Here is a 57671-nt window from a genome sequence, read left to right on the forward strand (position 1 = left end):
GTAAATATCAATTGAAGGTATTGGGAAAATAAATCCGGTACCTTTTTCTAAAGCTTCTTTTTCTCTTTCAACAAATTCTGCTTTAAAGTGCCATGGTAACACTAAATAATAATCAGGATTCATAGCCCTACTTTCTTCTTCGCTAATGATTGGAATGTTTGTTCCTAAAGTGTAAGCGCCATATTTATCTGGATTACGTTCAGCTGCATAATCTACCAGCATATTATTAATATCGCACCATTGCAATATTGTATTACCTTTTGTAGACGCTCCATAAACATGCACCTTTTTACCTTCTTTTTTAAATTTAACCAACAGGTCATGTAGTTCATTTTTAACTTTTTCAATACGATATTGAAAAGCAACATATGGTTTATCAGTATCCAATTCTAAATCAAATTCCTTCTGTCTCACATCATTCATCAATTTGTAATTCTCTTTATTGTAATACAATCCACTTTCTTTATGAGTTGCATAACACCTAATACTTCCTCCGTTAATATCATTAAATGAGATTTTAAAAATTTTCATATCTGCTAGAGAAACAATTTTTTCTAAGACAGCAAGACTGTAAAATTCCAAATGTTCATGACAGATCGTATCATAACTATCCAGTTCAAGCATATGTGGCATATAGCTCATTTCAAAAACCCATATCCCTTCCGGCGAAAGATATTTTTTTATGTTTTTAACAAAATCTACAGGACTTTCTAAGTCATAAAACATGGCTATGGAAGTAATAACATCCATCTTCTTATCCTTAATAACACTGTTTAGTTCAGCGGACGGAAAAATATCTTGCACAACTTTAGCTCCTTTTACTTCTTGAGCCACATCACTTGGGTCACAACCAAATTTTTCAAAATTATTGGGATAATATCCCAATAGGGTACCGTCATTACACCCAATATCTAATACATTGCAATTATCTTTTTTGAGTAGCTCCAATGTACTGTCAACAATTTCTTTTAAATGGTTACGCATTGTGGCATTTGTGCCACTTCTATACCAATATGCCGCATATAATATTTCTGAAGGTACACTGTGTTCCATCTGCAATAAACCGCATGCGTTTTCATCAATTTGTGGATTACATCTAACAAGTGAACAATTTATTTTACGTTGCGACGGCATCTCTTTACCGGGTTTTACAAATGACCCCTGCAAATATTGTGGCCCCAGATCAATTACGGGAGTTAAAGATGATGACCCACAAACACGACAAGTTGTTCTTTTACGAATATGCATATATATTATTTTGATATGATTTTTTGAAGTTCTAAATCAATAGCGTCAATACATTTATTACGCTGCAAATTAAGCACTGCAAGCGATTTTACTAATTGATCCTTTTGTTCAATCGGTACATTTTCTATATTATATCCTTTTTCTACTTCATGCCAGAGTTGACAATTAACATCGGCCAATTGATAAAATATTTCTCCAATCTTGCCACTCACCTCTGCTGTCTCATTCCCTTCTTTTTTGAAAACCTTATTGGCTGCAAATGTTATTTTATCGGCAGGAATCACACCTGAAATTGCATCTGCAAAATACTGATCAATTTCTTCTTGCAATTGAACTGATTGTTTATTCAGGCTTTGTAATCTCGTCTCATCATCGGTGTGATATTGCTTTAACTTTACAATAGTTAATTTATCACACAGCATTCCTAAAGTTTCTGCCATAGCTATTTTTTAAAAGTGGTACAAAAATATCATTTCTAAACCTATTTCAGGCATCAATTTTCAGATTAAAATCAGGGGCAATTTTGCCTAAAAAAGTCTCTAACCCCTTTCTTTTATCTGAATTAAAAACATAGTGAATATTTTGAGTATAATACTTGGCCAAATCATGTGGAGAAGGATTTGCAGCAATAACTTGGTCAATATTTTGCAGTCCGTAATTATTAGCTATTATGAACTCTTTAATAAATTCATTAGATAATTGTTTATTACTTACCCATACTGCAAAAACAAAAGGCAATCCCGTGTATTGTTTCCACGCCAACCCTAAATCGTATTCATAAGCCGTTTGTAATTTTTTTTGCAAAGCCCTATCTCCGATAACCAATGCAGCGGTCGTTCCAGCAATCGCATTTTCAAACCCTTTTCGTGAATATTCAAATATTGGATCTATTTTCCAAAACTCTTTACATAAAAGCTTTACAAGCTCCACCGAGGTCCTACTCTGATAGTCGAGTAAAACAATCTTTATCTGCTCTAAGGGTACTTCGCTAAACAAACAAACACTATCTACAGCCCCATCACAGCTTATACAATGATTGCCTATTACATGATATTCCACCATCATTGGAATCACAGCTACAGGCAATAAAGCAATGTCTATTTCATTATTCAACAAAGCATCGGCTATGTTTGAGGGATAATTATCCACAATATCAATTATACCGCTCATCATCCCTAACTCTAACCCATACACTAAAGGTTTTGTATTCAAATAGCTTACCGCACCAACTCTGATTTTTTCCATAATATTTTTAACATACTTATTCTACTAATCCGCAAAGATACTCTAATGATAGATTTAAAATGCGCTCAGGACCAACAAGGTAGGCTACCTGACAACTTTCAAATTATAACCAAACTAATTTACCGGCATTAGTTTATTGGATTTAGTTAATTATTATATTGCGTATATATGAAGAAATACATTGCTATCAGTATCATGTGCATATCCGCAATGGTTAGTCACGCTCAAATTGATACTGCATTTTGGTTTGCAGCTCCCGATGCATCATCTGCATATGGTTATGACAGACCAATCTTTTTAAGAATTACATCTTATCAACAGCCTTGCAATGTAACTGTTTCCCAGCCTGCAGGGGGCGGTTTACCGACGCAAACTTTTTATATGGCCGCAAATACTACCCAATCCATCGATCTTACAACATGGATCAATAGTATTGAATGTGCTCCCGGAAATATTGTACAAAACAAAGGAATCAAAGTTACTTCCGACAATAATATTGCAGTGTACTATGAAGTAAGTGTTGGCGGTCCAAATCCTGAATTTTTTGCATTCAAAGGAAAGAACGGATTGGGCAATGAATTTTATATCTCATCGCAAAATATAATGGGCAACTCTCCGGTGATCAGTCCAACCCCAACATCCTCCTTTAATATTGTAGCTACCGAGGATAATACGTCGGTAACAATTACACCAACAAATAATATCGTTGGTCACCTTGCTAATATCCCTTTTACAATAACATTAAATCAAGGTCAAACCTTTGCTGCAATTGCTACGGGACAGTCTGCATCACAACACTTGCAAGGATCATATGTTACCTCCACCAAACCTATTGCAATAACCGTTGCTGATGATCTTTTACAAGGAACACCTTATGGAGGACCTTGTGAAGACCTTGCCGGAGATCAAATCATACCGGTAAATATTATTGGAAGCGAATACATTGCCGTAAAAAGTGATTTAAATCCTCCTTATGATAAATTATATATAACTGCTACACAGAATGCTACTTCTATAAAGCAGGATGGGGTTATTGTTGCTACTATAAATAAAGGTCAGACTAAAGAACTTACCGTATCAAATGCCTCAACTTACGTAGAAACATCTGCACCAGCATATGCATACCATTTGTCTGGACTTGGTTGTGAAGCAGGTTCGGCCTTATTACCTAAAATCAACTGCACAGGCAGTAGTTCGGTTTCGGTTACCAGAAGCACCAATGGATCCTTAGTATTTACCCTTTTAATTAAAAATGGTGGGCAAAATAGTTTTTTAGTAAATGGTGTTGGAGGTATTATTACAGGAGCTAATTTTAGCGTTGTTCCTGCAACAGGTGGGGCATGGTATGCCGGTAAGGTGACCTTATCAGCATCAACCTATCCAAAAGGTTCTGTTGTAACCATATCTAATACTAGCAGTATATTTCAATTAGGAATGTTTCAGGGCGATAATCTTGGTGTTGGCGTCGGTTATTTCAGCGACTACAATACGTTAAAGGCTCATGCATTTACAACCACACCGGTTGTTTGTCCAGGCAACTCAATAAATTTATCCGCCGATCTTATTGCCTCATCAACATATGCTTGGACCGGCCCCAATGGATATACTAGTAACGTACAAAACCCGATAATAAACAATGTATCTGTCTTAAACAGTGGCAAATATCATCTAACAGTTACTGTACCTGATTGCGGCACATATAAAGATTCTATTGTTGTAACGGTACTAACTACCTGCACACAACCCTGCACCAACTGGCTCAACACAACATCCGGCAACGCTTACGCTACTGCAGGAGATCTTGATGTTACAGGTGACAAACTTACGGTTGAGGTTAACTTTATGGCTCCGGCAACAACAAACAGTGGCGGGTTCTTGGTTTCTAAGCATACTAATGCTGCCGATGATAATTATGCGATCTGGCCCGGCGGTTGTGCCCTTAATGCTGCCAATACCGGAGAAGTTTTTGCATTGGAAAACTGCGCTATAGAATTAAACAAAACTTATCATGTAGCAATGGTATATGATGGAAGCAGTTTGAAGTTTTACAGAAATGGTTTTCTACATAGCCAAACGCCAGCTTCAGGAAATCTGATAAACAATAATTTACTTACTCATATTGCACGTAATCCATCAGGAACACTCTATCCTTTCAGTGGTTATATAAATGAAGTTCGTGTCTGGAATGTGGCTCGTACACAAAATCAGATCAAAACATATATGAATTCAATTTTGCCCTCTCCAACTACTCAAACAGGACTTCTAGGATACTATACTTTTGATAATCTTTTAAATAAACAAGGCAATACAGCGTATAATTTAACCTTGCAGGGAAATGCAAGCATTAATGTAACCAACCCTAATTGTTCTTTTGTTGCAGACTCATGCAAGGTTACAATTCCTACACCAAATCTTATCGTAAACGATTACACCCCGGTAATATCACTTGACCTGTCATGTGAGAACAAAATTAGAGTTCAAAATGCGGCAACTTACAAAGTAGGAGATACCGTTTTAATGATTCAAATGAAAGGTGCTGTAATTGACAGCAGTAATAGTGCAAATTTTGGCAACATAACAGATTATAAAAATTCAGGCAATTATGAATTCAATTACATTAAATCCATATCCGGCAATATAATTGAGTTACTGAATAAACTTACCCGGCAATATGATATACCTAACGGTAAAGTACAATTGGTAAGAGTTCCTTATTTCAAAAGCACAAACTTAAATGCAACACTTACTTGCCTACCATGGGATGGAAGCGTTGGTGGCGTATTGGTTTTAAATGCCAAAGACACTGTTAACCTGAATGGCAATATTGATGTTACAGGAAAAGGCTTTAGAGGTGGTAGTACTACAAATATCGTCCCTGTTACTTTAAGTTGTTTTTACAATAACTATTACGAATCATATAACACCGCAACTGCAGCTCAAAAAGGCGAAGGTATTGCAGAAGTAAGTAGCGGTAGATTGAATGGTAAAGGAAATCTGGCCAATGGCGGCGGAGGAGGCAATGGGCACAACTCAGGGGGCGGAGGAGGCAGCAATGTTGCTGCAGGCGGTTTAGGCGGCTATCAATTAGACAATTGTGGCTCCTCCCCTTTTGACAACAGAGGCATAGGTGGCAAACCTTTAACTTACAGCAATGCTGCAAATAAGATATTTATGGGTGGCGGTGGTGGCGCAGGCCATAACGACAAATCTGATGTTAACTATCTGAATTCTAGTGGCGGTAATGGTGGCGGTATAGTGATCATAAATTCAAATTATTTAAAAACAAATGGCTTTAAAATTATAGCTGCGGGAGCTAATGCAGAAGATTGCAATACCCTGGGTATTCCATGCGGACATGACGCAATGGGTGGTGGCGGCGGAGGCGGATCGGTTTTGCTGGACGTAAAGAATTTTATCGATAATCATACAGAAAACGTCAATGGAGGGAAGGGTGCTGATCTGGCAATATATTTTCCGGCAGCAGGAAAAGTTGGTCCCGGCGGTGGTGGTGGTGCCGGAATTACCTGGTTCAGCAAAAGTAGCCTGCCTCCTAATGCTACAGTACAAAATACGGGTGGCAAAAATGGGGTGATCTTACCTGATGCAAATAATCCTTATGGTACAACTGCCGGTGCAAACGGCTCTACACTTTTCAACCTTGTTTTACCGATTGACATTATTCCTTTCAAGTCGGCAATTGATTCAGTAAGAATTTCAACAACACCAACTGCATGTACTGCCTTTGATTTTAAAGGCTTGTCCTATCCTGCATCCAATCCCATTACTCAATGGCAATGGAAATTCAGCGATGGTCAAACCGGGAATACACAAAATATTTCACATGCATTTCTTACACAAAATAACAATACTGCTAAATTAATTGTAACCGACAATAATGGCTGTAAAGACAGTACAGTAACTGCCGCTTTGGTTGGAAATATTACTCCTGATGCCGGCAAAGATTCTATTATTTGTTCGAATGTAACGGCAACGGTTAACCTAAAAGGAACCGGCGGCAATACTTACAAATGGACTCCGGCTAATCTTTTGGATAATGACAATAGCCCGACCCCAATAGCTACCATCACCAACACAACCAAATTTTATGTAACCGTAACAAATGCAGCAGGGTGTAGTGGAACAGATTCTATTACACTAACTATAAATTCGTTACCAACGGTAAAAACAAACAATGACACAACACTATGCTTTGGCAAACCGGCACAATTGAAAACCACCGGAGCAGTTAATTACAAATGGTCACCTGATTACAAACTTAGTAATTTAAATATTGATAACCCTATCGCAACACCCGATATCCCAACACAATATATTGTTACAGGCACTGCGGCTAACGGATGTAAAGCAAATGACACCGTAAACATCAATGTACAAACCAAACCGAACATTCAACTCACGAAAGATTCTACCATTTGTAAGAATACATCAATACAATTAACTGCGTCTGGAGCCTCCTCCTATCAATGGACCCCAACGGCCAGTTTAATTAATCCAAATACCTTTAATCCAACTGCACAACCAGCCAACAATACAACCTACTATTTAACCACTACAGATAATTACAATTGCAGTTATTTAGATTCTGTAAAGATTTCTGTTAAACAAATTCCGAATTTCTCAATATCGCCGGATAAAAATATTTGTTCAAACAATCAGCAAATACAATTATCTGCCTCAGGCGGTGATAGTTACACTTGGAGTCCGGCTGCCTTGGTTAGTAATCCTAACATCAGTAATCCAATTGCTGTAAATACTACCACCACTACTTTTACAGTGAACATTAAGGAAGCAAAATGTAATTACCAGACCAATCTTTCAACAACTGTACAAATATCTCCGGAAATTAATGTGAGCGTAAGTAAGTCGAATGACATTGATTGCTTTAATCGTTCAGCGAAATTGATTGCTACAGGTGCTGATGAATATTCGTGGAGTCCGTCAATAGGGCTAGACGACCCCAACAGCAGTAGCCCCACTGCTACATTGTTATCAACCCAACAATATACTCTAACCGGATCCACTGCTAATGGTTGTGTAGGATATGCAACTGTAACTGTCAATACCAATTTCAACAAACTGGCTAATTATTATATACCAAATGCTTTTACTCCTAATGATGACGGATTAAATGATTGTTTTATCATTCCATATCTGGGAGGAATTTCAGCATTTCATATTGCTATCTATAACCGCTGGGGTAATCTTGTTTTTGAATCTACTAATCCAACTGTATGCTGGGATGGAATGTATAAAAATCAAAAAGCCGATGTCGGAAATTATGTCTATCACGTTAATATAAGTTCCGATTGCGGCAACTTTGTCAAAAAAGGCAACCTGATGTTGATCAGATAATATACTAAATAAGCAAGCCTACGCTTTAAAATATAACATAATGTAGAATTACTGAAGTTGAGTTTACAGTTTGCAAATCCCGACTCGGCGGGAAGTACAAAAGCTTAATCAGGGAACGAACCCGAAATCGGGGCGTAATCGATTTCGGGCCAATTTGGCGCCTGTCCCGATGACTATCGGGAGTTACTTTTTTGCGGGAAAAAAGTAACAACTACATTTCAAAAAATAACAATCTTCCATTGTATACTTCAAACTAATAATCTTCAACCAAATACATAATTTTTCTGTCCAACTGCTTTAGGTTAATTTTGCAAAAAAAATTACCTAACCACCATGGATCTAAACCAACTTACAGCCATCTCCCCTATTGACGGTCGCTATCGCAAGCAACTTCAACACTTAGATGAATATTTCAGCGAATTTGCCCTGATCAAATACCGGGTATTGGTTGAGATAGAATATTTTTTGTTTTTGGGAGAAAAGAAGTTCTGTAAGATACCGGTTTCTATAAAAAATCATTTACAAAAAGTAGCTGAAAATTTTTCTCTGGAAGACGCTGCCTGGATAAAAGAAACAGAAAAAATAACCAACCATGATGTAAAGGCTGTTGAGTATTTTTTAAAAGCTAAACTAGATGAATGTAAGGCTGAACATTTAAAAGAATGGATCCATTTTGGTTTAACATCACAAGACATTAATAACACTGCTATCCCTTTGAGTTGGAAACATGCTGTGGAGTATGACTATCTCCCTGCCATCATCAACCTACAGACTGCCATAGAAAAATTAGCTGTTCAATATAAAAATGTACCGATGCTTGCCCGTACACACGGACAACCGGCTTCTCCTACCAACTTGGGAAAAGAATTAATGGTTTTTGTTGAGCGACTGGAAAATCAAATTCAACTTTTCAGCTATATTCCTTTCACAGGAAAATTTGGAGGTGCAACAGGAAATTTCAATGCTCACCATATAGCCTACCCGAAATACAATTGGGTAAAATTTGCTAATGAATTTTGTGAAGAAAGATTAGGCATTCAAAGACAACAATACACTACGCAGATAGAACATTATGATACCTTGGCTGCTCATTTTGATGCTATCAAACGTATCAATACGATCCTTATAGATTTGTGTAGGGATATCTGGTCTTACATAAGCGTAGATTATTTCAAACAAAAAACAAAGAAAGGGGAAATAGGCAGCAGCGCCATGCCGCACAAAGTAAACCCTATTGATTTCGAAAATGCAGAAGGCAACCTTGGTATTGCAAACGCAATACTGGAGCATCTTTCAGCAAAACTACCCATATCAAGATTACAAAGAGACTTGACCGACTCTACTGTATTGCGTAATATCGGCGTTCCGGTTGCACATACCATTTTATCGATCAGATCAATAGAAAAAGGTTTGGGCAAATTGGTATTGAACGAACCAAAACTAAAAGAAGATTTGGAAAATAATTGGGCCGTTGTTGCAGAAGCCATTCAAACTATCTTACGGAGAGAAAATTATCCGCAACCTTATGAGGCATTAAAAGATCTTACTAGAGGTAAAAACAAAATTGATAAAAAGACCATTCATCAATTCATCACCAAACTAAAGGTCAGTACAAGTGTAAAGAAAGAATTAAAACTGATTACACCATACAATTATACAGGCATTAATCTGTAAATTACCTCCATAAAAATAACACATGAAAGCTTCTTACCTCCTTAGTCTTGCAGTATGCTGCTTACTGGCAACTAACGCTGATGCACAAAAGAAAAAAAATCGTAAAAAAGATGCAAATAAAGTCGACAGTGTTGACCTGTCGAAATTCTCACCTCCTAGAATTGTGAAGGATGAAGATGTAAGTGATGTTGGCATGCCTGCACAAGAAGCCGTTGCACCTCCTCCGGATATTTCAGAAGCCTCTATATCAAATGCCCCCTATTCTTACGACGCTCCGAAAACTAATTCATATGCTATGGACGTGGCTCCTGTAGAAGACAAAGTAGAGATCAGTGACTATAATGCCCCTGCTCAAAAATCTGTTTTTGATAAAAAGGGGAAATACAATCTTGTTTTCATTGGAGGCTCTTATTACAGTGAAGCAAAATATGGCATTGCCGATACTTCAGGAAAAACCATTTTACCTATTGTATTTAAAGAAATTAAAAATACTGATGACGGTGTTATAGTAAAACTCGGAAAATTATACGGTTTGCTTGACAATGATTTTAATGTACTTATTCCTGTTGAGTATGATTATTTCTCCCCTGTAAAAGGAAGAAAATGCTTTATTGTAGGCAGCACTTATGGAGGCAAAAGATTGGTCGATAGAACAGGAAAGCAATTGGTACCGGGAGATTTTTATAACATATACGATATAAACAGTTCATATAGCAACGGAGCAGATACAGCCCAATGCCTTTCATTTTCCAAAAAATCTTATGGGTCTTCTGCCATTTACAGTTTGGCTGAAAAGAAATTTATGACAGACTTTACAATCATCAGTTCCGAACGTTTTGATGGAGGATTTGTCTTAAAAGAAAGCAAAGGCACACGAATTTATGATCGTAAATTTAAACCACTTACCAACGAAGTATATGACCAGGTAAGTAATGCAGATTACAGAGCATTGATCGTTACCATAAAAAATAAAAAAGGATTATTATCTAATGCCGGCAAATATATTTTGCCTTGCGAATACGATGCCATTGAAAGTACCAACAGCTATAGTAGCAGTGTTGGAGCATATATTGCTCGAAAAGGAACACAAGCTTTTGTGGTCGATTATCTTGGTAAAAATCTTCTTGGTGAGGTATTCGATGCAGTAACACTTTCTTCTGCATATCAATCCAATCATCTTTTAGTAAAAAAAGGAACAAAAACAGGTGTTAAAGACATTTTAAATCACACCATTTTACCAATCGAATTCGATACGATCTATTATGTCAATGCAAAGTATATTGCAAAAAAGGGCGATAAACTTTCAGCTTACTCAACGTCAACCGGAACCCTACTGAATACGTTAGATTATAATAAGATCGAAGACCTTAACTCAAACTACAAGCTTTATTACAAAAACAATAAAGCAGGCCTCATGAGCAGCTACCTTGAAATATTAACCGAACCATTGTATGATAAGATCGAATTAATGACTACCGATTATTATTATAGCAGCAGCAGCAGCGATGACCGTTTCAGGGTAACCAGCTCCGGCAAAATAGGCATCATATCCAAAACAACAACAATAGTACCTGCTATCTATGATAACGTTGTTAAATTACTAAAAGAGACCTACCTCGTTAGATTGAACGGTAAATATGGCCTGATCAACGGCTCAAGCAGAAAAATCATTGCACCCTGCAAATATGATTTTATTGGTCAGGATGGTTATAGTGAATACAGATTTATTTGTGTAGAAGGCAATACATCTACCATCGTCAGCACCTACTAATTCTCGATTAAATATAACTACTGTTGCTTTTGCTTGTTTAAATAAGTAAAAGCAACAGTATCTTTATATAGGGCATCATTTTTGTACCTTTCAGCCACCGATGAAAAAGCTACTTTTTTTTATTGCCTTCCTTATGCAATACTGCTACGGACAAGTAGCGTCCATAAGTGGTGTCATCAACCAATATACGCCCATTCAAAGTATACTTTCCTGCGACAATGGCATTCGTGTAGATGATGTATCAGCATTTAAAATTGGCGACACCGTTTTAATGATACAAATGAAAGGTGCCGCATTCGATTCCTCCAACAGCAGTTCTTTCGGTACGGTTACAGACTATAGAGAAGCAGGCAATTATCATTTCAACTATATTCAAAAGATATCCGGCAATATCATCTATCTAAAAAATGTGATCCCCGAAAAACGATTTGATCTTCCCGATGGCATTGCTCAATTAGTAAGAGTACCTTTTTATACCAATGCGCAAGTTTCGGGTACACTTACCTGTTTGCCTTGGAACGGCAGTAAAGGAGGCGTACTTGTTTTTAATGTACAAAACAATTTACAACTAAATGCTCCTATCGATGTAAGTGGAACAGGATTTAGAGGTGGTGCTATCAGCAATAACCCCGATGGTAATTGTGGAACAGGCTCGCCGGATTATTTTTATCCTTTAACACAACCCGGTTCTGCATGGAACAGTGGTGGTGCACAAAAAGGTGAAGGCATCGGCAATATTACCGATGCAAAAATGGCCGGCAAAGGTGCTTTGACAAATGGCGGTGGCGGTGGCAATAAACACAATACAGGTGGCGGTGGTGGTGCAGGTTACGGCAATGGTGGACGTGGTGGTAACGAGTTGGCCCAATGTATTGCTGCAAGTAATGGCGGCATTGGCGGTAAAAATTTATCCGGTGCCGATCTCACTAAAAAAGTTTTCATGGGTGGTGGCGGTGGCAGTGGAGATGATAATAATAGAGTAGGTACTGTTGGTGTCAATGGCGGCGGTATCATTATTATAAAAGCGGCAAGCATAACTGCAAATGGCCAAAGCATCATTGCTGATGGAGCAAGCCAGTTAACAGATGCAACCGGTATTGCAGATGGTGCTGGCGGTGGCGGTGGTGGTGGCACCATCTTATTGTTCACTCCTATCCTCAACGGAAATTTTACTGTACAAGCCAACGGCGGTAATGGCGGCAATCAAAATCCCGATGTAGAATGTGCAGGGCCCGGCGGCGGTGGTGGTGGCGGTTATATTGCCGTGCAACAAAATAGCTTACCCGGTAACGTTAGCTTTAAAGTTTCAAGAGGTACAGCCGGTATCGTTAAAAAAAATACACTCAGTTGTTTTAATACAACCTATGGTGCTACTGATGGAACAGACGGTTTGGCTACACCTAACCTTGCCCCGATCATTGATAGCCCTGTTTTTAAAAAAGATATCGATCTCGTTGGCATTATACCTACAAGAAAAGAATGTACTTCGTTTGACTTTGAAGGTTTTGCCCACACAAACGAAAAAGAGATCATTGAATGGACCTGGACCTTCGGTGATGGTGCTACCGGCAGAGATAAATTCACATCTCACACTTACCTCAAGCCCGGCTCATACAATGTGCAGTTAGTGGTGAATAATGGCATCTGCGGAGAATCTGCCGATATTGTTGTATCAACCTTAGATACAGTAAAGATAGAAGCTCAAAAATCTAACGATATTGATTGTGCACATCAAACAGCCGGGCTATCGGCAACGGGTGGTTCGGATTATATCTGGACCCCATCCAAAGGACTCAATGACACTACCATTGCCAACCCTATCACCCGTATTGAAGAAACAACACAATATATTGTTCAGGGGAAAAACACAGAAACAGGTTGTTTCGGTTTTGATACGATCGTTGTAAAAGCCGATTTCGGCACCCTTTACCCAATGTATATACCCAATGCATTTTCTCCTAACGGAGATGGACTCAATGATTGCTATCGCATTTTTTATGAGGGACCTGTAACCAAACTGGATTTCTTTATTTACAACCGATGGGGCAATGAGGTTTTTCGTACAAACGATATTCATGCCTGCTGGAATGGTGTTTACAAAAACAAACCTGCCGACGAAGCCAACTATGTTTATTACGTTAAGCTAACGAATGACTGCAGAACAATTGTTGATTATGGGAATTTGGTGTTGGTGAGATAGTTCTTAGTTTATAGTTTTTAGTTAAACAGTATAATTAATAGAAACGTATTATCGATATTAATGCTCTCAACTAAGAACTAAAAACTATGAACTATGAACTAAAAACTACTTATGCACCTCACTCGTAAAATGAAACTCAATATCCGGATTATTTTGTCTTTCCGTATTTAAGAACCACTCACTTTGTGCCAGGTAAACCAGGTGTCCATCTTTATCTTCCGCAATATTTCCCTGCTTGAATTTAATGAAGTCGTTTAGTTTTTTAGGGTCATTGCTCGTGATCCAGCATGCCTTAAAAAACGGCAGACTATTCATCTGCACAGCTGCCCCATACTCTTGTAAAAGACGGTATTGAATAACTTCAAACTGAAGTTCACCTACACAACCAATGATCTTTTTTGTACCACCAAACTGAGTGAACAATTGAGCTACACCTTCATCAGTTAGCTGCAAAAGCCCCTTTTCTAACTGCTTGGTTTTCATAGGATCTTTATTCTGCACCTCTTTAAATATTTCAGGTGAAAAAGAAGGTATCCCCGTGAAGTAAAACTTTTCTCCTTCGGTCAAAGTGTCACCAATTTTAAAGTTACCTGTATCAAATAAACCCACCACATCTCCCGGAAAAGCCTCTTCAATAACATCCTTCTGACGAGCCAAAAAACTGTACGGATTACTGAAGCGAAAATCCCTTTCCATCCTCACATGATTGTAGTATTTGTTGCGTTCAAACTTGCCACTGCATACCCTTAAAAAAGCAATTCTATCTCTATGCTTTGGATCAAGGTTGGCATGTATCTTAAAAATAAATCCACTGAATTTATCTTCCTCAGGCTTAACATCTCTTAAAGTAGTATGCCTTGGTCTCGGTGTTGGAGCAATACGAATAAAAGTATCCAGCATCTCCCTAACCCCAAAATTATTGACTGCACTACCAAAAAACACAGGAGCAGTTTTACCGGTCAGGTAATCATCAATATTCAATTCGCCATACACACCATCTATCAGTTCAACATCTTCTCTCAAAGTAGCCGCATCTTTCTCACCTACTTTAGTATCAAGTATAGAATCATTCAGGTCATTAATTTCAAGCACATCCTCATCGTTTGCTTTTGTACCGGCAGTAAACAATACCAAACTCTTTTTATGCAGATCGTACACCCCTTTAAAATCCTTACCGCTATTAATCGGCACGGTCATCGGGTGAAGATTGATCTTTAATTCATTCTCTATCTCTTCCAACAGATCAAAACGATTCTTCCCATCCCTATCCATCTTATTAATGAAAACGATCACCGGTGTATTACGCATGGCAATAACTTCCATCAATCTTCTTGTCTGCGCCTCTACCCCGTTCACACTATCAATAACAAGCACAACACTATCCACTGCCGTTAGCGTTCTGTAAGTATCCTCCGCAAAATCCTTGTGCCCCGGTGTATCCAGCAGATTGATCAAATGCCCGTCATACTCAAAGGTCATTACCGAAGTAGCCACACTAATACCCCTTTGCCTTTCAATCTCCATGAAATCGGAAGTGGCATGTTTCTTTATCTTATTGCTCTTAACCGCACCCGCTGTTTGAATGGCCCCACCAAATAACAGGAATTTCTCCGTCAAAGTGGTTTTACCGGCATCCGGGTGACTGATAATGGCGAATGTTTTGCGTTTGTTTATTTCGTTGATATACTTCATTACTATTACTGGAATTCAGGCCGCAAAGGTAAGGGTTGAACGGCTGATTTGGTAATTTCATGATGTGCCGATGTGCTAATGTGCTGATATGCTGATGTAAAGCTGTACCTATTTCGTGAAGTGCCCACACTTTCTCATTTCTTATTTCTTATTCCCTATTTCACATTTTTTATCCTTTTTAAGCATCCCCCATATAACAAAGCCCGGCATTGGTTTCCGGCTATCCGTTCCAAGCCTTCTCCGCCTGCGGCGGATCAGGGCTTTCCACTCCTATCCGGGCTATGCTCAGCAACAAAATATCACTGAGCTTTTTAGGGCAGTTACATAAATCATACTATATTAGTGTCATTGACTTGACTTAGTATCGATGATGAACAAGTTAGCAGCTATATCAATTACACCTAATCTTCGTAAATGATTTTTTTTAAAAACCTTTTTGGCTCAAAGCAGAAATCTAAGCCAAGCGAAAGTCAACAATCTCAAAATAGGGTTATTGAAATTAGAAACTCCACTAAATTTGATGGACTAGATCATGATTTTATTGATTTACTTTATTTTATTACACAAGATGAGAAAATTGTCTTTGTAACAAAACTGCTTGAAATTATTGAAGAATTGGGTATTACTAAGGAGACGCTCAGAACTGAATTCATGGAGAGTTTTACAAATTATATCAACTCAAATGAAATCGACCTTCCATTTATAGCTGAGCTATTTAATTTTCATAACATAACTGTGACAGTATCGGTACCTGATGAAACAATAATTGAAACAAGGGAAGGTTATACTGAAATACGTGGGAAAGAAAAACTCCAACATTACTACACAGCAATAAGATTAGCATCGTATAACTTACAAGTTAAAGCCGACAATCAAATTCAGAATATTGCAGATGAAGAAAAACTCATTTTGGATAGTCTTTCTGATCGCCATAAAGACTTTGCTAGGATAAACATTTTTCTTCAACTAGGCAAAAGCTTTAAACTGCAAAAAAACTTTGACAAAATGGGGCATTATTATGATAGCATTTTAACAGACAGTTTTGATTTAAGTCAAAATACTGTAGCCGATTTCATAAGAGTTGCCGGCGAGGATTTCTATCAATTGGGCAAACTAACAGAAGCATTAAAATATTTTAAAAAGGGACTTGAGCTAAATCCAAAATTGGGCGTAAAAAAAATTGTTGCTGAAATCGAAAAGAAAATAAATGATTGAGCTTAAAATACAGCTGCTAACATTTCGTCGTTTCACCATTGTTGGTCTCCCCCTACCTACCGAACTAAATTAACTAATTACCCCAAGCACCGTTGTTGCTGCAATACCAACAAAAGCAAAATTGAATACTAATAACATCTAACCGTAGCAGAAATATCTTCTTAAGCACTAATTTCAAGCTTATATCCCTTACCACGTATAACAGCAATATTCACATTCGGATCTGATTCAAGTTTTTTTCTAAGTTTTGATATGAACATATCAAGACTACGGCCTACAATAACACCCTCATCTTCCCATATCTCTTTTTGTAAACGGCTTCGCTCTATTGCCTCGTTGGGTGACAACGCAAAAATGCGTAGTACACGGGTTTCGGTTTTGGTCAGTTCAATGCTATTCCCATTTATCATCAATTTACGAGCCGCCGTATCAAACAACATCGACCCCAAAGTAAACACATCAGCATGCCGCACCTCACTTGCTACTACATCAGTATTGCTACCTTCAGGCAAAGCCTCCCGCTGCTTAACCGATCTAAAAACAATAAATCCAACCAATCCTAAAAATGCCAGGCCACCAAGCAAATATTTATTCTTTGTCGTAGTTATACCCGTTGGTTTAAATTTAATATTGATCATGTAACATCCTGTTGGTTGCTTTCTTCCTATACAGGCAATAATATCATCTTTCTTATTTTTTGATATAGCATATCCATAAGCTACACTGTCATTAGCGCAGGTAACCACATTAACAACATAATCACTGGCAAGCGGGTCTTTGGCCAATAATCGTTGAGTAGTATTCACCAGAAATTCAGGTTGAAAACTAAGATCATTTTCAAACCTGATCTGATATTCATTTTCGGCTATTTTTTTTACCGGAAGTACCCGTGATACACTGTCGCCTGATTGCAATAATATTTCATGTCCGATCCTGCGGAGCAAAACCTCCCTCCTGGCAATATCAAACTCGTCATTGCCAACCATACCGAAAGCCACACAGATCAGAGAGATAAGCACAAGCAGTGACAATCCAAATAGGTATTTATGTTTCCCCCGCAGGAGATTTCCTCTATCAAACATAATGTCAAGATAATATTTACAAAGTTTACGCTTTTATTTACAATACTTGCTCTCTGTTTGAAAATTATCAAGGTATTTTTGAAGCATCAACTTTAAAGGGGTACAAAAAATAAAAGAAATACTTTAAACAGATCTGATTTATAAGGGAATAGATCTATGCTAATTAAAACAACAAAAAATATGAAAAAAATTATCTATGCGCTCATCTTATCGCTGGTTGTGGTAAGCGGACTATTATTCGCAAATTTAGCAATCAAAAATGAAACGTCTAAAAAAACAAACCCAAAGCCACTCTCTGCTGCCGAAAGACAAGCTGAATTGAAAAAATGGGAGGCCACCCCCGAGGGTATGAAGTACAAACAATGGGAGGCATCTCCCGAAGGTAAAAAAGTGTTTGCCGCCGAAGCTAAAATAAGGAGGCATATAAGCGATTCTTCCAATATGGAGGCTGTTATTACATCTCTTTCGCTTCCGCCGGGCTCACGATTAGGTTTTGGAGTAATGGCCAACATAAATGGCGAGGAATATATTCTCATGTTTTCACCGGAAAAATCTCAACTTGAGCAATTGCAAAGTCTGAATGTTAACGACAAAATAATTATTAGAAGTCATGCCGTATCACATGCGCCTAAGTACTCATATCCAATCGTATCCGGCGACTATGTAGAACGAGATGGTAAAGTCATTTTTAAACGTATACCTCAAAAGGGTGGTTGTTGAGTAAATAAATTGTGAGAGATACACAAACGTGTAAATGAATGTCTTTGTTGGTTAGACGGCCAAGAAAGGCATTCACTTTAGTTAAATCATTAAATTTGTTTTGTTGAAATATTTACAAAGGCAAAACTACAACCTATGCATAAGTATCTTTTTTTCCTCTCAATCCTAATGGTAATATCTTTATCCGCTATCAGCCAATCCAATCCATCTGAGGAAAAAGTAAAAACTATGCTATGCCACAAATGGAAGGCAGTTTCAATTGAAGTTCAAGGCGAAAAAGAGCTTCCAGAGGAAGACCTAATCATTACTTTCTTAATAGACGGGACTTTTATCGATTCGCAAGAGGGTACTAAACCAAATAAAGAAAAATGGGAGTATAATCATGAAAAAATGACTATAACAACGGGAGATGTAAAAAAGAAAATCTTAACTATTAATGAACATGAGCTAAGACTTAGCACCAATATAGCTGATGAAATTATGATCGTGACATTAAAGCGTGTTGACTAAATTTTGCAATTGCAGTTATTCCCACTCCACCGAACCCAACTAAGCAACCATCACAAAATTCATTAAATCATTAAATTTGTTTGGCAGAAATACCAACAATGGCAAAAAGCTCAATCAATAAGAATGTTATTACTTTCAAATATACCCTCCGCCATAAGCCTGCTCCAAATAAGATTGAATAAAAAATAATTATCTTTAGTAAAACTAAAACATCCGTTATGAAATCGATATGCTTACTTCTGGTAATGACGTTACCTTTTTTTACCATGGCACAAAACTCACCTTCGAAAGATTCTGCTGCGTATTATAGATGTGAGCTTGCCAAATTATGGCACAAGTACAGAGACTCGATGTTACGATCAGAAGAGTATGCATCATTAAATGCAAAACTCAACAATTTGCCTGTAGACAAGCGAAAATATGTTTCCTTTAATATGTTCGCCGATGTTGTTCATAACGATTACAGCAAATTCAATCAGTCTATTACTGCTGCCGGTTTTACCGAATTAGAACCTATCTCCTTTCGTTTTGGCTGTGGCATTACTGTCAAAAGCAAAAGAAACATTCATGATATCGGCTTCTTTTCAGTAGGATTAAAAAATCAAGCACAAAGGGGCAACGAAACCATTAAGTCCTTTTTCTCTAATGTAATGCAATACGATTACGGCTTCGATCTCTTACAGTCAAATGCAGTAAGCATTTATCCTTATGCAGGGCTTTCAATCAGAGCATCTATGTTACGTTATGAACAACCAATGCAAATAAACCCCGGTACAACTAATATATCCGATCTTGTAATTCCTAATGGGTCGGCATATTTAAGTTCTACCAAAATCGGCTATCAAGCAGGCCTCGGCATAGATGTTACTGTTAGCAATTTTAATAATTCCAGAGGTTCAGTTATACTTTTTGCAAAAGGCGGAACCAACGGCCCTATAGGCAGAGAAAGATATAAAACAAACGATAGTGATATCACTTACAATTATGATATACGTCATGCAGATTGGATGATTACCTTCGGTATCAAGTTTGCAGGAAGAGATTAGTTGGCTATAGTTGTCAACTGTGATATAAGCTGTTTGTCGAGTTATCAAAAACAAAACCAATGATCAAAGGCATTTACGAAACACATATCAACGTAGAAAATTTAGAACGCTCCGTTGACTTTTACAAAAATGTATTAGGACTTGAACAATGTAGTTACGCTGATGATCGAAGAATTGCTTTTTTCTGGGTAGGTAAACCCCGTGAATATATGTTGGGCCTTTGGGAAAAACCCAAATCAGAAATTGTAAGAATGCACTTTGCTTTTCGTTGTGATAAAGATGATATACTAAATCGATCCGTTGATTTTCTAAAAGAAAGAAATTTAAAGCCTTATAATTTTTTGAAAGATGGCACCGATCAACCAATGGTCTTCGCCTGGATGCCGGCACTTGCAATTTATTTTGATGACCCCGATGGACATTGCCTTGAATTTATTTCAATTTTAGATGGCGAACCAAATGAAGCACTCGGCATCATCACTTATGAAGCATGGCAAAATCATCTTCAACAACACCCAAACACCTGATCTATTAACCAAAGCTCCACACATGAAATTGTATTCAGGAATTATTGCATTGATGTTAATGCAAACTTCATTTGCACAATCGGTAACAGAAAAAACGATCATCTATTCAGAAAAAGTAAAAGACAGTTTTGAATTATATGTTTCTACACCGGCTATTATTGAAGACCTCAAGACCTATAATGTGGTGTATTACTGCGATGCCAATTTAAAATCCGGAAGAAAATTAAGAGAATTAATTAGCTCTGATACTTATAAAGAAAAAACTGCGAATACTATTTTTGTCGGCGTGGGTCATATCGGTAATTTTCATGTTTTAAGAAGAAGGGATTATATATTACCCACTATCAAAAATGGAGACACTCTTGCCCGTGATGAAAAATACGGCCACATTGAAGATTTCTATCAATTCCTAAAAACGGAATTGATCCCAAAAATAAACTCCAAATACAGAACAAACAACGAGAACAATTCAATATTAGGTCATTCTCTCGGAGGCCTATTTGCTTTTTATTGTTTGTTTAAAAACGAAACGCTTTTCACAAATTATTACGCATTGAGCCCTGCATTATGGATAGACCATTACAACATTTATGAATTCAATAAACTCGATTCAGGAAATATTAATGAAAGACATTTATATTTTTCTACAGGCGGAAGAGAGGTTATGAATCATATAAGAAAAGGCACAAACAGAATGAATAAATTCCTCAATGATAAAAAATATGATCAATTAATGTATAGGTACGATATACATAAAAGAAAAACACATAATGCTCAAGTACCGCTTTCATTAGATTATATCTTAAAACAACCTTGACATTGAATTTTATCCATACAACTAATTTTGCTTTCGCACATATTTTGTTAGTATAACGATCAATTGGCCTTCTATCTTCCCTTCAATTTGTTCAGTATTGTCATCAACTAAACGAATATTTTTTACTACAGTTCCCATCTTTGCATTTAAGGAAGATCCCTTTACATCCAACGACTTTGTAAGCACAACGGTATCTCCGTTTTGTAATAAATGTCCATTTGCATCTTTATGCAGATCAACACTTGCATCACCTTCATGATCCCCTGCGGCTCTTGCCCAGGCGAGCCGCTCATCATCGAGATACATCATGTCCAAATTTTCCGCAGCCCAGCTTTCATTTCGCAAACGATTCAACATACGCCATGCAACAACTTGTACACCCGGAACTTCACTCCACATAGATTCTGACAAACAATTCCAATGGCTGCTCTGCAACTCAGCTCTCTTTTCAATTTGTGCTTTACAAGTTTCACAAACTAAAATGCAGTTTTCTTCATTTTTTCCAGATGAAGGCGGCACTTCATAAATTGAAAGCTCTCCCACAGCTTTACATAACTCACACTTATTTTCGCTACGCCCTTGTAATATTTCCTCTAATTTCATATTTGCTTTTTTTACTTACCAGTGTATATTAAAAAATAAGACATCTTAAACAGATGTCTTACTCATCAGAATTTATTTTATAATTATTTCGAATGAAAATATTCTACCGCCAGTGCATAACCTTTTAATCCTAAGCCACTGATCACACCAACACTTTTACCCGATACATGAGATAGCTTTCTAAAATCTTCTCTCCCGAAAATATTTGAAATATGAACTTCTATCACAGGAGTTTTAATTGCAGCAATTGCATCTCCTATTGCCACAGAAGTATGTGTGTAAGCAGCTGGGTTAATGATAATACCATCGTAACTGAACCCCAGCCGTTGTATTTCATTCACCAACTCCCCTTCTACATTGCTTTGAAAATAATGAAACTCAATAGCAGGATATTTACTTTTCAAATCTTCAAAAAAAGTTTCAAAGGTTTGAGCACCGTAAATACTCGTTTCTCTTGTTCCTAATAAATTTAAATTTGGGCCGTTGATGATCGCTATTTTCATGGCTTAATTTTTTGATGCCGTTTTAATGTCTCCAAAGATACACTCTACAGTGTAATCCAAAGGCTCGTAATATTTTTTTAAAATACTTATAATTTGCTCTTCAGATTGTTTGATATATGCCTGATTGGTAGTTAAAGTATTAAATGCCTGTTGATACAACTGTTTTTGTGCATTGCTTAAATCGGCAATGGTAGTAGTAGCAAATAAACCTGTTTGATTCATGGTTTCCAACTTATCTAATCTTAATTGTAAACTAAGTAGTTTACACCGTGGTAAATAAACCTGAATGGTTTTACCTTTTGTATCGATCTTAGCTTTTTGATCTTTTAACGCTACGCCGTACTTGGCTTCGTAAGGCAATGTAACCAGCAATGTGTTTTCAGCTAAATAGTTTTTAAACTTATTCCAAAAGCCGGCATTCTCATTGGTATTGGTGAGTTTTACTGTTGTGGTACCTGCAACTGATAATGAAGAAAGCTCTGCAATTTGCTGCACCAGATTTACATTCTGTACTACCGTTGTGGTTAGGTGATCGCTTCCGTTCTTCTTTCCTAAAAAATAAGCAGCTGTACCAAATAACAATACCAATACAACAAATACAAACGACTTACTCATGGCGACACATTTTAGTTTTGCTGTATCAAAGCTATGAAATCGTCAAACAAATAACGACTATCGTGTGGACCCGGTGTAGCTTCGGGATGATATTGTACTGAAAAAGCAGGTTTACCTTTAATTCTGATCCCTTCAATTGAATCGTCATTCAAATTAAGATGTGTGATCTCAACATTCGATGAAGCTCTGACTGCATCAGGATTTACGCCAAACCCATGGTTCTGTGTAGTGATCTCACTTTTGCCTGTGATAAGATTTTTTACCGGATGATTCAACCCTCTATGCCCATGGTGCATTTTAAAAGTTGGAATATCATTTGCCAATGCCAGCAACTGATGGCCCAAACAAATACCGAATAAAGGTTTGTTGGCAGCTAAAATTTGTTTCACTGTCGTAACAGCATAATCCATTGGTTCGGGATCACCGGGGCCATTGCTAATGAAATAACCATTTGGTTTGAATTCCTGCAAGGTTTCAAAACTTGTTTTTGCATTATGCACTTTTACATAAGCTCCTCTTTCTACCAAACAATTTAAAATATTTTTCTTTACCCCGAAATCCAGTACAGCAACACGTAATTTGCTGTCGGCATTTCCTAAGTAATAAGGTTCTTTTGTTGAAACAACAGATGCTAATTCAAGCCCACCCATTGATGGCACTTTAGCCAATTCCGTTTTTAATTTTTCTACTTCTGAAATTTCAGAAGAGATGATACAGTTCATTGCACCTTCTCTACGTACATGTGCTACCAAGGCTCTTGTATCCACGTCATCAATAGCAACAACATTTTGCGTTTCGAAATATTTTTGCAACGAATCATCAGCCATAAAACGGCTGTATTGTTCTTCCAGATTTCTGCCGATCACTCCTTTCACTTTTACACTATCACTTTCAACATCTACAGCTTTCACACCATAGTTGCCAATATGCACATTGTTCATGATCAGTACTTGTCCGTAGTAACTCGGATCAGTAAATACTTCCTGGTAGCCTGTCATGCCAGTATTGAAGCATATTTCACCGGTTGTAGTGCCAATTTTACCAAAGGCTTTACCGTAAAAAACTGTACCGTCTGCTAATAATAAGATCGCTTGTTGGGGAGAATTTGTTGGAGTCATTTTTAAAAGATTATGCAAAGAAACGTATTCAATTTCAAAATGGATGAATAAATTTTTCACATCTAGATCAAAACTTACAGAATTAAAAAATTTGCAGAATTAAGGCAATTACAAAATAACAAATGCTCAATAAATACATTTTATTCATAAAAGTTGCAATTCAAAAAATTCTATAATTCTGAAAATTCTGATAAATGCATAAAAAAAACTCCGATACGAATATCGGAGTTTTTATATTTTATAATTTTTTCAAATTATGCTTCTGTTTTCTCTTCAGCATCAGTTGCGCTTGCTTCTTCCGCTTTTACCTCTACCGCTTCTTCAACAGCAGATGTATCGGCTTTCTTTTTAGCACCACCGCTACGTCTTGTTTTCTTAGCAGGCTCTGCAGCAGCTACAACAGTTTTACCGTAAATTTCATTGAAGTCAACTAATTCGATCAATGCTACTTCAGCATTATCACCAATTCTTTTACCCAATTTAATGATACGAGTATAACCACCCGGACGACTTGCTACTTTTGGAGCAATTACAGTAAACAATTCTTTTACTGCAACTTTATCATTCAAATAGCTGAACACAATACGGTGATTGTGCATGATCGCTTCTTTGCTTTCTGTAGCTTTTGTTTTAGTAATGATTGGCTCGATGTAAGTACGTAAAGCTTTAGCTTTAGCCAATGTTGTAGTAATTCTCTTATGAGCAATTAATTGACAACCTAAATTCATAAGCAACGCTTTTCTGTGAGAAGCCGTTCTGCTTAAATTGTTGTTTTTGTTTCCGTGACGCATGACTTTGTTGTTTTAATTCGGTTGTACCGTGTCAGGATTTACAACCTACTGATTATTGAAATGTGCTAATGTGCTAATGTGCTAATGTGCTAATTAATCAGCACTTCAGCACATCAGCATATCAACTAATTATTCGTCGTCTATTTTCAATTTGCTCAAATCCATTCCAAATCCTAAACCTCTTTCGTTTAGTACTTGTTCGATTTCGCTCAAAGATTTTTGACCGAAGTTTCTGAATTTCATTAAGTCTTCTTGTTCGTATTGAACCAATTCGCTTAAAGAATTGATCTTAGCTGCTTTCAAACAGTTGAATGCACGTACAGAAAGATCAAGATCTTCAAGTGGTGTTTTCAATACTTTACGTAATTGTAAAGTTTGTTCATCTACTAAATCTTCTTTCTTATCTTCTTTAGTATCGAAAGTGATATTTTCATCAGTGATGATCATCAAATGCTGAATTAAGATACGGCTAGCTTGTTTAACCGCTTCTTCCGGATGGATAGTACCATCAGTAACAACTTCCATGATCAATTTTTCGAAATCCGTACGTTGTTCAACACGAGTGTTTTCAATGTTGTATTTAACGTTTTTGATCGGAGTATAGATCGCATCTACAGCGATGTAACCAAAGTGAGAACTTTTTTCTTTATGTTCTTCAGCAGGTACATAACCACGGCCTCTTCCGATAGTGATCTCGATATCTAATTTAGCACTGTTATCCATTACACAGATCACCAGTTCAGGATTCATTACTTCAAAAGAAGGTGAAGCCTCACCGATCATACCGGCAGTGAATTCAGTTTTATTTTTGATAGACAAAGTAACTTTTTCTGTTCCGATATCACCTTCAACTTTTTTCTTAAAACGAACTTGTTTAAGGTTAAGGATGATTTCAGTAACATCTTCAGTAATTCCTTTGATGGTAGCAAATTCGTGATCTGCTCCAACAATATTGATACCGATAATGGCATGCCCTTCCAAAGAGTTTAATAATACTCTACGTAATGCATTACCAATGGTTACACCGTATCCGGGTTCTAACGGACGAAATTCGAATTGAGCTTCAAAATCATTCGCTTTCTGAAGAACAATTTTATCGGGTTTAACAAAATTTAAAATACCCATATGAGTGTGTGTTATTTGTTTTAAAATTTCTGACCATAGGACCATGGTCAATGGTCTATTGAATATTACTTGCTGTACAATTCCACGATCAATTGTTCCTTAATATTTTCAGGAACGCTTTCTCTTTCTGGATAAGCAATAAAAGTACCTTTTACTTCAGTTTCGTTAAAATCGATCCAGTTGAATTTTACATTTTTAGGACGAACAGCTCCTGTAATAGAGTTATTCACCGCACTTTTGTTTTTCAACCCGATAACATCTCCCGGTTTCAAAGAAAAAGAAGGAACGTTTACAACTTCACCGTTTACAGTAATGTGCTTATGACTTACCAACTGACGAGCAGCTTGACGGCTTGGAGCAATTCCTAAACGGAATACTGTATTATCTAAACGAGCTTCTAATAATTTAATTAAGTTTTCGCCGGTTACACCTTTACGACGAGCAGCCTCATCAAAAGTTTTACGGAATTGTTTTTCTAACAAACCGTATGTGTATTTAGCTTTTTGTTTTTCACGTAACTGTAAAGCGTACTCGCCTAAAGTTTTACGTTTACGGTTTGCACCGTGCATTCCCGGAGGGTTGCTGTTTTTAGTCAACCATTTACCATTACCGGTAATAGGTTCTCCGAAAATTCTGGAGATCTTTGTTTTGGGGCCTGTGTAACGTGCCATAATTGTTAATTGATTTTTTAGTTACAGTGCATCATCGTAAAAATCTAAAATTTAATGATACACCCTTGTTAATAATTATTTTATATTGAATATTGCAGGTTTAATATTTCTTTCAATTTCTGTCGGACTTTACAATCGCAAAAAAATATTAAATATTAAATCTAAAATATTAGATATTATACTCTTCTTTTCTTTGGAGGACGACAACCATTATGTGGTAATGGAGTAACGTCTTTGATCATATTGATCTCTATACCGTTTTGTGATAAAGAACGGATAGCGCCTTCACGGCCGCTACCAGGACCTTTTACAAATACATCTACTCTTTTCAAACCTGCATCTGATGCAACTTTTGCAGCATCAGCAGCAGCCATTTGAGCAGCATAAGGTGTATTTTTCTTACTACCTTTAAAGCCCATTTTACCTGCACTAGACCAAGAAATTACTTGACCTTGTTTGTTGGTAAGACTGATAATGATGTTGTTGAAACTAGCAACGATGTGTGCATCTCCGTAGCTATCTACTTTAACTACTCTTTTTTTTGCAGCTGCTTTTGCGCTGTTTTGTGCTTTCGCCATAAAATTTAATTCTTAGGTAATCTTTAAAAATATTCCCTGATCTTCATCAGAGCTGAACCAACCCTCCTGCCGGCTTAAGCGATCTGGCGTTTGTTCAAAAAATACAAGCCTTATTAATGAAAAACGAAAAGTGAAAAATTAAAAATGAAGTATATTTTTCATTGTTAGTTTTTCACTTTTCACTAATTATTTCTTAGCTACTTTCTTTTTACCTGCAACTGTCTTACGTTTACCTTTACGAGTACGACTGTTGGTACGAGTACGCTGACCACGAAGTGGCAAACCTTTACGGTGACGCAAACCACGGTAACAAGCGATATCCAACAAACGTTTAATACTCATTTGTACTTCACTACGTAAAGCACCTTCAGTTTTAAATTCGCTGTTGATGATATTACGGATAGCCGTTTGTTCATCATCATTCCACTCATTTACTTTTTTATCAAGGCTAATATTAGCTTTGTTTAAAATGTATTGAGCTGTACTACGACCAATACCATATATATAGGTAAGTCCTATTTCGCCTCTTTTTTGTTTTGGTAAATCTATACCGGCAATACGAGCCATAATTTGTTATTTGTTATTTGTTATTTGTACTTAGTGTATTCGTTTAATTAAAATGTTACTAGGTAATGGTGTTTTCAACTATTAACTATTAACTATTAACTAATTACCCTTGTCTTTGTTTAAAACGAGGATTCTTTTTGTTGATTACGAACAACACACCTTTTCTGCGAACGATCTTACAATCAACACTTCTTTTTTTAATGGAAGCTCTAACTTTCATTGTTTTGTTTTTTATTTATATCTAAAAATAATTCTGCCTCTGGTTAAATCGTAAGGACTCATTTCAACCCCTACTTTATCTCCAGGTAAAATTCTGATATAATGCATACGCATTTTACCGGAGATAGTTGCCAATATTTCGTGGCCGTTTTCAAGCTTAACTTTAAACATAGCATTGCTTAATGCTTCTAAAATTGTACCGTCTTGTTTAATGAGTGCCTGCTTAGCCATATAATTTTGGGCTGCAAAGATACAAAGAATAATTTGATTATCACAAAAAAGATGAGGATAAATGCGCTAAAATTGGCATTTTTTCAGTAAAAAGACCCACATTGGGTTAAAAAATGGGGATAACCGGGCAAAAATTACCCGGTTATTGTTGAAAAATAGGCAAAAATTTGCTCAATAAAGATCAATAGGCTTCTTCATTTAAGTGCACTTTGGTCATTTCGTAAAAATGATTCTGTAATTGGTGTACACTTATAGGGTTATTTACTATCCTCCGTTCATCTCTGTACCATATCTCCATTTTTGAAAAATCTCCTTTTACAGGCAAAAGCATCCTAAAAGCACCTTTCATATACTTAACCGATCCATCTTCGTTTTCCTGTTTGCTAAACTTTAAATTTGTCAGCTGATCTTCGTCTAATGCAATCGGGCTCAGTTGCTCCGTTTCAAACCAAAACTCCTGCGTACCATTATCCACACACACTTGCTTTTCGTTGTTGTTAAGGTCTGTTACTTCTCCCCGAATTTTGTCTCCGTCATTATCAGCGATCAAATAGTCGCCTACTCTAATTTCTTGAAATTTTATCATGGCTAATCGTTTTTATGGTACTCCAATTTAATATTTTTTCAGAACAATTAAAAAATTGTTTTTGTAAATAAAAAAAGCCGCATCACTGCGGCCTTTCAATTTTTTATTATCGTCTACAAATTATTTATTCAATATAAATTCTACCCTACGGTTTTTCAACCTTCCTGCTGCTGTTTTATTGGGTGCAACCGGATTCTCTGCTCCAAAACCATCTGCAGTTATGCGGCTTTCGTCAATTCCTTTTTTAACCAGATAAGCTTTGGCTGCATTGGCTCTGTCTTTAGATAATTGTAAATTCTTATCGGCACTTCCAACATTATCAGTATAGCCGTTGATCTCAAGAGTCAATTCAGGATCGGCTTTTAAAACTTTAACTACATTGTCTAATTGAACAAATGATTTTTTAAGAATAACAGATTTGCCCGTTGCAAACTGAAGCCCTTTAGCAGCAGTACTTATTTTTTTAAGCACATCTTTTTTAATGTTAGCAGGCTCTTCTTTTTTGATCGTTTCTTTTTTGATCTGCGGACAGCCGAAATTAGCTTTATCTCCGGCTAAGCCCGGACATTTATCTTCATCATCATTTACACCATCATTATCCGTATCCGGTACAGGGCAACCTTTGTATTTTGCAGAACCGGCTACAGTCAAACATTCATCAAGTTCATCGTTTACACCATCGCCGTCTGTATCAGGTATCGGGCAACCGCTATACTTCATCAATCCTGCTGTTGTAACACATTTATCCAATTCATCATTTACACCATCCCCATCTGTATCGGGAATAGCACATCCATGATACTTTATTGATCCCGGAATGGTTTTACAACTATCCATTTCATCATTCACACCATCGCCATCCGTATCAGGTACAGGGCAGCCATTGTGTACAAATAATCCTGCTACACCCGGGCATTTGTCGTTGATATCTAAAATGCCATCACCATCTGTATCCGCTGCAGCTACTTTTACAGTATCCATTACTTTGATTATTTCAACCTTTGTCTCTGTTACTTGTTTTACGTCAGCAGCTTTTGGAGTTTCTTTTTCATCTTCTTTTTTACTTGCTTTACGTTTTACTACTTTTTTCTTGTAAACAGTTTCTTCAACAACTGTGGTGGTTTTAACCGGCACTTTATCTTTCTTTTTCAACCCGCCAAAACGTAAACCAAAATGTAGGTCTGCTTGTTTTGACTTACTGGTTAATGCACTTAAAATACTTCCTGAACCAATGAACACCGGACCAACTCTTAATGAAACACCAGCAGTAAAACTTGATAATTCATTATACGTTAAAGGTACGCTTACACCGAATCCTCTTCCCTCATATCTTGGAATGAGAGAAATATTATTGTTATAATAAGCTGAGTATTTATCTTCTTTCTTAGCAGCATTTAACTGACCATTCAGTGCCACATATAATCCTTTATGTACATTATAATCAATACCGAATTGAATATTGGTTGGAAGCGATGCTTTATAACTTGCCGCAACAGCAGCAAGATTTGTAAAGTAAGGACTACCATCTAAATAAGTTTTTATTTCTTCGATAGATTTTCCTTCAAGATCCTGCGGATACCATTTTTGAACATTGCTGATGTTAACGCTGTAAGAACCTGTCCTGTTTGCATCGGGAGTATATTTGATCGTTCCCATATCCATCAATGATAAAGCAATTTTGTATTTATACTTATTTGGATATTTTTCTGTGATCACGTCACCATACGGACGGTATTCATAAGCAAACCCAATGTCAGCGCCAAAACCACTGCTTTTAAATTTAGTCAGATCAGAAGCTTCAAAGTCATCACTGATATTCACTCCACTTATGCCAACAGATACTGCACCCGATGCATTGGTAATATATGTATCACCAAAAACATCTTCATCGGCAGTGCCTGTAAAATTTGAAATATTAGCATGCGTATTGGCAACACCTGCCAAATATTTTAATGTAACACCTCCTTTTAGGAAATGTTTGTTTTCGTTATACAATACCTGTCCTAATGAAACACCAAAATCGGCCCAGCCATTCACCACAATTTTTTGATTAGCGTCGCTGCTTAAAGTAAGGGGTAAAGATCCACTAAGATTGTTATCAATACTTTGAATCAATTTTCCATCAAGATCTTTAATGTTTGCCAGTGTTCTTACACGGGTAGTAAGTGCCAAAGAGGTCTTGGAGTTGATATTAAATAGTACTGAAGGGCCGAATACATCTATATTAGCCAAGGCACTGGTATTTTTTGCACTGCTGCCAAATAAAACACTGTCGAGATCTTTACCAAAAGCATCTCCGATATTTTTAATACTGAACGATGCGTTGTTATTACCCACTCCCGCATGAATGCCTATCAGATTGAAATCCCAGCGATAACGGCTATCTGCAATATTTGCCGGATTAAAAAATACACCGTTGACGCCTGTATAATTTCCCGAACTGTAGCCCGGGAAGGATTGTGAGAAACCAATTGCAGTAACAGCAATCAGCATCATAAAAAGAAGACTCTTTTTCATAATAGTTCATTTTAAGTTTACATCTGGTTCTGCGATAGACAATACAATTTAATAAATAGTTGCATATTGCTATAACTTTATAATAGAAATACTACTAATAACCTACTAATCGATTTTGGTTTGAAAAGAATAGGATTACTCTCCGACACCCATCATTACATTGATGAAATAATATTGGATCATTTTAAAGATTGTGATGAGATATGGCATATTGGTGATTTTGGAACGATTGATATTGCCGATAAAATTATTGCTGTTAAACCATTGAAAGGTGTTTATGGTAATATTGACGGCAATGACATCAGAAGCATATACCCGGAACAGTTAGTTTTTATGTGTGAGGAAGTGAAAGTAATGCTGCGACATATTGGAGGATATCCGCCTAAATATAATCCCGAAACAAAAAAAGAAATACTAACGCACAAACCGCAACTATTCATTTCTGGGCATAGCCATATTTTAAAGATCATGTATGATGAAAAATTGCAATGCCTGCACATGAACCCTGGAGCCGCCGGCAAACAAGGTTGGCATAAAGTAAGAACTATCATTCGATTTACTATCGACGGAAAAGACATTAAAGATTGTGAGGTAATAGAATTGTAAATTTTGCAAATACTAAACATTCTACAACGTATTTTTGCAGCATGAAAAAAATCGTCAATATTTTATTTTTAGGTCTGCTGATAATGGCTTGCAACAATTCAAACAGCAATTCTGCAGCAGTTGCATTACCGGAGGTAGAAAAGAATTTGAAAGCTGACATCGAAAAATATCCGGATTCGGCCAAACTAAAAGACAGCCTGATCAATTACTATACAATCAACGGAAATTACTCTCAGGCAATCGCCGAAATAGATAAGTTTATAAAAAAAGATACAGCCAATGCCGTTTGGTGGGATACTAAAGCTCAATTATATTTTCAAAATAATGACACGATCAACAGCATTAAAGCATTGGAAAAAGCGGTAGAGATCAATGCCGATCCTGAGTACATTATTTCTTTAGGTGCAGCATATGCACAGGCGAGAGACCCGAAGGCGCTTACAATGTCTGATGCGTTGTTGTTAACACCAACCGCAAGAGCCCAAACCTATGCCATTTTCATTAAAGGTTTATATTACAACAGTGTTAGTGATTATGCAAAAGCTATCCCATATTTTGATGAATGCATTCGCAGTAATTATATTTTCATGGATGCATATACCGAAAAAGTAATTGCATTGCTAGGAATGGGTAAATATAATGATGCCCTAGGGGTTGCAAAAAAAACAGTAACAATATCAAATACATATCCTGATGGCTATTATTGGATGGGGCGTTGTTACGAAAAATTGAACGATAAAAACGAGGCCATAAGAAACTATCAAGCCGCAATTGAACTGGCTGCTCAAGTTAACGATGATTATATCTTAGCCAGAGATGCTTTAGGTAAACTTGGTGTTAAATAGTTATAATGCTGTCCCGGATAAAAATCGTAATTTTAAAGATCAAAACTGATATATGCCCATTATTGCCCCCTCGCTGCTTTCTGCAAACTTTTTAAACCTGCAAGCCGACTGTGATATGCTGAATAAAAGCAAAGCAGATTGGTTCCATTTGGATGTAATGGATGGACGTTTTGTTCCCAATATCAGTTTCGGACCAATGCTGGTAGAATTTTTCAGAAAAAGCACTACCAAAGTTTGCGATGTGCATTTAATGATTGAAGAACCGGAAAAATATACTGAAGCTTTTAAAAAAGCCGGCGCCGACATTTTAACCGTGCATTTTGAAGCATGCAAACATTTGCACAGAAATATTCAACAAATAAAAAGTCTGGGTATGAAAGCCGGAGTGGCAGTTAACCCTCATACACCTGTAGAAGCATTAAAAGACATTCTAGCTGATATTGATCTTGTTTGTTTGATGAGCGTCAATCCTGGCTTTGGCGGACAAACGTTCATTCCGCACACCATTTACAAAATAAAAAGACTGAGAGAAATGATAGATGAACAATCGCTCGATGTAAAAATAGAGATCGACGGCGGCGTTACACTTTCCAATGCAAAATCTATTGTAGATGCAGGAGCAGATGTACTCGTAGCAGGCAGCACTGTATTCAACACAACCAACCCAACAGATGTTATTGCACAATTAAAACAAATTGTGTAAAGTAATTTATATTTATAGCATGAGACTGATCGCAACCCTTCTTTTATCAATTCTTTGCATATCTGTAAGTGCACAACAAAAAAAGTTTGCGTTTATCAGCGGCAAAGTAATTGGCGAAAATGAAGATCCGCTTTCAAGGGTCTCAGTTGTTATTTTAGGAAATCAAGGAGGTATATCTACTAACGATAGCGGCTATTTTAGAATAAAAGTAGCTGCAAACAAAGCCATTCAATTAGTATTTACTTACAGCGGCTACAATGAGTTCAAAAAGAATTTTTACTTAAGCGTTGACGAAGAAGAAAAAGTTACCATCAAATTAGAAAGAGGAGGAACACTTGAAACGGTTGTAGTAAGCGATAATAAAGAAAGAACAGAAGCAAGTCTTATTAGAATAAATCCAAAGAATAGTATCCCACTTCCAAGCGCCTCGGGTGGAATTGAAGCATTGATAAAAGTTCTTGTAGGCGATCGAAATGAGCTTTCCTCTCAATATACCGTTAGAGGAGGTAATTACGACGAGAATCTTATTTACATCAACGACTTTGAAATTTTTCGTCCGTATTTGGTACGCAGCGGTCAACAAGAAGGATTGAGTAATATTAATCCTGAAATGGCCAGTAAAGTAGATTTTTATAATGGTGGATTCCAGACAAAGTACGGAGATAAAATGAGTAGTGTACTCGATATTCAATACAAAAAACCAAAATATTTCGGCGGCTCTGTTTATATGAGTTTATTAGAACAAGGCTTTCATCTTGAAGGTTCTGCAAAAAAACAAAAAGTAACCTATTTGCTTGGGGTTAGAAACAAAAGCAATAGGAATCTCTTGAGTAGTCAGGAAACACAAGGATCATACACACCAACTTCAAACGACATACAAGGCTATGTTACTTACAAATTAAATGAAAAGTGGCAATTAGAATTGTTGACAAATTTTTCTGCAACAAAATTTACGTTGCTTCCTGAGTCTGCTGAAAAAACATCGTCTGTCTTCTCTCCTCTTTTTAGTGCCAATATCGGTTTAGATATATATTTTGAAGGAAAAGAAAAAGACGGATACAATACAAGCCTAATTGGTTTAAGTGCTATCAATCAACCCAACAAAAGAACAAAACTGAAATGGATGTTAAGCCGTTTTCAGAATAAAGAAAAAGAAAATTTTGATATTGCCGGAGCTTATCTATTTGGTGAAAGAGATTTTGATAATAGTAGTGCTTCTTTTGGTCAGATCGTAAATCCGTTGGGAGCAGGCTACTATCAGAACTACGCTAGAAATGAATTGAATATTGAAGTATGGAATGCTTCGTTAAAAGGCAGCATCAATGTCGATTCAGGAAGACATTTTATTCAGTTTGGTAACAGTATAGAACAAACGAATATTAAAGACAAGTTGTATGAATGGGAATATCAGGACAGTGCAGGATACAGTTTGCCCATCAATACCACCACCGGCAAGTTGTACAATTTCCTTAATACTACCTCAGATCTTTCTATTCAAAAATATAGTGGCTATATACAAGACCAAATAAAATCCATCAACGACAAAAGAGTTATTACACTGCAAGCCGGTGTTCGCTACAACTACAACTCATTGAACAAGGAGTTCTTGATCAGCCCTAGAGTTCAATTTAGTTACAAACCTAACAACTGGAAGAAAAATGATATTGTATTCAAATTAGCTGCAGGCATTTATAATCAACCTCCCTTTTATAGAGAGCTGAGAAAATTTGACGGAACACTGAATACCGATGTTAAATCACAAAAAAGTTACCAGATCGTTGGTGGGTTTGATTATAATTTTATTTCGAGCAAACGTCCATTCAGACTTACTACAGAAGCTTATTATAAAAGTATGAAAGATATTATCCCTTATGATATTGACAATGTAAGGGTTCGTTATTTCGGCAACAATAATGCTAAAGCTTATGCATATGGTATAGAAACGAGATTATATGGAGAATTGGTAAAAGATGCCGAAAGCTGGTTCAGCTTGGGTATCATGCGTACTAGAGAGAATATTGATGACGATCATTATTATCAATACAAAAATGCAGCAGGTGAGATCATTAATTCAAGAACAAAAGATCAGACTCCGGTTGATAGTATAAAAAATGAAGTTGGTTGGCTCCGTCGCCCTACCGATCGCTTAATCACCATGGGATTATTTTTGCAGGACTACCTGTCAACCAATAAAAACTTAAAAGTGCATTTGAGTATGCTATATGGCAGCAATATGTCGTATAATATTCCGAACAGTGTCAGGTATAGAAATGCACTTGTCATTGAACCATACATTAGGGTTGATATTGGCTTCAGCGCTTTATTGCTGGATGAAAAAAGTAAACGCCGCAGTCATAATCCCTTCGGTGGATTTGATAATATTTGGGCAAGCTTTGAAGTATTTAATCTGATCGACCGGCGCAATACCATCTCTTATCAATTGATAAAAGATTTTTCAAATGCTGTTTACAGCATCCCTAACAGGCTTACGCCAAGGTTACTCAATTTTAAAATTGTGGGAAGATTTTGAGTTGATCAGGAACGACTTTCCTGAACTTAAAACACATTGAAGTTTTTTCAAAACAGCTACTATAGCTTATTTGAAGCATATAACACAATAGTTTCTTCTATCTGCATTGGTTATATTTGGAAACAACCTTTTTTCCGTATGCCAAAGTTCCTGACCATTTTATTGATTTGTTATTCCGGGCACTCAGTTGCACAGGATAGCGTATTGTTAAATAAAGGCGTTGCCTTATATAACAAAAGTGAATACGACAGTTCCCTAAACATTTTTAATGATTGTTTAATAACTGCCAAACAATCGAACAATAAAAAAAACATGATGGTTATTTATAACTATCTGGGGCATATCTATTCACAAACAGGAAATCCTGAAGCATCTGTGCAGCAATATCAACTACTTGAAACATTAGCAGAAGAAACCGGCGATAAAAAAACACAGGCTCGTGCCATGTTGAATACAGGTGCATTGGCAGAAGAACAAAAAGACTATAAAAAAGCCCTAGCCAAATACAGCAGTGCTGAAGACATTGCTATAGCGCTTAAAGATTCCTCATTGATCGCAGATTGTGCGAACAATAAAGGTGTGGTATACGAACAGTATCTTCAAAAATATCCGGAAGCATTAAAAGAATACAATTTAGCATTATCTATCTATACCAAGCTAAACGATCAACGTAGAATGGCTATGTCATATAATAATATTGGCATAGTCTATAAACACATCGGCAACTACACAAAGGCAATTGAGTATTATAAAAGCTCCTTGCATATAGCAGAAAATAATAAAGATCAGTTTATGATAGCCGCTAATATGACCAATATCGGCAATGTATATGCGATGTTAAAAGATTACAAAAAAGCTATTGATTACAACAGTAAAGGGCTGGATATTGCCATGAAGATAAATGCAATGAATGTTGTAGCGGAAGCCGCTTCAAGTATTGCAGATGACTATGCCGGTATGAAGGATTATAAGAATGCCTATGAATGGCATAAAAAATTCTCAGCTTATAGTGATACCCTATTCAATACCGAAAATGCAAAACAAGTTGCTGAATTGGAAAGCAAATATCAAACAACCAAGAAAGAAAAAGAAATATTACAATTAAAGCAACAACAGAAAATATCGGACCTATTGCTGCAAAAAAGAAAATATCAGTTCATTGGGTTTATTATTACCGGATCATTTATAGGTATTGTTGTGTTCTTATTGTACAACAGACAACGTTTACGCCAAAAACAAATGTATGCAAAAGCATTGCTGGATGCTGAGTACAGAGATCGAAAACGCATCAGCAGGGAAATGCACGACGATATTGGGTCAGGGCTTACGCAGATCACATTAATGAGTGAGTATGCACAAAACAATTATCCGGAACATAAAAAGGAGTTTACAGAAATTGCTATTACAAGCCGTAATTTGATCAGCAACATGAGTGAAATTGTCTGGAGTCTGAATCCGGAAAACAAAACATTGGATCTTTTATTTTCTTATCTGCGTGAGCAATTAAATAAATTGCTTGAATATTCCGGCATTGATTTTACGATCAATTTCCCTGAGGTAGCTCCCGATATTATACTTACGAATGAACAAAGAAGGACCTTACTATTGATATCAAAAGAAATCACAAACAACGCAGTAAAATATAGCAAGGCAAAGCAAATCTCAATTGATGCTACATTGACCAACAACAAACTTCAATTCATTATAAAAGATGACGGAATCGGCTTCGATACATCTATCGCCTACGCAGGCAATGGAATGAAAAATATTCAGCACAGGATACATGAAGTAAATGGCAACTTAGAATTTGAATCGTCGGAAAACAAAGGGAGCCGTTTTGCTTACAGCATAATTTTATAAAACAAAACAGGTCATCCCAAAGGAGATAACCCGCTTGTATATTTCACTAGTGGTAAGATGTTTATAATGTACGTTTACCCGTAACTGTTACAGTTTTATTATTACCGTCTACAAATGAACCTGATAAATTATCTCCGGATAATGTTGCAACTGTAATACCATCTTGAACTAAACCGCCACTTGCGTTAATTGTACCATCAATATGGTCATTGGTAGTTTCACCATTTTCTCTAGCTACTCCACCCCATTTAGCTAATGGCCTAGATAAAAGAATATTGAATGTCCCATCTTCAGGCAGAGTTGTATGATAAGTGCCTTCAAAAGCTTCTATCAAAGCCGCAGAAGTTTCTTTTACTATATCAAATTCAGCAGTTGGGTGACCCGGTATTGACGACGTCGTTACGGTTGGTGATCCTCCGTTTGCATCTACACTGAACGTAATGCTAACAGGCGACCCATTCAATGTGCCGGTAAAAGCGGCTACATATGGCACCCCGGATACCCAGGTAATAGATGAAGTTAAGTTTACAGTAGTGCCATCAATTACCATTACTGCAGCAATGGTAGTACCATCGTTCAATACAGAAAATTTAATAGTACCCGAAGAGCCGATCACAACTCCTTTGTAAATACCCTTGCTACTGGCATCATAAGCAACAAGTGCTTCAGGAGATGAAGTACAGGTAGCACAAGTATAAGGTGTATCATCGGACGATTTTTTGCAAGATCCGAACGATAAGGCAACAGTGGCTGCCAACAAAAATGAAGTGATTTTTTTCATAAAAAAAATTTAAGATGTAAATGAATAGTTGATTAACGCTGCTGAAGTAAAAGTAACCGCTTATAGTAGAGGGTACAATGTGAAAAAAGTAGTAATTAAGAAAGAGGAGGAATTACAGTAAGCCTGTTTTTTTCAGAGCTTCGATACGACTGTTGACTTGTAATTTTTCATATACATTACGGATATGTGTACGCACAGTTTCAACACTTAAAAAAAGCTTGTCTGCAATTTCTTTATAACGAAACCCTTTACTGAGTTGTTCAAGCATTTCCTGCTCACGCCTACTCAACTCTTGAAAATATTCATTCGTTTTTTCCTTTACAGTAAACGCTTCAATTACTTTCCTGGCAATTTGGCTACTGATAGGTGAACCACCTGAATGGAGCTCATCAATGGCTTCAATTATTTTTTCGGGAGGAGTGCTTTTTAAAATATAACTGTTTGCACCGGCTTTTAAAGCACTAAAAATTGTATCGGTATCATCATACACCGTAAGCATCATGATCTGCATACGTGGGTGAATGATCTTTAATTTTCTAACACATTCAATTCCGTTTATGCCCGGCAATTGAACATCAAATAGAGCTATATCAACCGGCTGCTTGGTTAACTTTGTCAGTGCTGATTCGCCATCGGAAAAAGTAAATACATCAGCAATATTGGTATGCAAGCCGATCTGTTCAGCAAGATAATTGCATATCTTATCATCATCCTCTATAATTGCCAATGAACAGATCCCCATAGAACGAATATCTATAATTTTTACAGAAAAACAGATGTGAAAATAGTAGTAGAACCATAATACTTAAGCTTAAGGCAATTTGTTACCTTTACTACAAATAAATTTTTATGTGGCTTAACAGTATTTTAGACACCATCGGCAATACCCCTCTTATTAAACTGAATAAAATTACCAAAGACCTGCCATGTACAGTGTTAGCTAAGGTAGAATACTTTAATCCCGGCAATAGTATCAAAGATCGCATGGCAGTAAAAATGCTTGAAGTTGCAGAGCAGGAAGGAAAGATAAAGCCCGGTGGCACCATCATTGAAGGTACCAGTGGGAACACTGGTATGGGTTTAGCCTTGGCTGCCTGTGTGAAGGGGTACAAATGCATTTTCACTACAACGGATAAACAGTCTAAAGAGAAAGCAGATATTCTAAAAGCAGTAGGGGCAGAAGTAATTGTATGTCCAACTAATGTAGAACCTGAAGATCCTCGTAGTTATTATTCAGTAAGTAAACGGTTGGCAACTGAAGTGCCAAACAGTTGGTATGTTAATCAATATGATAATTTGGCGAATCGTTTAGCTCACTATGAACAAACAGGACCTGAGATATGGGAGCAGACCGAAGGGAAGATCACTCACTTAGTTGTTGCGACAGGAACAGGTGGTACCATCATCGGCACTGGAAAATATTTGAAAGAAAAAAATCCGAATATAAAAGTATGGGCCATTGATAGCTACGGTTCTTTATTAAAAAAATATTTTGATACCGGCGAGTTGGATAACAAAGAAGTGTACCCTTACATCAGCGAAGGTTTTGGCGAAGATTTTGTTCCTGCAAATTATGATATGCAATACATTGATCTGTTTGAAAAAGTAACAGATAAAGATGGCGCTGTAATGGCTCGTCGTATTGCAAAAGAAGAAGGTATGTTTTGCGGATATAGTGCAGGTAGTTGTCTCCAAGGTTTAATGCAGTTAAAAAATCAATTAAAAAAAGACGATGTAGTAGTTTGTATTTTTCATGACCATGGCAGCAGGTATGTTGCAAAGATTTACAATGATCAGTGGATGATGGAAAGAGGCTTTTTAGAAATGAAAACATTTAAAGATCTGATCAGTGGCAGAGGCACACAAAAAGTGATCACTATCACTCCTGAGCAAACAGTTTCTGAAGCCATCGATTTAATGAAACAATACGATGTAGAAAATATTCCCGTTATGAAAGACGGGGAAATGATCGGAGCGGTTTCTGAAAGCGGATTGTTCAATAAAATTTTAAATAACAATTCAATTAAAACAGAAACGGTTGCTTCTGTATTAGAAAAATCATACCCCGAAGTAGCGTTTGATACGCCTGTAGAAAGATTAAGCACTTTTATCACCAAAGAAAATGGAGCTGTACTTAGCCGTGACGAATCCGGCACCTTCCATATCATAACCAAATACGATATTATTCAGAGCTTGGCAAGATAGCGACCTAAATCTCCTAAAACACTTACCTGTAAAGGGCTACATAGAATTTCAGTTCCAATAATTTTACCTAAAATCGTAGTTTTACGATAGTATTTTATCGATTATTTTTTTGAAAAAAGACAGCAGTAATACTACTCCGTCAGTGAATACTCTGCCGCAAAAAAAGAGCAATAACGCTCTTGTATAGGGTTAGCAAGCAACATATCTTTGTGTTAGAAGTTGATTGATAAGTTTTAAGAAAGAGTATCAATCAAAATACCAAATCCTGAAAAACCAAATAGCTTAATCAAATCCTAAATCCTGAAATAACCAGAAAATTCCAATATCAGTCAACTTCTTTTTTCTTTCGCCCCATAGTTACAATTAATATAAGTTTCAAAAAAGCCTTCTTACGAAAGGCTTTTTTTACGCCCCTACACTACAAAATAGTAGTTTTACGATTGAATATTTACGAGCATCACAGTAAATACTCTGACCTGAAAAAAGAGCAAATCTGCTCTTGTACAGGGTTGTAGAGTGATATACCTTTGTGTTAGAAGTTGATTGATAAGTTTTAAGAAAGAGTATCAATCATATCCAATTATCCTGAAAAAAGCCCAGCAGTAAAATCCTAATACTTGAAAAGCTGTAATTAAATATTCCAATATCAGTCAACTTCTTTTTCTTTTTAAAAATCTCCGGTGGGAGTCAATATATAAAAGTTACAAATCCTTAGAAAAACCAAGATCAAGTCCTAAAGAAAGCCACTATCTCTAACTAGTAGCAAACTATTAATGGAACTTGAACCGATAGGTTCAACCTGAAAACCACATCTTGTCAAAGTTGTGGTTTTTATTTTGTCTCATCCGCTGCTCCTCAATAATTGTTATTTTTGAAAAAACTATTTGTTTTAATGATAAAGAAACTGATAAAATATGCTACCCCTATATCGGCATTTATTTTTTTAGTGCTTTTTGTATTGCTTTTCCCTCTGTACAAATATGTTTTCGATCCCGATAGTATTGGATACTCTGCCATTACCGAAAGAATAGTTGCAGGAGAATATTTTAAAAGTATCAATGGGCTATGGAGTCCTCTAAGTTCCTGGCTTGCTGTACCATTGGTAAAACTTGGAGTAGATACGATCTTCGCTTTTAAATGCATTAATGGACTGGTTGGTGTTTTATTACTGATGAGTGTTTCAAAACTCATTAGTAAATTTAATATTTCGGGAAGTTTAAAAGCAGTTATACTTTATACCTGCATACCTATATTTCTGTCGTATTGCTTTTATGAATTGTGTGCAGATTTTTTATTGCTGTTCTTTTTTACATTATATCTTATTCAGGTTTGTTCAGAGGATTTTTATGAGAATAAAAAACGACAATTATTTGCTGCCATCATTGCTGTTTTAGCATACTTTTCCAAAGCATACTTTTTCCCATTCTTTCTACTTCATTTTAGTGTTGTGAATTTGTACCATTACAAATATTCATTTTTAAATAGGAAAATAAAAACACTTATACAAAATCTGATTTTGGGCATCGGCTGTTTTTTGTTGCTAAGTTCACCATGGTTATATGCGCTCACTAATAAGTATCATTTTTTTACCTATTCCACGACAGGTAAATACAATGCATATATGCACTTGCATCCGGGAACAGAATATACAAAGCTATTACTCTCCCCACCTTATGCCGATTCGTATAATAGTTGGGAAGACCCATTCCTGCCTTTTATGCAACAATTTTCACCACTCTCCTCTTTTACAACATTTGTTGCACAGATAAAATTATTGCTCTATAACCTACTTCACTCCATTCCATTCTTTATAGAGATATCCATTTTCTGTTTACCGATCATTTCGGGTATTATTTTTTTATGGTTCTTAAAAAAAGCAAACATCAGCAAACGCAATAATATTTTTATCTGTTGTATAACGGCTTTATTATTACCTATGGGATATTTGTTGTTTCATCTCGAAACAAGGTTTATATGGATGCTCAGTATTCTCTGTTTGATCATGGGAGTTTTTTTAATTATTGCAGCAACAAAATATTTTCAATTCCCCCAAAAAAGAAAAACAATTCTCATTGCTATACTGACAATTAGTTTTTTAATTGGGCCATTATCATCTCTATATACAGGAGCCAACAGTGGCAAAAGCCCCTATGTTATTGCTGAGGCATTAAAGCAAAACAACATTAAAGGAAAGGTTGCGGCAAATTATACCAATCTGGATCAATACACCGAATTGTTGATGTCGAATGTTATTGCAAAAAATCAATTTTATGGTTATTCAAGAATAGATTTTACTTCAAAAGAACTTTTGGATGCTTTAAAAGAGTTTGATATCGACTATTACTATTTTGTGTATTCAACTGAAAAAGAAAAAGAGATCTTTCTCTCAGGAGATATATACAAAAATGCAATACGTGTATTTTCCGACATTTATCCACGTTTAATAGTAGTAAAATTGAAATAAGGTCCGATTTTCTTACTTTTGTGTAAAAACAACATAACTATGGGTAAATACAGTGCAGGCGTTTTATTCGGAAAAGAATTGGAAGCCTTATACAATGATGCTAAAGACAATCAATTTGCCTTACCGGCAGTTAATACAATAGGAACAAATACGATCAATGCGGTATTAGAAACTGCAGCGAAAGTAAATTCTCCTGTAATCATTCAGTTTTCTAACGGCGGTGCTCAATTCATTGCCGGCAAAGGAATGCCAAATGATAATTTACAAGCTAATATCTTAGGTGGTATTTCGGGTGCTTTGCACATACACAATGTAGCTAAAGCTTATGGTGTGCCGGTGGTATTACATACCGATCATGCTGCAAAAAAATGGTTGCCATGGATCAGCGGATTGATCGATGCAGGTGAAAAACATTTTAAAGAAACCGGTCGTCCTTTATTCAGTTCACATATGCTTGATCTAAGTGAAGAGCCATTGGAAGAAAATATTGCTACTTCCGTTGAATTTTACAAACGTATGGCTCCTTTGGGCATGAGTATAGAAATTGAGTTAGGTGTTACCGGTGGTGAAGAAGATGGTGTTGATAATAGTGATATCGATAACGACAAATTATATACTCAACCGGAACACGTAGCTTACTCTTATAAAGAATTAAGCAAAGTGGGAAATATGTTTACTGTTGCCGCTGCATTTGGTAATGTACATGGTGTTTACAAATCAGGAAATGTTCAGCTAACTCCTATCATTCTACATAACAGTCAGGTGTATATAGAAAAAGAATTAGGCACCGGCCCTAAACCGGTTTACTTCGTATTTCACGGCGGTAGTGGATCTCCTCAAAATCAAATTAGAGAAGCGATCGGTTACGGTGCTATTAAAATGAATATTGATACCGATCTACAATGGGCTTTCTGGGAAGGCATCCTGAATAATTACAAAAAGAACGAAGCTTATTTACAAGGCCAGTTGGGTAATCCGGAAGGGCCTGATAGCCCGAACAAAAAGTACTACGATCCACGTGTATGGCTGCGTAAAGGCGAAGAAAACTTCAGTAAAAGATTAGAAGAAGCCTTCGTTGATCTGAATTGTATCAACCGTAACGCATAAAATAACAATTTTTAAGGGAGTTTTTTATACAAAAGACTCCCTTTCTTTTATACCTTTGTGAACTAAATGCCCCTAAGGGTTGCAGTACTATGAGAAAAGAAGAAGATTTTGACGTAAACCTTTCCGGTGAAGATGGAGAAAGTGAAGAAACAAAACGCACCTGGTTTAAAAGAATAAAGAAAGGTATCCTTACAGCTACTAAAGACAAGGCAGATGCTCCGGAAGGAATATGGACCATGTGCCCCTCATGCAAGTTAACCTTAACCGTTAGTGAGCTTAGAGAAAACTATTTTGTTTGTCCGAAATGCGAATATCATCACCGTATCGGTAGCGGCGAATATTTCGAGATCATATTCGACAACAATGAGTTCACTGAGCTTTTTGCAAATGTGGTTTCAAAAGACTATTTAGGCTTTGTTGATCTAAAACCTTACGACAAACGCCTTGAAGAAACTTATGCCAAAACCAATATTCACGACTCTATTACCGTTGCTCATGGCAAGGTAAATGAAAATGATCTTGTAATTGCCTGTATGGATTTTGAATTCATAGGTGGTAGCCTTGGTAGTGTAATGGGAGAAAAGATCAGTCGTGCATGCGACTATTGCCTTCAGCACAAAATACCTTTCATGATCATCAATAAAAGCGGTGGTGCAAGAATGATGGAAAGTGCTTTTTCGTTGATGCAGTTGGCAAAAACTTCCGGAAAATTATCTCAGTTGGCCGATGCTAAAATACCATATATCTCACTTTGTACCGATCCTACTTTTGGTGGTACAACTGCTTCTTTCGCTATGTTAGGAGATATCATTTGTGGTGAACCCGGAGCGCTTATCGGCTTTGCCGGACCAAGGGTTATTAAGGAAACGATCAAAAAGGACCTGCCGGAAGGATTCCAACGAAGCGAATTTTTACTGGAACATGGGTTTTTAGATTTTATTGTAAATAGAAAAGAGCTCAAAGAGAAGTTGGGAAATTTGTTAGTATTATTTAAGAATTAAATTGCACCACATATTTTATTACAGCAGTTTTCATAAATAATGATACTGCTGTTTTTTATTTTTGTAGTAATGGAAATCAGCAACCGCAAGGCATACCACGAATATTTTTTTGAAGCAAAATATATTGCAGGTATGGTATTGACCGGAACTGAAGTAAAAAGTCTGCGTTTAGGCAAAGCAAGTTTCAATGACAGCTATTGTCATTTTGCCGATGGCGAACTTTTTGTTAAGAGCCTGCATATTGCTGAGTATGGTTATGGCACACATTATAACCATCAACCTTTGCAAGAACGTAAGCTATTACTAACAAAAAGAGAATTAAGAAAACTTGAGGCTAAAACAAAAGAAAAAGGTTACTCGATTATTCCACTGCGAATTTTTATCAGTGAAAAAGGATTGGCAAAAATGGAAATAGGCCTCGGTAAAGGGAAAAAATTACACGATAAAAGAGAAACGATCAAAGAAAGAGAAACTGACCGGGATATTAAAAGAAAATATGGTATTTGATAGTTGACATCATTTACCAACTATACCCTTCTTCTCTTTTGCTTTCAGTTCCTGATACAACTGCTCATTCATCTCCCACTTATAATGCATTCTGAAAAATGAATAGAAAATTGTTACAATAAGCATTGCTATAACAGCTGTCAAAAACATACCCGGTGAAGTAGCAGATATCTTCATATACCAATCAGGAAAAAATATGCGGATGACCATTACCAATAAAATGATTGGCAAGGAAAAGATCAATGCCATTGGCAGCCCACGGCTTAACTTGCTAACAAAAGTACTCTCCTTTTGCCTGTTAGCTTCCCAGTAACGCATAAACAGTCTGTCTTTTTCAGAAATCATACCCAAAGTTAGCAATTAATAGTTTGTTGTTTTTGCCGTTTGCACAATATTAGGTAGGTTTGTTTCCCACAATCTAATTAATGTGAAAATAGAGCAACTTCTCGTTCAGCACTTATACAATACAAAGGAATTATCACTTCAGGGCATTGGAAGGTTTTTATTAAATTCATCGGTAGCATTACCCCTGGAAACAGATAAGGAATTTACAATGCCTGATAATGCTATTAGTTTTGAATATAATTTAAAAACTGAAGAAGATGCATCTCTGGTAAATTTCATATCGCAACAAACCGGAAAAATAAAACCATTGGCTTCTGCCGATCTGGATTCTTACATCATACTTACAAAACAGTTTTTAAATATTGGTAAGCCTTTTACTGTTGAAGGTATTGGTACCGTGCAAAAAAATCAACAAGGTGAATATGAATTTATTCCCGGCTCCTTCATTACACCAAAAATTGATGATATACCAAGGCAACTGAAAGAAAAAAGAGATGAATCTGTTTCTTTCGAAAGTGAAAGTAAAAACAAAGGCGGCAATAAAAAAATGTTGGCAGCTTTCATTATTTTACTGATTGCTATTATCGGCATTGCTGTTTACTATTTGGCATTTAATGGTAAAAATGCAACAGTACAAACCGCTTCTGCTCCTCCTGCCGATACTGTTGCAATTGATACTGCCGCTAAAACGCAGGTAAAAGATACCGTCGCTATTGCAAATAATTTAACCCCGGCAGATAGTACAACCTTTAAGGTGGTTGTTAAAGAATATTACACTAAAGATGCTGCAGAAAAGTCATTAGCAAAACTTACATCGTACGGGCACAAATTATCGCTCACTACTAAAGACAGTCTCGTTTACAAAATAGTAATGTCATTCAACAGGCCGCTGTCAGATACGCTGAAAGTAAGAGATTCTCTCAAATTCTTAGGCCGAACCTATATTGAACTAAAGTAAGATTTCACTAGATTTTCATAGTATAAACGATAAAGGAGCTAAATTTTAACAAGTTTGTTAAAATTTAGCTCCTTATAAAATAACTTCTTATATTCGTGTATTATTTACACAATAATAGTTTAACGATGATGAAGCCATTTTTACGTTCTAAAAGACTGTCGGCAAGGTCTTTTGTTTTAACAATTTGCAGCGTTGTAGCCTTCTCTATTGCTACAGGAAATTTACAAGCACAGGACAAGTCCACGTATGTACACAAAGTAGTGTTGCAGGGTTTCTGGTGGGATTATTGGAATAATAATTACCGTTACAATTGGTGTAGCTATCTTACCGATTTGGCACCAAGGCTAAAGAGCCTAGGATTTGATGCCGTCTGGGTTCCCCCCTTTATTAAAAATGGTTCAGGTGGTAGCGTTGGATATAGTCCTTTCGACCCTTATGATCTGGGAGATAAATATCAAAAAGGCGGAGACTTTATCAGAGATAGCACAAGATGTGGTACTAAAGACGATCTATTAAGAATGATCGCTGTTATGCATGCGAATGGGATTGAGGTTATTTGTGATGCAGTATTAAACCATCATGACGGAGCCGGTACTAATAACAGTGCCGGGGGTGTTGATCCAAATGCAACCTATTCTATGGCTTCAAATAATGGCTATAAGAACTTCAGATATGTTTCTTATAAAACACCGATCATTGATGATACCAAGCAAGACGATTATTGGACAAGATCGGGAAGATGGCCGAAGAACTATACAGATTTTTATCCAAACCAAGTAAATCCAAATAATAATGGAGATTGGAGAGCGGCATATTTCGGTCCGGATGTTGACTATGAAAATGTATCAGCGCCGGGTCAAAGCAGCAATATTCCTACAAGTGGTTCTGCTACCATCAATGGTGTAACTCGTCCGTATGTTAACCCTGCTCAAACAGTGGACTACATGCAAAACGGCGTAAGAAACTGGATGAAATGGTTAAAACGTCAAACAGCTATTGATGGCTATCGATTTGATGCTGTAAAACATTTCCCATACGATGTGCAACAAGATGTTGTAAGAGACGTAAAATATAATATTCCGGCATGGGCAGCAGGCGGACAAGATATGTTTGCAATTGGAGAATGGGTTGGCGGCGCCGGAGAACTTGATAGTTATGTTACAAACGTAAGATTAACAGATTATTCGAATGAAGAAGCTACAGGAGCTTTCGATTTTGCATTAAGAGGTTATGGAACCAACGGTGGTTTATATAGTATGGTAAAAGGTGGCGGTGGATTCAATATGCAATTCCTGCAGTACGACCTTCAAAGTAAAAGATGGATGGATTATGGCTCCAAACGAGTTTACAGAAGTTCTCCTTTTGTGAACAGCCATGATACTTACAGACCAAAATTAGACCCAACGGGTAATTTTTTAAAACCCTTGGGAGATAATACAGGATGGGATACAGGAAATGAATTAGGCGGAAATGGCCAGCACCTAGACCCTCGTGAACCAAGGATATATGCTGCCTATGCAGCTGCAATGGCATTCAATGGCAACCCTATTGTTTTCTTTGAAGATATTTTTGACATAGGTACAACCGGCAAACGCTGGAGCCACATGCCGCAAAGTGAAACTGATCTGCCGATCAGAAAGGATATTGAAAACATTATTCTTTCACATCAAAAATTAGATATAAAATCTGGTGATCAGTTCTTTCCTACTAACTATACTGCAGGACAAGCTCCGTTTTATGCAGCAGGAGCAAGTGGAGATCATTTTGTAATTGAAAGAAGAGGCAAAGCTATTATTGGTATTACTGATGCCTTCAGTAATACATCAACCAATTCCAACGACCAACAGGTATGGGTAAACGTAGCTGATGCCAGCTGGATTGGTAAAGCATTGTATGATTACTCTGGTGCTCATGGTGTAACAACAAGCGTTGTTCAACCCGATGGCAGAGTACTTATTAAAACAGCTCCTGCAGGACACAACATACCCGATGCAAGAGGCCATGGATATTCGATCTGGGCTCCTCTTCCTACCGGTGTTACTTTCACTACAGTACAGGATATTTATGATTATTTGAAAACATATGCACCACCACGCTCTGCAGTAACAGCTCAGGAATGGGAAATGGCAGACGACCTTGGAGATAGCCATTGTCAGGGTTTAGGCCAAGGGGGTGCATTACCAAGCAATGCAACAAATGAAAGAATTGCAGGTCGTGTATTTTCAAAAGGAGGATCAGAAGTTAGTATTGTAGTTACTCCTGAAGTAGATGGAAGAAACCTTACTTTTACTTTGTATAATGATAATGGAATAGCAGTTGCTACAGTTAGTGGTGTTGCCACAACAGCTGCTCCCTTGACTGTTTCTTACACACCTGCAAATGACGGCTGGTTAGTTGCTAAAGTAAGAAATACTAACAATGCTACTGCAGGTCAAAAATGTTGGGTTAGATTAACCTACTCTGCTCCTGCGGTTGTTGATACAAAAGCAAATACTTCTCTTATTAACAGCAACATCAGTATTTGGACGGGCAACAAAGGAACCACAGACGTGTTCGATTGCGGCAACTGGGAAGCCGGACGTATACCGGGACCAACTTCTACAGTTATTGTTTACGGACATGCTACACCTTTCCCTATTCTGAATGCAGATCTTACAGTAAACAAAGTGAACCTTTACACTGGTGCTCAATTCACTGTAGAACCAACAAAAAAACTAACAATCTTATCTCAATAAAATTATTTTGATGGGTTATTAAAGGCTGTTCGATGAACAGCCTTTTTCTTTATCCTATCTTTATAAATATGACAGTTGTTTTGACTATTCAAAAATATCGAAAGAGATATATTTTCTTTGCATTGCTGAGCATGGCATTGTTCCACTTTACTTTATTGTTCAGTAGTAAGATCTCTTTTTACAAATTAATGGGATCAGGCAAGAACGGAACCTTCGATAAAAATCCCGATTGGCAACAATGGGTAATATTAGCCGCATTTAAAAATGATATACAGCCTGAAAATTTCGATAAAAAAAAATTGATCAGACAACTCTATGGTCGATTCATCAATCGTTGGTTGCAATTTTTTGGAGTACAGACAACCAGCATCTTTCTAACTCCCTTAGAGGGTCACGGAAAATGGGATGGAAAAATCCCATTTGAATTTAAAGAAAAAAACTATGATCACAAAGGGCAAATAGCCGTACTAACAAGAGCCACTATACGAATATCCAAATTAATACCCTTCTGGAGTAATGTACCTGCAGTAGCTAATAAAATGCAAAACGCTGCAGGATTGATAAGCTCAATCGGTATTGGAGAAATCCCTTTTATTAAACAAGCTACTTTCAGTATCTGGGAAAATAAAGAACTGATGAAACAATTTGCCTATACGATGCAGGAGCATAAAAACGTTATTACTAAAACAAGAAAGGAGAACTGGTATAAAGAAGAAATGTTTGTACGTTTTGCCATCATCAAATCGGTTGAGCTATAGATTATTATAGCTTTTATTGCACAACGTTTATTTTCCTTAACTTTATTAGAAGAACTTGTTATATGAAGAATATTAAGTTAATAGAAATACCAAGTGAAATAGGTGCAGGCACCCGTGGTGCAAGTTTAGGTATTAGTGCCATTAAGATCGCTGCACTTGATTTTATGAGCAATTTTTTTGTACACTTCCCTTCAGAAAAAATTGAAGTAGAAAACGACCTGTTGTTTGAACCTATACATTCACCTTACGCAAAAAGGATTTCCGGTGTTTTGTCGATGTATGAAAAGATAAGCAAATCTGTTTCGGAAACAATTAAAGGAGGATTTTTTCCTGTTGTGTTAAGTGGTGACCATAGCAATGCAGGTGGTACCATTGCTGGCATTAAAATGGCCAAGCCAAAAAGTAAACTCGGAGTTATTTGGATGGATGCACATGCCGACTTACATACCCCCTACACTACCCCCACAGGCAATATGCATGGTATGCCATTAGCCACTGCAATTGGTGAGGATAATAAGGCATGTAAAGTGCACGACCTGGATGATAAGACCGAAAAAATGTGGGAACAATTAAAACATATCGGAAAAATTTACCCGAAAATATTACCCGAAGATATTGTGCTAATTTCTTTGAGAGATTATGAGAAAGAAGAAAAAGCGCTTATTGAAAAATACGGAATAAAAGTTATAACAACGGCAGAGGTTAGACGAAATGGAGCTGAGAGTATTTGTAGAAAGGCATTAAGGTATTTGTCTGAATGTACAGACATTTATGTAAGTTTTGATGTAGACTGCCTGGATGCTTCTATATCAAGAGGCACAGGAACTCCGGTAAGCAATGGTTTAAAAGAAAGAGAAATAGAAGACATTATTAGCAAATTCATGCAAAATAGAAAGATCTGCTGCTTTGAAATAACAGAAGTAAATCCTACGCTTGATAAAGAGAACCTGATGGCCGAAATTGCATTCAATATTTTACAAAGAAGTGTAAATATTCTGATGATGAATTAGCGGATTAGAAGATTTGAAAATTTGAAAATGAAAACCAATTTGCAATATGAGGTCAATTTTCAAATCTTCAAATTTCCAAATCAGCACATCATTTAACTAGCCCCACATACTGCTGTGTTACCTTCTTAATAATGTATCCGCTGATCCAACCAACATAACCATACTTAGGATAGATCAGTTTTTTATCCGGATTGATGGTAGTTATTTCATCTATTAAGTGACTTAACCAAACAGCTCCTGCCGACATTGCCTTTTGGTCGAATGTCTTTAAAACACGATTGATATTATCCTGTGTCTTTTTTACATCATCCGGATTCGTCAATGATAACAAACTCGGTTGAGCAAGTTTATCAAAATTATTTACTACTTCCTTTTTAAACTTTGCAATATCATCTTCAGTAACATCAACATAGGTTTTATTAATGGCTTCAGGGTGCAGCAATGAAACCATTGCCCACACAATACCGCCTGACAGATACACTGTATTCTTCAATTTGATCTCTCGTTTTTCAACCAACTCTTTTATAACCGGTTTCGAAATACTATCATTCCATAAGAATTCTGCAGTTGTAACAAGATTATGTATATCCCCCTTTGAAGTTGCTTCGATCAGTCGCTGAAAAGATTTTGTTCCCAACGAAAATGTAATGGGTTTGAAAATTTTATCAGCAGTAAAATAACCTCCTTTGGTATTGCCGCTACCAATATCTAATTGTCCTGCACTGAAGCGGCTGTTTATCGGAACAATACCTAACATACTTAGTTCGGCTTCCTGTTCGGCTGTAATGGATACGATCTTTGTAGCGGTATTCATATTTTTCGGACGAATAACACCTTCAAAATAAGATACTTTGTTGTACTTGTCCAGCTCTTGTTTTAAACCACTGCTGATCACAACATAAATTCTGTTGGGTGCAATTTGAAATCTGCTATTAATGATGTCGATCAAAACAGTCAATGCATCTGTTGTTTCCTTTTCACTTTGGTAAGATAATGATGCGGCGTCGGTATTAATAGCCGTATCCATTTTCAATGTATAACCATAATCTCTATCTCTGCTGAGTTGCACATCTATCACACTCATTTTAACTCCTTTTGCACCTATCTCTATTCCTGCATACAGATCTCCTACCCCTTGCACACTTTTCAATAAGCTTTCAACAATGTTTGCAACAACAGTGAGCTTTTGGTTTTTATATAATTTGATAGCTGTTTTATAATGTTCAGCCGCTTTAGTAGGTTGATCTAATTTTGTGTAAAGATTTCCAAGCCCTTCATTAGCAAATGCTTCGCAATAAGCATCTTTATTTTGTTTAGCCTTTGTTAGTCCGGAAGTAAAATATTCTTCAGCAGCTTCGTATTGCTTTGCCTCAAGCAAACTGTTGGCTGTTTGCAACATTCTAAAAGCAGCCTGACTTTTAATAGTTTGCGCTGAAACAATAGAACTTATCAACAGCAGAATGGCAAGTAGAAAGTATTGGATTCTCATTCTTGAATATTTTGGTTTGCAACTATTTTTAATAGTGAAAGGTAACCAAAATTAGCAGGTACTTAGACTCAATTTATAAACGTTTTTTCCTCCATTTGCAGTCCTCAAATTTTCACATACGAACCACACATTATACTAATGTTTTGTTACAACTCTCTATGAAACACTTCGTTTAACATAACATTTGTGCTTTAAAAGCCAAATTTGATGTTCCATTACAAACACAAATAGCTATGCAATGAAAAAGACTACCTTCTTTCCTAAACAAGCAAACATTGTGACAATAAAAGCAACCCGGCTTTTGTATGTACCAATTTTTCTGCTACTACTTTTTTCAATATACCTGACGGTCTTGAACTATCGTGACACATAAAAAACGACCACCTTTTGGGTGGCCGTTGAGGATTGGTTTGGTTATAGTTATTTTAAACTGAATTTTATTTGATCAGTCTTTGTGTTAACACTTTATCAGTTGTTCTTACTTCAACAATATAAGTACCTCTTGCAAGTGTGCTTAAATTATTTACAGTAATGTTATTTACACCTGATCTTACAGAAGATTGTTGATCACGGATCACTTGTCCTGCTGCGTTGTATATTTTGATCTTAACAACTTCGCTTGTACCTGTAGTAACTGAGATGTTTACTCTATCGATGAACGGATTAGGATAGATACCTGTGATAGCTATACCTTGAGCCGCTACATTCAATACTACTATGTTACTATAAGTAGAACGTCCGTCTCTGTCGATCATTTTCAATCTGTAGTAGTTGGCTCCCACTTTCAGCTGGTTGTGAGCATAAGTATAATCGATACGAGTGCTGCTGTTACCTGCTGCTGCAATGTTTTTGATATTGCTGAATGTGATACCATCGATTGAGTATTCCAATTCAAAACGATCTGAATTCAACTCAGTTAATGTAGCCCAGTTCAATTGTGCAACACCGTTAGCATATACACCTGCAAGGTTTACCAATGTTACCGGTAACGGACCACCACTTGTAGTGATGATACCTGCATCGATATCCAAACGAATTTGATTCGGTGCTAATGTAAACACATCTGTTCTACCTGAACCCGGATTAACATCACTGTTATTAGCAGATGTAGTTCCTGGAGCATTTTTAATAGTAAATCCTTCTGTGTTTATCGGTGTGTTAGTGAAGCCCATTGTAAAGTTGGTTGTTCCACTAACCGGAATGTTATTGATAAAGTAGTAGCCATCTCCGTCGGTTACAGCTGAAGCAACTTTTACATTACTTGCATTGTACAAAGTTACTACTACACCCGGTACTCCAGGCTCGTTAGCATCTTGTTTACCATTGAAGTTGATATCATACCAAACATAATCACCTACTGCTGCAAATGTTGAGATCAAGCCTGCGTCAACATCTGTTTTTACCTGACCGCCGACTAAAACAAACGCATCGGTAATTCCTGTTGCCGAATTAACATCGCTGTTGTTAGCGGCTGTACTACCTACAGCATTCTTAGTTGTAAATCCTGAGTTAGCAGGAATGTTGCTGAACCCAATAGTATATGTACCAGGAATAACATTGCTGAAGTTATAATAACCGTTAGCATCTGTTACAGTATTGGTAACCGCTGCTCCTGTATTATCGTACAATGTTACAGTTATACCACCAACTCCTTTTTCTGATGCATCTTGAATGCCGTTGTTGTTAGCGTCGTTCCAAACATAATCACCTACTGATGCTTTATTGTTTGAAAGGATACCCATATCCCATGTTAGATCTGTAGCCGAAGCCGGTAACACGATCGTACCTGTTATACCTGAGAAGTTTGCATCACTGTTATTGGTTGAGTTACTTCCTGCTGCATTCTGTGTAGTTGGGAAATAACCTGTAGGTAAATTATTAAATACAATTACATAGCTACCTGCTTCAAGATCTGTAAACAAATAGTTACCGTTTGTATTGGTTGCTGTTGTTTTGATCAGGTTGGCTGCAAGATCGAATAAGCTTACACTTACACCTGCAACACCCGGTTCACCTGCATCCTGAATACCATTACCATTGTTATCGAACCAAACTCTGTCACCCAAAGATGATTTAGGATTGATTGCGATAAGGCCGGCATCTATAGTTGTATTCACTTCACCTGCAACCAAAGTAATTGCATTTGTTTTTCCTGTAATAGTACTTGGGTCGCTATCTACTGTTGCATCAGTTCCGGCTTTTGAAGTAGTTAATACATAACCACTTGGGAAACCACTGAAGCCTACTACATAGCTTCCTGCATCTAAATTGGTGAAGATGTAGTTACCAAGACCGTCTGTAGTTGTTGTTCCAATCACACTTGTACCATTACCTGCATATAATACAACCGTTACACCGGCAATACCTGGTTCGTTAGCATCTTGTATTCCGTCACCATCGATATCGTTCCATACTTTATCGCCTAATGTTGCTTTACCATCTCTTACGTTAGGGTTAGATATAATACCTGCATCTACTGTAAGAATATTCGTTCCATCAGCAAGAATGCTGTAAATATCTGTACGACCTGTTGTTGCATCTGCATCGTTATCTTTCGAATCGTCAGCACCGGCATCTTTAGATGTTAGTACATAACCTGTAGGAAGATTAGAGAAACCAACAACATAAGTACCAATTGCCAAATCAGTAAACAAATATTTACCATTTGCATCAGTTGTTGTTGTTTTGATCACCGCACTAGTTGCTGCGTTGTACAAAGTAACTGTTACACCCGGTACACCTGCTACTTCTGCTGCGTCCTGAACACCATTCTTATTTAAATCGTACCAAACATAATCACCCAATGTGCTATTGTTAGTTACAGATGAATTACGTACACCGGCATCTACAGTAACTTTTGACTGACCCGGCAACAATGTGAATGTTGGCGTGGTACCGGTACCGTTAGCACCCGTGATATCACTATCGATCGCTACGTTTGCCAAGCCTCCAACATTTGGTGTTACCACTGCATAGCCTGCAGGAATATCAGAGAATTTAACATAGTATGCTCCCGGAGCAAGGCTGCTGAAGATGTAGTAACCAAACGCATCGGTAGTAGTTGTAGCAACCAAGACACCGGCACTTGTGAACAATTCTACTTTAACACCTTGAACACCCGGTTCATTTGCATCTTGTAAACTGTTTCCGTTCAAGTCATTCCAAACTTTATCGCCTACGCTTGCTAAGTTTAACGGAGCAGCGAAGAAACCACCATCGAATGTAAGGTTGGTTGTACCATATGTTACGTTGAATGGTTCTGTTTTGAATGTTGTCGGATCAAAGTCAGAATCTTTCGCATCATCGGCACTTGCATCTTTCGGAGAAGCGTTGAAGCCTATCGGAGCAGATACACCCAATGTGTAAGTACCTACCGGTACGTCTGTAAATTGATAGTGACCATTGTTATCAGTTATTGTTGACATTACAGGAATACCTGCATTATCATACAATGTAACCGTTACACCTGCAATGCCCGGTTCGTTAGGATCCTGGAAGCCATCTTTGTTGATATCATTCCAGATGAAGTCTCCGATCTTAGCAGGAATAGTATAGTTGATACCAGCATCAACATCTGATCTGTCTTTATTAGCAGGAGTTAATGTAATGATACCGGTTTTTCCTGTGATCACATCAGCATCGCTGTCTTTTGTATCATCGCCACCCTGATCTTTAGATGAGAACTGATATTGAGCAGGTAAGCTGAAACGTACCTGATAATTTGTTCCACCTAATGCAACAGGAAGATTAGTGAATTTATAATAACCATACGCATCTGTAATTGTTGTTGACAGAACAGTACCTGCATTGTTATACAAAGTAACTGTTACACCTGCAACACCAATTTCGCTTGCATCCTGAATTCCGTTTCTGTTTGCATCGTTCCAAACTTTATCTCCGATAGAACCTATTGGAGTAAAGAAACCTGCATCGATGGTAAGGATCGATTGTCCTGCAGACAATGCAATACCTGTTACAGTACCATTGATCGGATCACTGTCAACTGCATCATCAGCACCTTGATTAGAAGGTGTAGGCACCATTCCTGAAGGCGTAACGAAAGTTACAGTATATGTACCCGGAGCCAGATTGCTGAATAAATACAAACCTGTTTTAGAATCTGTAAGTACGGATATCTGGTTACCACTCGGATAAGTCAATGTAACTGTAGCACCGCCTATACCCGGCTCACCATCATCTTGTACGCCGTTAGCATTGAAATCATTCCAAACATAATCACCAATACTGCCTGAACCTTTCAGACCGAAGTCGATATTATCTGTTGAAGCTGTTAATGGGAAACAGTTTGTACGTATTTCAGTACTTACTACATTCACACCATCGTTTTGATTATCTACAGATACATTTGTTGAAGCCACATCTGCTTTCAAATAACCTGTAGGAGTTGTAATTCCAACGATATAGTTTCCTGCAGGTACAAGATTGAATTTATAGTTACCGTTGATATCAGTTGTAGTTGTTTTATTTAAATAATTACCGCTACAATCATACAATTTAACTAC

At 36.9% G+C, this 57671-nt stretch carries 47 protein-coding genes (2 of these 47 only partly in view); 24 read left to right on the forward strand and 23 right to left on the reverse strand.

Going from position 1 to position 57671, the window contains the following annotated elements:
* The 3 genes in view from ACQ33O_RS11610 to ACQ33O_RS11620 are tightly spaced (at most 46 nt apart) and all read right to left on the reverse strand, a layout consistent with a single transcriptional unit that may run on beyond the window.
* A protein-coding gene (locus ACQ33O_RS11610; protein WP_430995753.1) for a class I SAM-dependent methyltransferase crosses the window boundary here: on the reverse strand, positions 1 to 1248 show its 5' portion. Its footprint begins 9 nt before the window's first position; the window shows 1248 of its 1257 coding nt (coding positions 1-1248); its start codon is at positions 1246 to 1248; its stop codon lies off the left edge, out of view.
* A gap of 5 nt (positions 1249 to 1253) precedes the next feature.
* Entirely contained in the window at positions 1254 to 1688 is a 435-nt protein-coding gene (locus ACQ33O_RS11615; RefSeq protein ID WP_430995754.1) for a hypothetical protein, read from the reverse strand.
* 46 nt (positions 1689 to 1734) lie between these two features.
* Positions 1735 to 2493: a menaquinone biosynthetic enzyme MqnA/MqnD family protein gene (locus tag ACQ33O_RS11620; protein ID WP_430995755.1), complete on the reverse strand. Its 759-nt coding sequence runs from the start codon at positions 2491 to 2493 to the stop codon at positions 1735 to 1737.
* A gap of 168 nt (positions 2494 to 2661) precedes the next feature.
* On the opposite strand from ACQ33O_RS11620, the gene ACQ33O_RS11625 reads away from it, so the two are divergent.
* From ACQ33O_RS11625 to ACQ33O_RS11640, 4 genes are all read left to right on the forward strand, one after another.
* Positions 2662 to 7866, forward strand: a complete 5205-nt coding sequence (locus tag ACQ33O_RS11625; protein ID WP_430995756.1) for a gliding motility-associated C-terminal domain-containing protein — start codon at positions 2662 to 2664, stop codon at positions 7864 to 7866.
* Between the two features lie 333 nt (positions 7867 to 8199).
* Complete coding sequence (gene purB, locus ACQ33O_RS11630) at positions 8200 to 9540, forward strand: adenylosuccinate lyase (RefSeq protein ID WP_430995757.1); 1341 nt, start codon at positions 8200 to 8202, stop codon at positions 9538 to 9540.
* Positions 9541 to 9562: 22 nt separating this feature from the next.
* Positions 9563 to 11311 (forward strand): WG repeat-containing protein, encoded by a 1749-nt coding sequence (locus tag ACQ33O_RS11635; protein WP_430995758.1) that lies wholly within the window; start codon positions 9563 to 9565, stop codon positions 11309 to 11311.
* A 100-nt stretch (positions 11312 to 11411) separates the two neighbouring features.
* Positions 11412 to 13511, forward strand: coding sequence for a gliding motility-associated C-terminal domain-containing protein (locus ACQ33O_RS11640; protein WP_430995759.1), 2100 nt, complete (start codon positions 11412 to 11414; stop codon positions 13509 to 13511).
* A 105-nt stretch (positions 13512 to 13616) separates the two neighbouring features.
* Here ACQ33O_RS11640 and ACQ33O_RS11645 read toward each other — a convergent pair whose 3' ends face one another.
* Positions 13617 to 15203, reverse strand: coding sequence for a peptide chain release factor 3 (locus tag ACQ33O_RS11645; protein ID WP_430995760.1), 1587 nt, complete (start codon positions 15201 to 15203; stop codon positions 13617 to 13619).
* A 414-nt stretch (positions 15204 to 15617) separates the two neighbouring features.
* On the opposite strand from ACQ33O_RS11645, the gene ACQ33O_RS11650 reads away from it, so the two are divergent.
* Positions 15618 to 16418 (forward strand): hypothetical protein, encoded by an 801-nt coding sequence (locus ACQ33O_RS11650; RefSeq protein ID WP_430995761.1) that lies wholly within the window; start codon positions 15618 to 15620, stop codon positions 16416 to 16418.
* Positions 16419 to 16579: 161 nt separating this feature from the next.
* On the opposite strand, the gene ACQ33O_RS11655 is transcribed toward ACQ33O_RS11650, so the two are convergent.
* Positions 16580 to 17449, reverse strand: a complete 870-nt coding sequence (locus tag ACQ33O_RS11655) for a winged helix-turn-helix domain-containing protein (protein ID WP_430995762.1) — start codon at positions 17447 to 17449, stop codon at positions 16580 to 16582.
* 231 nt (positions 17450 to 17680) lie between these two features.
* Between ACQ33O_RS11655 and ACQ33O_RS11660 the strand changes: the two genes are divergently transcribed.
* The 5 genes from ACQ33O_RS11660 to ACQ33O_RS11680 all read left to right on the forward strand — a co-directional run bounded on the left by ACQ33O_RS11660 (position 17681) and on the right by ACQ33O_RS11680 (position 21120).
* A complete protein-coding gene (locus tag ACQ33O_RS11660; protein WP_430995763.1) occupies positions 17681 to 18220 on the forward strand; it encodes a hypothetical protein in 540 nt (179 codons plus the stop codon).
* Between the two features lie 135 nt (positions 18221 to 18355).
* Positions 18356 to 18730 carry a hypothetical protein gene (locus ACQ33O_RS11665; RefSeq protein WP_430995764.1) on the forward strand — a complete coding sequence of 125 codons (375 nt, stop codon included), beginning with the start codon at positions 18356 to 18358 and terminating at the stop codon, positions 18728 to 18730.
* Between the two features lie 218 nt (positions 18731 to 18948).
* Entirely contained in the window at positions 18949 to 19776 is an 828-nt protein-coding gene (locus ACQ33O_RS11670; protein WP_430995765.1) for a hypothetical protein, read from the forward strand.
* A gap of 59 nt (positions 19777 to 19835) precedes the next feature.
* Complete coding sequence (locus ACQ33O_RS11675) at positions 19836 to 20303, forward strand: VOC family protein (RefSeq protein WP_430995766.1); 468 nt, start codon at positions 19836 to 19838, stop codon at positions 20301 to 20303.
* Positions 20260 to 21120: an alpha/beta hydrolase gene (locus ACQ33O_RS11680; protein ID WP_430995767.1), complete on the forward strand. Its 861-nt coding sequence runs from the start codon at positions 20260 to 20262 to the stop codon at positions 21118 to 21120. The genes ACQ33O_RS11675 and ACQ33O_RS11680 overlap by 44 nt, the downstream gene beginning before the upstream one ends.
* A 21-nt stretch (positions 21121 to 21141) precedes the next feature.
* On the opposite strand, the gene ACQ33O_RS11685 is transcribed toward ACQ33O_RS11680, so the two are convergent.
* From ACQ33O_RS11685 to ACQ33O_RS11745, 13 genes are all read right to left on the reverse strand, one after another.
* Positions 21142 to 21723, reverse strand: coding sequence for a PhnA domain-containing protein (locus ACQ33O_RS11685; RefSeq protein ID WP_430995768.1), 582 nt, complete (start codon positions 21721 to 21723; stop codon positions 21142 to 21144).
* An 83-nt stretch (positions 21724 to 21806) separates the two neighbouring features.
* Positions 21807 to 22226 carry a type II 3-dehydroquinate dehydratase gene (gene aroQ / locus ACQ33O_RS11690; RefSeq protein WP_430995769.1) on the reverse strand — a complete coding sequence of 140 codons (420 nt, stop codon included), beginning with the start codon at positions 22224 to 22226 and terminating at the stop codon, positions 21807 to 21809.
* Positions 22227 to 22229: 3 nt separating this feature from the next.
* The gene (locus ACQ33O_RS11695; protein WP_430995770.1) at positions 22230 to 22841 is read right to left on the reverse strand and encodes a DUF4230 domain-containing protein; all 612 of its coding nucleotides are present in this window, start codon (positions 22839 to 22841) and stop codon (positions 22230 to 22232) included.
* Between the two features lie 11 nt (positions 22842 to 22852).
* Positions 22853 to 23959: a glutamine-hydrolyzing carbamoyl-phosphate synthase small subunit gene (gene carA, locus ACQ33O_RS11700; RefSeq protein ID WP_430995771.1), complete on the reverse strand. Its 1107-nt coding sequence runs from the start codon at positions 23957 to 23959 to the stop codon at positions 22853 to 22855.
* Between the two features lie 254 nt (positions 23960 to 24213).
* On the reverse strand, positions 24214 to 24750 hold the full coding sequence (rplQ, locus tag ACQ33O_RS11705) for a 50S ribosomal protein L17 (RefSeq protein WP_430995772.1): 537 nt from the start codon (positions 24748 to 24750) through the stop codon (positions 24214 to 24216).
* Between the two features lie 129 nt (positions 24751 to 24879).
* Positions 24880 to 25875 carry a DNA-directed RNA polymerase subunit alpha gene (locus ACQ33O_RS11710; RefSeq protein WP_430995773.1) on the reverse strand — a complete coding sequence of 332 codons (996 nt, stop codon included), beginning with the start codon at positions 25873 to 25875 and terminating at the stop codon, positions 24880 to 24882.
* Between the two features lie 65 nt (positions 25876 to 25940).
* Positions 25941 to 26546 (reverse strand): 30S ribosomal protein S4, encoded by a 606-nt coding sequence (rpsD, locus tag ACQ33O_RS11715; protein ID WP_430995774.1) that lies wholly within the window; start codon positions 26544 to 26546, stop codon positions 25941 to 25943.
* Between the two features lie 176 nt (positions 26547 to 26722).
* Entirely contained in the window at positions 26723 to 27124 is a 402-nt protein-coding gene (gene rpsK, locus ACQ33O_RS11720) for a 30S ribosomal protein S11 (protein WP_430995775.1), read from the reverse strand.
* 186 nt (positions 27125 to 27310) lie between these two features.
* Positions 27311 to 27691: a 30S ribosomal protein S13 gene (rpsM, locus tag ACQ33O_RS11725; protein ID WP_430995776.1), complete on the reverse strand. Its 381-nt coding sequence runs from the start codon at positions 27689 to 27691 to the stop codon at positions 27311 to 27313.
* 103 nt (positions 27692 to 27794) lie between these two features.
* Positions 27795 to 27911: a 50S ribosomal protein L36 gene (gene rpmJ / locus ACQ33O_RS11730; protein WP_229760652.1), complete on the reverse strand. Its 117-nt coding sequence runs from the start codon at positions 27909 to 27911 to the stop codon at positions 27795 to 27797.
* Between the two features lie 11 nt (positions 27912 to 27922).
* A complete protein-coding gene (infA, locus tag ACQ33O_RS11735) occupies positions 27923 to 28141 on the reverse strand; it encodes a translation initiation factor IF-1 (protein ID WP_229760653.1) in 219 nt (72 codons plus the stop codon).
* Positions 28142 to 28322: 181 nt separating this feature from the next.
* Positions 28323 to 28727 (reverse strand): hypothetical protein, encoded by a 405-nt coding sequence (locus tag ACQ33O_RS11740; RefSeq protein WP_430995777.1) that lies wholly within the window; start codon positions 28725 to 28727, stop codon positions 28323 to 28325.
* A gap of 120 nt (positions 28728 to 28847) precedes the next feature.
* Positions 28848 to 31244 (reverse strand): DUF5723 family protein, encoded by a 2397-nt coding sequence (locus ACQ33O_RS11745; protein ID WP_430995778.1) that lies wholly within the window; start codon positions 31242 to 31244, stop codon positions 28848 to 28850.
* A 120-nt stretch (positions 31245 to 31364) separates the two neighbouring features.
* Here ACQ33O_RS11745 and ACQ33O_RS11750 point away from each other — a divergent pair, with 120 nt between their 5' ends.
* The 5 genes from ACQ33O_RS11750 to ACQ33O_RS11770 all read left to right on the forward strand — a co-directional run bounded on the left by ACQ33O_RS11750 (position 31365) and on the right by ACQ33O_RS11770 (position 37788).
* Positions 31365 to 31850, forward strand: coding sequence for a metallophosphoesterase family protein (locus tag ACQ33O_RS11750; protein ID WP_430995779.1), 486 nt, complete (start codon positions 31365 to 31367; stop codon positions 31848 to 31850).
* A 41-nt stretch (positions 31851 to 31891) separates the two neighbouring features.
* Positions 31892 to 32695: a tetratricopeptide repeat protein gene (locus tag ACQ33O_RS11755; protein WP_430995780.1), complete on the forward strand. Its 804-nt coding sequence runs from the start codon at positions 31892 to 31894 to the stop codon at positions 32693 to 32695.
* A 52-nt stretch (positions 32696 to 32747) separates the two neighbouring features.
* Positions 32748 to 33398 (forward strand): ribulose-phosphate 3-epimerase, encoded by a 651-nt coding sequence (rpe, locus tag ACQ33O_RS11760; protein WP_430995781.1) that lies wholly within the window; start codon positions 32748 to 32750, stop codon positions 33396 to 33398.
* A 19-nt stretch (positions 33399 to 33417) separates the two neighbouring features.
* Positions 33418 to 35928, forward strand: coding sequence for a TonB-dependent receptor (locus tag ACQ33O_RS11765; protein WP_430995782.1), 2511 nt, complete (start codon positions 33418 to 33420; stop codon positions 35926 to 35928).
* A gap of 138 nt (positions 35929 to 36066) precedes the next feature.
* Complete coding sequence (locus ACQ33O_RS11770; RefSeq protein WP_430995783.1) at positions 36067 to 37788, forward strand: tetratricopeptide repeat protein; 1722 nt, start codon at positions 36067 to 36069, stop codon at positions 37786 to 37788.
* Between the two features lie 61 nt (positions 37789 to 37849).
* On the opposite strand, the gene ACQ33O_RS11775 is transcribed toward ACQ33O_RS11770, so the two are convergent.
* Entirely contained in the window at positions 37850 to 38569 is a 720-nt protein-coding gene (locus ACQ33O_RS11775; protein WP_430995784.1) for a hypothetical protein, read from the reverse strand.
* 112 nt (positions 38570 to 38681) lie between these two features.
* A complete protein-coding gene (locus ACQ33O_RS11780; protein WP_430995785.1) occupies positions 38682 to 39311 on the reverse strand; it encodes a response regulator in 630 nt (209 codons plus the stop codon).
* 107 nt (positions 39312 to 39418) lie between these two features.
* On the opposite strand from ACQ33O_RS11780, the gene ACQ33O_RS11785 reads away from it, so the two are divergent.
* From ACQ33O_RS11785 to smpB, 5 genes are all read left to right on the forward strand, one after another.
* Positions 39419 to 40774: a pyridoxal-phosphate dependent enzyme gene (locus ACQ33O_RS11785; protein WP_430995786.1), complete on the forward strand. Its 1356-nt coding sequence runs from the start codon at positions 39419 to 39421 to the stop codon at positions 40772 to 40774.
* A gap of 892 nt (positions 40775 to 41666) precedes the next feature.
* Positions 41667 to 43238 (forward strand): hypothetical protein, encoded by a 1572-nt coding sequence (locus ACQ33O_RS11790; protein WP_430995787.1) that lies wholly within the window; start codon positions 41667 to 41669, stop codon positions 43236 to 43238.
* A 39-nt stretch (positions 43239 to 43277) separates the two neighbouring features.
* A complete protein-coding gene (gene fbaA, locus ACQ33O_RS11795; protein ID WP_430995788.1) occupies positions 43278 to 44345 on the forward strand; it encodes a class II fructose-bisphosphate aldolase in 1068 nt (355 codons plus the stop codon).
* A gap of 89 nt (positions 44346 to 44434) precedes the next feature.
* On the forward strand, positions 44435 to 45346 hold the full coding sequence (gene accD, locus ACQ33O_RS11800) for an acetyl-CoA carboxylase, carboxyltransferase subunit beta (protein WP_430995789.1): 912 nt from the start codon (positions 44435 to 44437) through the stop codon (positions 45344 to 45346).
* A gap of 39 nt (positions 45347 to 45385) precedes the next feature.
* A complete protein-coding gene (gene smpB, locus ACQ33O_RS11805) occupies positions 45386 to 45853 on the forward strand; it encodes an SsrA-binding protein SmpB (protein WP_430995790.1) in 468 nt (155 codons plus the stop codon).
* Positions 45854 to 45862: 9 nt separating this feature from the next.
* On the opposite strand, the gene ACQ33O_RS11810 is transcribed toward smpB, so the two are convergent.
* Positions 45863 to 46198 carry a hypothetical protein gene (locus ACQ33O_RS11810; RefSeq protein ID WP_430995791.1) on the reverse strand — a complete coding sequence of 112 codons (336 nt, stop codon included), beginning with the start codon at positions 46196 to 46198 and terminating at the stop codon, positions 45863 to 45865.
* An 82-nt stretch (positions 46199 to 46280) separates the two neighbouring features.
* Between ACQ33O_RS11810 and ACQ33O_RS11815 the strand changes: the two genes are divergently transcribed.
* The 4 genes from ACQ33O_RS11815 to ACQ33O_RS11830 all read left to right on the forward strand — a co-directional run bounded on the left by ACQ33O_RS11815 (position 46281) and on the right by ACQ33O_RS11830 (position 51659).
* Positions 46281 to 47156, forward strand: a complete 876-nt coding sequence (locus tag ACQ33O_RS11815) for a hypothetical protein (protein WP_430995792.1) — start codon at positions 46281 to 46283, stop codon at positions 47154 to 47156.
* Positions 47157 to 47281: 125 nt separating this feature from the next.
* The gene (locus tag ACQ33O_RS11820; RefSeq protein WP_430995793.1) at positions 47282 to 49891 is read left to right on the forward strand and encodes an alpha-amylase domain-containing protein; all 2610 of its coding nucleotides are present in this window, start codon (positions 47282 to 47284) and stop codon (positions 49889 to 49891) included.
* A 68-nt stretch (positions 49892 to 49959) separates the two neighbouring features.
* A complete protein-coding gene (locus ACQ33O_RS11825; RefSeq protein ID WP_430995794.1) occupies positions 49960 to 50649 on the forward strand; it encodes a spheroidene monooxygenase in 690 nt (229 codons plus the stop codon).
* Between the two features lie 62 nt (positions 50650 to 50711).
* On the forward strand, positions 50712 to 51659 hold the full coding sequence (locus ACQ33O_RS11830) for an arginase (RefSeq protein ID WP_430995795.1): 948 nt from the start codon (positions 50712 to 50714) through the stop codon (positions 51657 to 51659).
* Between the two features lie 88 nt (positions 51660 to 51747).
* Here ACQ33O_RS11830 and ACQ33O_RS11835 read toward each other — a convergent pair whose 3' ends face one another.
* Positions 51748 to 53148 (reverse strand): tetratricopeptide repeat protein, encoded by a 1401-nt coding sequence (locus tag ACQ33O_RS11835; protein WP_430995796.1) that lies wholly within the window; start codon positions 53146 to 53148, stop codon positions 51748 to 51750.
* A 437-nt stretch (positions 53149 to 53585) separates the two neighbouring features.
* Positions 53586 to 57671 carry the 3' end of an SdrD B-like domain-containing protein gene (locus ACQ33O_RS11840; protein WP_430995797.1) on the reverse strand. 7119 nt of this gene lie beyond the right edge of the window, so the window shows 4086 of its 11205 coding nt (coding positions 7120-11205); its start codon lies off the right edge, out of view — the gene reads right to left on this strand; it ends in the stop codon at positions 53586 to 53588.

The organism is Ferruginibacter sp. SUN002, assembly GCF_050611725.1.
Taxonomy (GTDB): Bacteria; Bacteroidota; Bacteroidia; order Chitinophagales; family Chitinophagaceae; genus Ferruginibacter.

Excerpts from the sequence above, each read along its gene's own strand:
- ACQ33O_RS11695 (WP_430995770.1), bottom strand. The coding sequence starts at position 22,841 with ATGAGTAAGTCGTTTGTATTTGTTGTATTGGTATTGTTATTTGGTACA.
- ACQ33O_RS11810 (WP_430995791.1), bottom strand. The coding sequence starts at position 46,198 with ATGATTTCTGAAAAAGACAGACTGTTTATGCGTTACTGGGAAGCTAAC.
- ACQ33O_RS11755 (WP_430995780.1), top strand. The coding sequence starts at position 31,892 with ATGAAAAAAATCGTCAATATTTTATTTTTAGGTCTGCTGATAATGGCT.
- ACQ33O_RS11710 (WP_430995773.1), bottom strand. The coding sequence starts at position 25,875 with ATGGGTATTTTAAATTTTGTTAAACCCGATAAAATTGTTCTTCAGAAA.
- aroQ (WP_430995769.1), bottom strand. The coding sequence starts at position 22,226 with ATGAAAATAGCGATCATCAACGGCCCAAATTTAAATTTATTAGGAACA.
- ACQ33O_RS11685 (WP_430995768.1), bottom strand. The coding sequence starts at position 21,723 with ATGAAATTAGAGGAAATATTACAAGGGCGTAGCGAAAATAAGTGTGAG.
- ACQ33O_RS11780 (WP_430995785.1), bottom strand. The coding sequence starts at position 39,311 with ATGGGGATCTGTTCATTGGCAATTATAGAGGATGATGATAAGATATGC.
- ACQ33O_RS11670 (WP_430995765.1), top strand. The coding sequence starts at position 18,949 with ATGAAATCGATATGCTTACTTCTGGTAATGACGTTACCTTTTTTTACC.
- ACQ33O_RS11825 (WP_430995794.1), top strand. The coding sequence starts at position 49,960 with ATGACAGTTGTTTTGACTATTCAAAAATATCGAAAGAGATATATTTTC.
- ACQ33O_RS11675 (WP_430995766.1), top strand. The coding sequence starts at position 19,836 with ATGATCAAAGGCATTTACGAAACACATATCAACGTAGAAAATTTAGAA.
- ACQ33O_RS11660 (WP_430995763.1), top strand. The coding sequence starts at position 17,681 with ATGAAAAAAATTATCTATGCGCTCATCTTATCGCTGGTTGTGGTAAGC.
- ACQ33O_RS11680 (WP_430995767.1), top strand. The coding sequence starts at position 20,260 with ATGAAGCATGGCAAAATCATCTTCAACAACACCCAAACACCTGATCTA.
- ACQ33O_RS11770 (WP_430995783.1), top strand. The coding sequence starts at position 36,067 with ATGCCAAAGTTCCTGACCATTTTATTGATTTGTTATTCCGGGCACTCA.
- rpsM (WP_430995776.1), bottom strand. The coding sequence starts at position 27,691 with ATGGCTCGTATTGCCGGTATAGATTTACCAAAACAAAAAAGAGGCGAA.
- rplQ (WP_430995772.1), bottom strand. The coding sequence starts at position 24,750 with ATGCGTCACGGAAACAAAAACAACAATTTAAGCAGAACGGCTTCTCAC.
- accD (WP_430995789.1), top strand. The coding sequence starts at position 44,435 with ATGAGAAAAGAAGAAGATTTTGACGTAAACCTTTCCGGTGAAGATGGA.
- ACQ33O_RS11820 (WP_430995793.1), top strand. The coding sequence starts at position 47,282 with ATGATGAAGCCATTTTTACGTTCTAAAAGACTGTCGGCAAGGTCTTTT.
- infA (WP_229760653.1), bottom strand. The coding sequence starts at position 28,141 with ATGGCTAAGCAGGCACTCATTAAACAAGACGGTACAATTTTAGAAGCA.
- ACQ33O_RS11635 (WP_430995758.1), top strand. The coding sequence starts at position 9,563 with ATGAAAGCTTCTTACCTCCTTAGTCTTGCAGTATGCTGCTTACTGGCA.
- ACQ33O_RS11745 (WP_430995778.1), bottom strand. The coding sequence starts at position 31,244 with ATGAAAAAGAGTCTTCTTTTTATGATGCTGATTGCTGTTACTGCAATT.
- ACQ33O_RS11765 (WP_430995782.1), top strand. The coding sequence starts at position 33,418 with ATGAGACTGATCGCAACCCTTCTTTTATCAATTCTTTGCATATCTGTA.
- ACQ33O_RS11645 (WP_430995760.1), bottom strand. The coding sequence starts at position 15,203 with ATGAAGTATATCAACGAAATAAACAAACGCAAAACATTCGCCATTATC.
- ACQ33O_RS11830 (WP_430995795.1), top strand. The coding sequence starts at position 50,712 with ATGAAGAATATTAAGTTAATAGAAATACCAAGTGAAATAGGTGCAGGC.
- smpB (WP_430995790.1), top strand. The coding sequence starts at position 45,386 with ATGATACTGCTGTTTTTTATTTTTGTAGTAATGGAAATCAGCAACCGC.
- purB (WP_430995757.1), top strand. The coding sequence starts at position 8,200 with ATGGATCTAAACCAACTTACAGCCATCTCCCCTATTGACGGTCGCTAT.
- ACQ33O_RS11640 (WP_430995759.1), top strand. The coding sequence starts at position 11,412 with ATGAAAAAGCTACTTTTTTTTATTGCCTTCCTTATGCAATACTGCTAC.
- fbaA (WP_430995788.1), top strand. The coding sequence starts at position 43,278 with ATGGGTAAATACAGTGCAGGCGTTTTATTCGGAAAAGAATTGGAAGCC.
- ACQ33O_RS11775 (WP_430995784.1), bottom strand. The coding sequence starts at position 38,569 with ATGAAAAAAATCACTTCATTTTTGTTGGCAGCCACTGTTGCCTTATCG.
- ACQ33O_RS11785 (WP_430995786.1), top strand. The coding sequence starts at position 39,419 with ATGTGGCTTAACAGTATTTTAGACACCATCGGCAATACCCCTCTTATT.
- rpmJ (WP_229760652.1), bottom strand. The coding sequence starts at position 27,911 with ATGAAAGTTAGAGCTTCCATTAAAAAAAGAAGTGTTGATTGTAAGATC.
- ACQ33O_RS11790 (WP_430995787.1), top strand. The coding sequence starts at position 41,667 with ATGATAAAGAAACTGATAAAATATGCTACCCCTATATCGGCATTTATT.
- ACQ33O_RS11615 (WP_430995754.1), bottom strand. The coding sequence starts at position 1,688 with ATGGCAGAAACTTTAGGAATGCTGTGTGATAAATTAACTATTGTAAAG.
- ACQ33O_RS11665 (WP_430995764.1), top strand. The coding sequence starts at position 18,356 with ATGCATAAGTATCTTTTTTTCCTCTCAATCCTAATGGTAATATCTTTA.
- ACQ33O_RS11625 (WP_430995756.1), top strand. The coding sequence starts at position 2,662 with ATGAAGAAATACATTGCTATCAGTATCATGTGCATATCCGCAATGGTT.
- rpsD (WP_430995774.1), bottom strand. The coding sequence starts at position 26,546 with ATGGCACGTTACACAGGCCCCAAAACAAAGATCTCCAGAATTTTCGGA.
- ACQ33O_RS11650 (WP_430995761.1), top strand. The coding sequence starts at position 15,618 with ATGATTTTTTTTAAAAACCTTTTTGGCTCAAAGCAGAAATCTAAGCCA.
- ACQ33O_RS11740 (WP_430995777.1), bottom strand. The coding sequence starts at position 28,727 with ATGATAAAATTTCAAGAAATTAGAGTAGGCGACTATTTGATCGCTGAT.
- carA (WP_430995771.1), bottom strand. The coding sequence starts at position 23,959 with ATGACTCCAACAAATTCTCCCCAACAAGCGATCTTATTATTAGCAGAC.
- rpe (WP_430995781.1), top strand. The coding sequence starts at position 32,748 with ATGCCCATTATTGCCCCCTCGCTGCTTTCTGCAAACTTTTTAAACCTG.
- ACQ33O_RS11620 (WP_430995755.1), bottom strand. The coding sequence starts at position 2,493 with ATGGAAAAAATCAGAGTTGGTGCGGTAAGCTATTTGAATACAAAACCT.
- ACQ33O_RS11835 (WP_430995796.1), bottom strand. The coding sequence starts at position 53,148 with ATGAGAATCCAATACTTTCTACTTGCCATTCTGCTGTTGATAAGTTCT.
- rpsK (WP_430995775.1), bottom strand. The coding sequence starts at position 27,124 with ATGGCGAAAGCACAAAACAGCGCAAAAGCAGCTGCAAAAAAAAGAGTA.